Below are 55247 nucleotides of genomic sequence, written 5' to 3'. Positions count from 1 at the left end.
CCCGGTGTGCGGCGGCGGTGAGCCGCACGCCCTGGAAGTCGAACCGGAGTTGGGGGCCGACCCCCACTGGGTCTGCTCGAAGGCGGCGGTGATCGTCGCGCCGGTCGGCAGCCTGCGGTGACGGTCTACATCGACCCGCCGACCTGGCCGGGCCACGGCCGCATGTGGTCGCACCTGGTGAGCGACGTCTCGTACGAGGAACTGCACGCCTTCGCCGCCTCCATCGGCTGCCCGTCGCGCGCCTTCGACCGCGATCACTACGACGTACCGGAAGCGCGGTACGCGGACGCGGTGCGGCTGGGGGCGGTCGAGGTCGGCTCGAAGGAACTGGTCCGCCGCCTCACGGGGGCGGGTCTGCGCCGCCCGAAGGGCCGCCCGGCGTAGAGGTGCCCGGTCCTGGGGCCTGGCCGGTCCTGGACCCGCTCAGCCCGAGAAGGCGCTGGTGTCCAGGACCCCGCCGAAGGGTTCGGGGAGGCGCACGTGCTCACCGAACGCGGCACGCTCGCTGAGCTTGTACGCGCCGTTCCGGGGGCCGGTGAAGAGCGTGGTCGTCGGCCCGTGGCGCGGTCAGAGCTGCTTGGTGCGGACGGCCTTCGGTGTTGACGCCGAGGACGCCACCAGGCGGGAACGCGACCGCTGGAGGCGCAGGGAGGCGGCGACGGCCGCCAGGGCCACGACGGTCATCGCCGCGCCCGCCCACGCCGTCGACGAGAAGCCGAAGCCCGCGTCGATCACCGTGCCGCCGAGCCAGGGGCCGCCCGTGTTGCCCAGGTTGAACGCCGCTGTCGTGGTCGCGCCCGCCAGGGTCGGCGCGGCGCCGGCGACGTTGAACATCCGGGCGTTGAGCGCGGGCGCCGTGTAGAACGCCGAGAAGCCGAGGAGGAACGACACGGCCACGGCCACCACCGCGCTGGACGCGAAGAGCGCCAGTACCGCCAGGAAGACCGTCGACGCCGCGATGCCGCTGATCAGTACGCCGAAGAGGTGCGCGTCCGCGACGCGGCCGCCCACCGTCGTACCCACCAGAGCACCGATCCCGAACAGCGCCAGCACCGTGGGAACCCAGCCCGCGTCGAGGCCCGCCACATCCGTCAGCAGCGGCGCGAGGTAGCTGAACGCGCAGAAGACGCCGCCCGCCGCGAGTGCCGTGACGGTGATCGCGAGCCAGACCTGACGGTCACGGTAGATCGCCAGCTCCCGCATCAGCCGCGGCTCCTCCGCCGGGAGCGGAATGCGCGGGATCAGCGTCACGACGCCCACCAGCGCGAGCGCCGACGCCGCGCCCACCGCCCAGAACGCCGCCCGCCAGCCCAGGTGCTCGCCGAGGAACGCCCCGGCCGGTACGCCCAGTACGTTCGCGATGCTCAGGCCGCCGATCATGACCGCCATCGCCCGCGCCCGTGAGTGCACCGGCACCATCGCGATCGCGACCGCCGCCCCCACCGCCCAGAACCCGGCGCACGCGAACGCGCTCACGACGCGCGAGGCGAAGAGCAGCTCGTACGACGGTGCCAGCGCGCCGGCGACCTGGCCGAGGCCGAAGACCGTGATCAGGGCGACCAGGGTCGTACGGCGGGGAAGGCGCAGCGTGGCGACGGCCAGCAGGGGCGCGCCGATCACCATGCCGATGGCGAAGGCCGAGATCAGGAGCCCGGCCTGCGGGATCGAGACGTCCATGTCGGCGGCGATCGGCGGCAGCAGCCCGGACAGCATGAATTCGCTGGTACCGAGGGCGAAGACCGCCAGGCCGAGTATGTAGACGGCAAGGGGCATACGGGTGCGGCGGTCGGCAGAGTCGGGCATGACAGGGGAGAACACCACGGGTGCCGCCGGCATTCCCGACCGGTCGCGTCGGGCCGGCCCGGTCGCGTCGGGCCGGGCGGTCCGCTCAGACCGTGAGCAGGTCCAGCTCCGTCATGAGGTTCTGCCGCGCCCGCGCCTCCCACTCCGCCCTCCCGTGCGGCGTACGGAACAGCTGCGGCAGCTCCAGGAGCTGCCGCAGCACGGCCGCCCGGCCCTCGCGGAACGCGGCGTCCGGGACGAAGCCGTACTCCTCGCGGACCGCTGCCGCGTAGGCGGCGTACGGGGCCGGGGGCGCGGCCAGGATCGCCAGGTCCGCGTCGCAGAGGGCCTCGCCGTTGGTGTCGCCCGGGTCGGGGTCGTGGCCGGCGGTGAGGCGGACCAGGCGGGCGACCTCGGCGGTGAGGGCGTCGTCGAGCCCCAGCTCGGCCAGGGCGCGCTCGGCGAGGAGCGCGCTGCGCTCCTCGTTCTCGGAGCGGTCGGGACGGTAGACCGCGTCGTGGAACCAGGCGGCGAGGCGGACGGCGGCCGGGTCGTCGGCGTGGCCGGCCAGCGTGTCGAGACGGCCGAGGACCGCGACGAGGTGGTCGGTGGAGTGGTAGCGCCGCTGGGGCTCGGCCCAGCGGGCGAGGAGGTTCTCGGCGTACGGGCGAGGGTCGGCGGAGAGCTCGCTTCCGGCCGGGACGGTGTCCAGCCAGCGGCGGACCAGGTCGTCGTGCGCGGGATGCCGCGGAGCGGCGGCCGTGGCGTTCATGCCCTCATCTTGCCGCCCGGGACGCGCGTACGGGGAAGCCGCCCCCACGCGAGGGCCCGCGCTCCGGCCTGCGTGCGGGGGCGGCCGACGGGGCCGGCGTCCTCAGTGGGTGGCGGCCTTGAAGCCGCGCAGACGCAGGGAGTTGCCGACGACGAAGACGGAGGAGAAGGCCATGGCGGCTCCGGCGATCATCGGGTTGAGGAGGCCGGAGGCGGCCAGCGGGAGGGCGGCGATGTTGTAGGCGAAGGCCCAGAAGAGGTTGGACTTGATGGTGCCCAGGGTCTTGCGGGAGAGACGGATGGCGTCCGCCGCGGCGAGCAGGTCGCCCCGTACGAGCGTCAGGTCGCCGGCTTCGATGGCCGCGTCGGTTCCGGTCCCCATGGCCAGACCGAGGTCGGCCTGGGCGAGGGCGGCGGCGTCGTTGACTCCGTCACCGACCATGGCCACGCTGCGGCCCCGGGCCTGGAGCTTCTTGACGACGTCGGCCTTGTCCTCGGGCATGACGTCGGCGAACACCTCGTCGATGCCCACTTCGCGGGCGACCGACTCGGCGACGGCCCGGTTGTCGCCGGTCAGCAGGATCGGGGTCAGGCCCAGGGCGCGCAGCCTGCGGACGGCTTCGGCGCTGGTGGCCTTGACGGCGTCGGCGACTTCGAGGACCGCGCGGGCCTCGCCGTCCCAGGCCACCGCGATCGCGGTGCGTCCGGCCGCTTCGGCGGCGGCCCTGGCGCGCTCCAGTCCGACGGGCAGGGCCATCGCCCACTCGGCGAGCAGCCTGGGGCGGCCGACGAGGACGACGTGGCCCTCGACGATGCCCTGGACGCCGAGGCCGGGGACGTTCGCGAAGTCCTCGGGGGTGGGGAGCGCACCGACCTGGGCCGCGGCGCCGGTGGCGACGGCCCGGGCGACCGGGTGCTCGGAGGAGTGCTCCAACGCGCCTGCCAGCCGCAAAACTTCGTCCTCGTCGGTGGAGTCGGCGGTGTGCACCTCGAGCAGGGTCATCCGGCCGGTGGTGACGGTGCCGGTCTTGTCGAGGACGACCGTGTCGACGTTGCGGGTGGTCTCCAGTACTTCGGGGCCCTTGATCAGGATGCCGAGCTGGGCGCCGCGGCCGGTGCCGACCATGAGGGCGGTCGGGGTGGCCAGGCCCAGGGCGCAGGGGCAGGCGATGATCAGTACGGCCACTGCGGCGGTGAACGCGGCTGTCAGGCCCGCGCCGTTGCCGAGCCAGAAGCCGAGCGTGGCGACCGCCAGCGCGATGACGACCGGGACGAAGACGGCGGAGATCCTGTCGGCCAGGCGCTGGGCCGCCGCCTTGCCGTTCTGGGCGTCCTCGACCAGCTTGGCCATGCGGGCGAGCTGGGTGTCGGCGCCGACGCGGGTGGCCTCGACGACCAGGCGGCCGCCGGCGTTGAGGGTGGCGCCGGTGACGGTGTCGCCGGGGGCGACCTCGACCGGGACGGACTCGCCGGTGAGCAGTGCGGCGTCGACGGCGGAGGTGCCTTCGACGACGGTGCCGTCGGTGGCGATCTTCTCGCCCGGGCGGACCAGGAAGCGGTCGCCGACCCGCAGGTCGGCCGTGGCTGTCAGGTGCTCGCCGCCGTCGCGCAGGACGGTGACTTCCTTGGCGCCGAGTTCCAGCAGCGCCTTGAGCGCGGCGCCGGCCTTGCGCTTGGAGCGGGCCTCGAAGTACCGGCCGGCCAGGATGAACGCGGTGACGCCGGCCGCCGCCTCCAGGTAGATGTTCCCGGCGCCGTCGCTGCGCGAGACGGTCAGTTCGAAGGGGTGTGTCATGCCGGGCGTACCGGCGGTGCCGAAGAACAGCGCCCACAGCGACCACAGGAACGCCGCCGAGGTGCCGACCGAGATCAGCGTGTCCATCGTCGCCGCGCCGTGCCTGGCGTTGGTCCACGCGGCGCGGTGGAAGGGCCAGGCGGCGTACGTGACGACCGGGGCGGCCAGGGTCAGGGACAGCCACTGCCAGTACTCGATCTGCAGGGCGGGGACCATCGCCATCGCGACGACCGGCACGGCGAGCAGGGTCGCGGTGACGAGGCGCCGGCGGAGCGGCAGCAGTTCGTCGTCCCCGGCGCGTTCCGCGTCCGCGCCGGCTGTCGCCGATTCCGGTCCGGTGCGTGGCGGAGGCGGCTCCTCGGCCGTGTAGCCGGTGGCCTCCACCGTCGCGATCAGATCCCGTACGGACACGTCCGCGTCGCGGTAGGTGACCTTCGCCTTCTCGGTGGCGTAGTTGACGGTCGCCTCCACGCCGTCCATCCGGTTCAGCTTCTTCTCGATGCGGGCGGCGCACGAGGCGCAGGTCATCCCGCCGATGGCGAGTTCGACCTCGGCTCCGGTGGCGCCGGCTGTTCCGGTGGCGGGCGTCGTGGTGGTCACGTCTGCTCCTCGGGCTGGCTCGTCGTGGCGGGTAGATACCCCTAGGGGGTATCGGTTACGGCTCCATGTATACCTCCGGCCACGCGGGTGCGCAAGCGTGTGTTGGTGCGCGGGCCGGGCGCGGGCCCTAGGGTGGAGATTGGACTAGACCTGTAGTTCCGTTTTCCGGAGAATGGAGTCCCATGAACAACCGTGCAGTCCTGGAGGTGATCGCCCTCGACGCGGAGGACGCGCTCGCCGCCCAGTCCGGAGGCGCGGACCGGCTCGAGCTGGTCACCGACATGGCGGCGGACGGCCTGACCCCGTCGCGCGAGACTTTCGGACGGATCCGTGCGGCGGTGGACATCCCGCTGCGCGTGATGCTGCGGCTGGCGGACGGGTTCCTCGCGGGGGACGTCGACGCACTGGTGCTGGCGGCGCGGGGCCTGCTCGCGGAAGGTGCCGAGGAGTTCGTACTCGGCTTCCTCGACGCGAAGGGGAACGCCGATCTGGTCGCGGTCGAGCGGGTGGTGGCGGAGATCGAGGGATGCCGGTGGACGTTCCACCGGGCGATCGACCGGGCGGCGGACCGTGACGCGCTGCGCAAGCAGCTCGCGGAGCTGCCGGGCCTGGACACGTACCTGACCGCCGGCTCGGCGGAGGGCGTCGACGCGGGGCTGCCGGTGCTGCTGGCGGAGGCGGAGGCCGGGAAGCGGGGGGCGCCGGGGTACCGGCCGCAGCTGCTCGTGGGGGGCGGCCTTCGCCTGGACCATCTTCCCGCGTTGCGGGCGGCCGGGATCGGCGCCTTCCACATCGGTGGGGCGGCGCGGCCTGGGGGGTGGGAGGAGCCGGTGTCCGCGGAGGCGGTACGGGCCTGGCGGACGACGCTGGACGCGTAGCCCGGGGGGTGCTCCCGAACCGGGCTCCGGCCCGGGCCCCGCTCTCGAGCGCCGGACGGGCCGGATTGCGTTGTGGCAATCATCCGGACCGTCCGGCGTTCGCGGACCCGCACGAACGGCGTCCGGGCCGACCTGCTCCCGGGTCGGGGCCGTGGGCCGGGCGCTCAGGCCAGCGCAGTCGGCAGCGATGTCGTGTGGACCACGGTCAGGCCCGACACCGCCCGGGTCAGCGCCACGTACAGGCGGCGCAGACCGGTCCGCTCGTCCGGCTCGCCCGACACCACCGCCGCCGGCTCGTCCAGCACCACGTAGTCGTACTCCAGACCCTTCGCCAGCGACGCCGGCACCAGGGTCAGGCGGGACTCCGCCGTCGTCTCCTCACCGGGGGAGAGGTAGCCGTGCCCCGCCGCAGCGAGCGCCGCCGCCAGCTCCGGCACGCGCGCGTCCGCCGCGATCAGTCCCGTCGACCCCTCGTGACGCAGCGCCTCCTCGCAGGCCGCCACCACCGCGCCGGTCACCTCGCCGGCCTCCACCCGCCGCACCTCCAGCGCCCCCGCGCTCTCCCGCACCGACGACACCGGCGCGAGCCCCGGCGAGATCGCCGGCAGGAGCCGCGACGCGTACGCGATGACGTCGCGCGGCACGCGGAACCCCGCCGTCAGTTCCTCGACCGCCGCCTCCGGCTTGCCCAGGTGCCGCAGCGCCTCCGCCCAGCTCGCCGTCGCCCACGGCGTCGTCCCCTGGGCCAGGTCGCCCAGTACCGTCGCCGAGCCCGTCGTGCAGCGGCGGCCCACCGCCCGGTACTGCATCGGCGACAAATCCTGCGCCTCGTCGAGCACGACGTGTCCGAGCGAGTGCGTACGCGAGATCAGGTCCGCCGCCTCGTCGAGCAGCACCACATCCGCCGCCGACCACTTCGCCGACTTCACCGAACGCGCCGGCTTGGCCCACACGATGCGCTTCTGCTCCTCCGCCGACAGCACGCCTTCCGCGTGCTCCGCCAGGAACTCCGCGTCGGACAGCAGCCGCAGCACCAGCTTCGCCGGGTCCACCGCGGGCCAGACCGCCTTGACGGCCGCCTTCACCGCCGGGTTGCGCGCCACCGCGTCCTGCACCCGGTCGTCCGGAGCCTCGCCCGACTCCTCCATGCGGACCAGCACCGCATGGGCGATGCGCTGCGGCAGGGCGTCGTGGGCGGCTCCGTAACGGATCTCCCGCGCCAGCAACTCGCCGACCATCTCCTCGAGTTCGTACGCCGGAACACGCCACCTCCGCGAGCCGCGCACCACCTCCACGGGCTCGGTGGGAGCGGTGGTGACGTGCGAGCGCAGGGCTCGGCGCAGCACCTCCGCCATCCGTGCGTCGCCCTTGATCACGGCGGTGCCGGCCTCGTCGGTGCCCCGCACCTCGCCGTGCACCGCCACCAGGTCGTCGACCGTCGCCTGCTTGACCTCCAGCTCGCCCAGCGCGGGCAGGACCTGCTCGATGTAGTGGAGGAAGGACTTGTTGGGGCCGATGACGAGCGTGCCGGTACGGGCCAGCCGGTCGCGGTGCGCGTAGAGGAGGTACGCGACGCGGTGCAGGCCCACCGCCGTCTTTCCGGTTCCCGGGCCGCCCTGCACGCAGACGCTGCCGGACAGGCCGGACCGTACGATCTCGTCCTGCTCGGGCTGGATCGTCGCCACGATGTCCCGCATGGGGCCGACGCGCGGGCGCTCGATCTCCGCCTGGAGCAGCTTGCTGGTCTGCTCCGCCTCCGCCGGGTCGGACAGGTGCTCGTCCTCGTACGCCGTGAGCTCGCCGCCCGTGTAGCCGAAGCGGCGCCGCAGCCCGACGTCCAGCGGGTCCTTCTTCGAGGCGCGGTAGAAGGGCTGGGACACGGGCGCGCGCCAGTCGATGACCAGGGGGTCGCCGTCGGCGTCGTGGACGTGACGCCGGCCGATGTAGAAGCGCTCGCCCTCCGCGCCCTCCGCCCGGTCCGCGCCGACGACATGGAGGTAGTCGAGGCGGCCGAAGAAGAGCGGGGTGTGGGAGAGGTCGGCGAGCGACTTGATGCGTTCCTCGATCTGGGCGCCGAGGACGGCGGCGTTCACCCAGTTCGCGGTGACGTCGCGGATGTCGAGTGCCTGCGCGTCCTCACGCATGGCGCGCAGCGCGGCGCGCGAGGCGGTGAGGTGGGCACGCTCCCGGCCCAGGGGGTCGGGCTCCGCAAGGGAACGGCTGGGCTCGGGCGTGGAACGGCTGGGGTCGGGCGCGGGCACGGTCTTGCCTCCGGAGGGATCACATGGGGATCACGGCGTGGACCGTCCGGTTTCCGTCCGGGCGGCGGCGCTCCACGGAGGGAGGCGGGAAGACCGGGGATTGTAGTCGCGGGGGCGCGGCGCGCGCGAATGGTTTTCCGTCCACGAGGTGCGGGAGGGGCCGGTGCTCACCCTCTTCAGCAACGCGGGTGAGTCGGACGGCCATGGCTCGGCCCCCCGCCCTGTGAGGGGGCGCCGCCTCCGGACCGATCGCGTTATCGGGGTGCCGACACACAGAACTCATGGCCATCGGGGTCGGCCATCACCACCCAGTCGACCTCGCCCTGGCCGATGTCGAGGCGAGTCGCCCCGAGGGAGACGAGACGGTCGACCTCCGCCTGCTGATCACCGTGGGCAGGCGGAGCGAGGTCGAAATGCAGCCGGTTCTTCCCGGTCTTCGACATCAGTGGCGGACCGCCCCACGTGACCTTCGGACCGCCGTGCGGCGAGCGGATCGCGGTCTCCTGGTCCTGGTCCCAGACCAACGGCCAGCCCAGCGCCCGGCTCCAGAAGTACCCGACGTCCTGCGAACCGTCGCACGCAAGCGCTCCGATGAATCCGCAGTCAGCGAGGAAGTTGTTGCCCGGCTCGATGACGCAGAACTCGTTGCCTTCGGGGTCGGCGAGCACCACATGGCCCTCCTCCGGGCGTTGACCGATGTCGATGTGCCGGGCGCCGAGTCCGAGCGACCTCGCCACAGTCTGCCGCTGGTCGTCGAGGGACCTGCTCGTCAGATCGAAGTGCATCTGGTTCTGGCCCGTCTTCCGCTCCTGGGTCGGAAGAAAACGGATTCGGAACCCGGTGTCATCGCTGGGCAGGAGCGTGATGCCGTCGCGGGAGTCGTCGGCCATCTCCCAGCCCAGGACGCCGGCCCAGAAGCGCGCGAGACGGAGCGGGTCGTTCGCGTCGAAGCAGAGCGCGTGGAGGTGAGAGGTCATCTTCCGGCATTTCCGATCTGCTGACGCGCTGCCCCACCCCGGCGATCGGGGAGCAGTTCACCAGCAAGCAGGCTGTCGTCCAGGTCCGGGCTGCAGCCTGCCCAGGCGGCGTCACCCGGTCAACTCATTAACGACCCGCGCGCGACCACCGTCGCACCGGTAAAGATCATTTGACGACAGGCCCTAGGGGCCGGGGTCAGCCCCCGGGAGGAGCCGGGCGGCCCGGAGTTCAGCCCTCAGACCGTTGTGCACAGAATGTCCGGTATTCATCATGGAAACATGAGTTCAGCAACCTTCACCCCAGGCCCGTCCGCCCACCCCGCCGCCGGCGCCACCGCCCTGGGCGACGCCCACCCGAGCCACCGGATCGGCGAGGCGCTGCGCGCCGTCAAGGTGTTCGTGGGCGCCGCGTTCCGCGTGGCCGTCCTGGGGGAGTACGCGCAGGAGGCGGGCGTAAAGCGCCGCTGAGCGTGCGGCGCCGCGGGGCCGCACGCCGATCGCGATCCGCCCCCGCTGATCCACTAGGGTCGCGGCCGTGGAACAACGCACCGTGACCTCTCGATCACCGGCCGTACCGGCCCGGCTGCCCGCCGGCGTTCTGCTCGCCGTGTCCCTGGCCGCGCTGGCCACGCTGTGCGTACTCCAGCACATCCCCATGGCCGACACCCTCGTCTACCGGGCGGAAGGGGCGGCCGTCGCGAACGGCACCGACCTGTACGGGTTCACCGTCACCCAGTGGCAACTGCCCGCCACGTACCCGCCGTTCGCCGCGATTCTCTTCGTCCCGACGACCTGGCTGCCGCTCGGCGCCCTCAAGGCCGCCTTCGCCGTCGGCAACACCGCGCTGCTCGCGCTCCTCGTCCATCTCTCCTGCCGGTTCGCCCGGCTTGTGGCCCGGCCCGCGCTCGTTCTCACGGCCACGGCGGTCGGCGTGTGGCTCGAACCCGTCTTCCAGACCATCGTCTTCGGGCAGATCAACCTGGCGCTCGCGTGCCTCGTCCTGTGGGACCTGACCCGTACGGACGACGCGATCGGCAAGGGCTTCGCGCTCGGTGTCGCGGCGGGCGTCAAGCTCACACCCGCGATCTTCATCGTGTACCTGCTGCTGACGGGCCGGGTACGGGCCGGTCTCACCGCCGTCGCCTCGCTGACGGGCACGGTGCTGCTCGGAGCGCTCGTACTGCCGCACGCCAGCGTCGACTTCTGGACCCGGCGGATCTTCGAGACCGGGCGGGTCGGCAAGGCGTGGATCGTCGACAACCAGTCGCTGCAAGGGCTGCTCGCGCGGCTCCTGCACCACCCCGAGCCCGGCCCTGTGTGGCTGGCGGCGGCGGTACTGGTCGCGGCGGCAGGGCTGTGGACGGCGCGCCGGGCGGTGGGGGCGGGGCGCGAGACGTGGGGCGTGCTGGCCACCGCGGTGACCGCGCTGCTGGTGTCGCCGATCAGCTGGTCGCACCACTGGGTGTGGTGCGTGCCGTTGCTCGCGGTGCTCGTGGCGGAGGGCCGGGGGAAGGTGGCGGCGGCGGTGGCCGTCGTCTTCCTGGCCCGCACGCTGTGGCTGGTGCCGCACGCGGGCCCCCTGGACCTGCGACTCCCCTGGTGGCAGCAGCCCCTGGCGTCCCCGTACGCACTGCTGGGGCTGCTACTGCTGGCGTACGCGGCGGGGTCACGCGCCACCAGTACGGCCGGCGCCGGCAAGGTGGCCTGGGCCGGCCGCCCGGCCGGGTCGGGCTCGTCCGGCACGTACACCCCGTCCGGCGTGTGAGGCCCGGGGCCGGGGCGGGGGAGGGCCGTCGGCCACGCCCGGCCCGGCCCCCGTCCCGTCCGCGTTACGAGGCGGTGCCGTCCTCCGCCATCAGTTCGTCCGCGTCCACGATCCGGTACGCGTAACCCTGTTCCGCCAGGAACCGCTGCCGGTGGGCCGCGAAGTCCTGGTCGATCGTGTCGCGCGCGACCACCGAGTAGAAGTGCGCCTGGTGGCCGTCCGCCTTCGGCCGCAGGACCCGGCCCAGGCGCTGGGCCTCCTCCTGGCGGGAGCCGAACGTACCCGACACCTGGATCGCGACCGTCGCCTCGGGCAGGTCGATCGAGAAGTTCGCGACCTTCGAGACGACCAGCACGCTGATCTCCCCCTGCCGGAACGCCTCGAACAACTTCTCGCGCTGCGCGTTCGACGTCTCGCCCTTGATGACCGGCGCGTCCAGATGCTCACCCAGCTCGTCGAGCTGGTCGATGTACTGGCCGATGACGAGGATCTGCTGGCCCGCGAACTTCCGTACCAGCGCCTCCGTCACCTTCCGCTTGGTCGCGGTGGTCGCGCAGAAGCGGTACTTCTCCTCCGTCTCGGCCGTCGCGTAGGCGAGCCGCTCGCTCTCGGTGAGGTTGACCCGTACCTCGACACAGTCGGCGGGCGCGATGTAGCCCTGCGCCTCGATCTCCTTCCACGGCGCGTCGAAACGCTTCGGGCCGATGAGGGAGAAGACGTCGGACTCGCGGCCGTCCTCGCGCACGAGCGTCGCCGTCAGGCCGAGGCGCCGCCGCGCCTGGAGGTCCGCCGTGAACTTGAAGACGGGCGCGGGCAGCAGGTGCACCTCGTCGTACACGATCAGGCCCCAGTCCCGGGAGTCGAAGAGCTCCAGGTGCGGGTAGATGCCCTTCCGCTTCGTCGTCAGGACCTGGTACGTCGCGATGGTGACCGGGCGGATCTCCTTGCGCGTACCGCTGTACTCGCCGATCTCGTCCTCGGTCAGCGACGTCCGCTTCACCAGCTCGTGCTTCCACTGGCGGGCCGAGACGGTGTTCGTGACGAGGATGAGCGTGGTGGCCTTCGCCTGCGCCATCGCGCCCGCGCCGACCAGCGTCTTGCCCGCGCCGCAGGGCAGGACCACGACGCCCGAGCCGCCGTGCCAGAAGCCCTCGACGGCCTGCTTCTGGTACGGGCGCAGCGCCCAGCCGTCCTCCGCGAGGTCGATCGCGTGGGCCTCGCCGTCGACGTACCCCGCGAGGTCCTCGGCCGGCCAGCCCAGCTTGAGCAGCGTCTGCTTGATCTGGCCGCGCTCGGAGGGGTGCACGGCGACCGTGTCCGCGTCGATCCGGGCGCCGACCAGCGGCTGGACCTTCTTCGAGCGGAGGATCTCCTCCAGCACCGGGCGGTCCGTGGAGGTGAGGACGAGACCGTGTACGGGGTGCTTGGAGAGGGTGAGGCGGCCGTAGCGGGCCATCGTCTCGGCGACGTCGACGAGCAGCGCGTGCGGGACCGGGTAGCGGGAGAACTCGACGAGCGCGTCGACGACCTGCTCGGCGTCATGTCCGGCGGCCCGCGCGTTCCACAGGCCGAGCGGCGTCACCCGGTACGTGTGGATGTGCTCGGGGGCCCGCTCCAGCTCGGCGAAGGGCGCGATCGCCCGGCGGCAGGCGTCGGCGAGCTCGTGGTCGACTTCGAGGAGCAGAGTCTTGTCGCTCTGGACGATGAGGGGTCCGTTCACGCGTGTTTCGGCCCTTTCTGCGGCAGGTCGGCCCGTACGGCCAAACGTCCAGTGTGCCGCATCGCGTGCGGTACGGGTCGGGAGTCGGGGTAGGCGGGTGTTCATGACAGCTGAAGCGGATGAAGCGGAACCTCGTCGCTCCTGGGGGCGGGCGCTGTTGCGGGCCCTCGCGGTCGCCCTGGCCTTTCTGGGCCTCGTACTCTTCTCGGCCGTACTGGCGCGGCTGACGCTGGCGCCCTCGCACGCCTCGGAAGCCCTGGTCACGACCAATCTGCGGCCCGGCGCCTCGCTGCGGCAGTACGCCGAGGACTACACCTTCCTCGCAGCGTGCAAGCAGATCGGCGGCAATCTGCTGCTGGGCATGCCGTTCGGGCTGCTGCTGCCGGTGCTGGTGCCGCGCTCGCTGCGGCTGCTGCGTGTGGTGGCTCTCACGGTGGTGGTGATGGTGCTGGTGGAGCTGGCGCAGGGCGCGATCGTCGAGGGCAGGGCGTTCGACGTCGACGACGTGATCCTCAATACGACGGGAGCGCTCATCGGCTACTTCCTGCTGGGCCGCCGGATCGGGCGGACCGTGCACGCCAGGCGCGTGCCGCGGGGGGACGGGGATACGGTGCGTTCCGGCAGGTGAGCGCTCAACAGTGTGCGGACCGGGGGGTTTGATGACGTGGGTGCTCAGCGCGGGTGCCGGCGGCAGGGCGGCCGTCGCCCTGCTGGCGGCGCTGGCCCTCGGGGGCTGCGGGGGGAGTGACGGCCGTCGCTCCTGCACGCTCATCGCCGGTGTACCGGGGATCACTGTGATCTTCCAGCCGGCCGGCGGTGCGGCGGTGGATCAGGTGGGGTCCGCCGTCTTCCGGCTGTGCGTGGACGGGAAGTGCGAGGAGCGCACGGAGGCGTCCACGGTGGCCGGCACGCGGATGCACTTGCCTACGGCCGACGACGTACGCGGCGAGGAGCTGGACGTGCGGTTCTCGGTCACCTCGGCCGAGGGCGGCCGCGTGATCATGAAGGACAGTACGAAGGTCCGCATGACGGCTTCCTGGCCCAACGGCAAGGAGTGCGACGGCAAGGGCACGTGGTCCGCGTCGCTGACAGCGGCACCGGACACGGGTCTCGTCGTCGGCCACCGCCGGACGGGCCCGGTGGTGCCCACGGGGCGTGGCACATCCAGTCCGACCGGCGTCTGAGGGTCGGGGGCCTGGGCGGAGTCCCGTTCCCGTGCCGTCCGCCCGGCTAGGGGCTGTCCGCCAGTTCCGCGACGCCCGTGATGCGGTGCAGAGGGTACGTCCTGACCTCGTCCGCCGTGTGGTCGTACGCCGTGACGAAGCCCCCCTCCACCCTCACCGGCGCGATCACGCGCTGGCTCGCCGCCCCGTCCGCGTTGACGTAACCGATCCACACCGCCGAGCCGGTCAGTGCCGCGGCCTGGACCGTGGCGAGCGTCTCGGCGGGGGTGGTGCGCGGCAGTTCGCCCGGGGCCGGCGCCGGCCCGGCCGCCGCAGCCGCCGGGGCCTCCTTGCGTACCGCCGTGGACGCCATGTCCCCGGCCCGGATCGCCCGCAGCGCCGCCCCCAGCAGCGTCTCGTCCGGCGTAGGCGGTCCCTCCGGCACCGGTACGGGCGCGGTACGGGGCGGGGTCCGGTAGGCGTGGGCCCGCGTGATCAGTACGTCGCCGGCCGCCGACTCGGCGGCGGGCGCGAAGCCCATGCCCCGCAGGCCTTCGAGCAGCGTCGCCGGGTCGCTCTGCGCGGCCAGCACGGTGGGCGCGAGGCGCCGCAGCCCCAGTGGCTGCGACCGCTTGTCGGCGAGGATCTCGCCGAGCATCGCGTCGTCGTCGCAGCGGACGTACGCCGACGCGGCCCCGATCCGCAGGTGCCCGTGCTTCCTGGCCACGTCGTCGATGAGGTAGCTCAACGGCTGCGGCACGGGCGTACGGCTGTGCTCGGCCAGGAAGGTGTGCAGGTCGGACGCGGCCCGCCCCGCGTCCAGCGCCCGCCGTACGGACGCCGGCGTGAAGCGGTACACGGTCGCCCCGCCCTTCGACTCCACATCGGCGAGTACGTCGAGCGTGTCGGCGAGGGGCCGCCGCAGCGGCCCGGGGGCCACCGCGGTGAGGTCGGCCTGGAGCAGGACGTGGTCCAGCGGCTCCGGAATCAGCGGCGCGAGCAGCGCGGCGGCGCCCGCGGCCGCCGCGGCCTCCTCGGCGTCGCTCGCCCGCGTGTGAGCGGTGCCGGTGGCCAGCAGCGCGCGCCCGTGGGAGGAGAGTGCCCCGCGCCCGCTCACGCCCAGGAGTTCCGCCTCGGTGAGCGTCCACAGCGCGACCCGGGACCGCAGGTCACCCGAGATGTCGGAGGAAGCGGCGGCGGAATTCGCCCCCCGCAGCGGCCGCTCCCACCGCAGCCGGGCCAGCACCTGTTCCGGCGCAGGCGCGGCGCCCTCCGGCAGCCCGCCCAGGAGGGCGAGCACCCGGCGGCGTACCTCCGGGGCCGCCGAGCGGTCCAGGTCGGGGCCGAGCGCCGCCAGGACCCGGCCCTTGGTGTCCTGGCTGCCGACGAGGCCCGCCGTGCGGGTGGCGTGCAGCCAGGCGCGGGCCAGGCGGGTCCACTGGTCCTGCGGCGGCAGGTCGAGCCATTCGTCGTACGCGGGCGTGGCGGCGTACCGCTCGGACGCCTCGCCGTCGGACGCCAGCAGCCCTGCCGCGTAGGCGAGTTCGACCCAGAACGCGGCCGTGTGCTCGGGCACGTCGAGCGCGGCGGCCGTCCGCTTCAGGTCGCGGACACTCAGCCCGCCGGAGCGCAGGACGGCCGGACCGCCCTCGTTCCAGTCCTTGAGCAGCTCCTCGACGGTGGCCAGCGCGGTGTACGCCTGCCCCGCGGCCGTACTGTCCACAACCTGTGGACGGTATTCGGCGGCGGCCGCCACCGCGGGCGGCACCGGCTCCGGCACCCGGTGCGCCCGCCCGGCGCGCAGATGCAGCGCGGCCTCGCGCGGCAGAACGACCGTGCGCAGACTCGTCGGCAGCAGCAGCCCGCGGTCGCGCAGCCACCGCACGGGCGGCGCGGGATCCGACGTCACCTCGCCGTACGGCGGCCCCCACACCAGCCGCTCCAGCACCATCAGCGCCTCGGGCGGCGCCGTGTCGAGCAGCGCCGACATCCGGGCGCGGTCGTTGAAGAGCTCAGCCAGCGCCGCGACCGCCGACACCGGATCGTGTGTGGGCGCCAGCCCGGCAGCGGCCAGGGTCTCCTGCCACCGCCCCGGGGACATCCCGGCGGTCGCCTCGGCGACGGTCGGGCCGAGGCCGGTCGGCGAGGGATGCGTGGGGGAAGGGGCGAGCAACTCCCGGGCGGTACGCACCAGACGCAGCCGGTCGTCGGCGCCCCAGAGCAGCGCCTGGTCACGCAGCGTACTGACGGCTCCGGGCAGCGCGGCGTCGACCGCCGGGTCGCCGTCGTCGCCCGTCATCAGCGCGCGCAGCGCCTCGTACGGAGCGGGATCGGGTGCCACGGCCAGTGCTTCGGCGGTCTGGAGCGTGAACCGGTCGAGCCGTTCCAGGGCGCGCACGACGGAAGCGCGCGTCGCCGCCCGGGTCGCGAGCTGCGACAAGTCGTTCGGCACGGGCGACAGCAGGTCGGGCCGGGCACGCAACAGCGCGGCCAGGGACGCGTCGCCGCGGGTGCGCAGGGCTTCCGCGAGCGTGCGTGGTGGCGTTGGGCCTGATCCTTCGGACACGTGCGCCTCCTGGTTGCGCTCGCCGGTCCCCATCCGCCCCACGGTAGCCGGTGTGGCGCTACCGTCGGTGCAGGCAGTTGGAGGGTGAGGGACGGGAACGGCGCGTGGGGATCGAGAGCGATCAGCTCGTCTACGACTATCTGAGCAGGGTCGGCGACCTGGCTCAGCAGCACAAGCTGCCCTCGGCGACGCGGATGCGGCTGGTGTCCGGCCTGCGCGACGAGATCGACCGGCAGCGCTCCAAGTTCGGTACGCCGGACACCCCCGCGGCCGTACGCCGCATCCTGGGCCGGATCGGACCGCCTGCCGAACTGGTGGCGCGGGCGGCGTCGGACGGGGCGATGCCCGCGCCGGGAGCCGACGCGCAGCCGGTCGTACTACCGGAGCAGCGCGACAGATCGAAGGGGCGCGGCGGGTGGATTCCCCGGCCCCGTGACCGCGCCAGCGAGCGCGCCCGCCCGGGCGTGGTGGACCGGCCCGCCGGTGCCTCACCGCCCCACCTCGCCGGATCGGACGAACTCGGCCCCCAGGGCAGCGAACCCGACTGGTGGCGCGTCGAACCGGGCCCCTTCGGCCTGGGCGTCAGTGTGCCGGGGTTCACCGGGGGCGTGGAGATCCCCGAAATACTCAAGCCCCCGCCGGCGGAGGACGAAGCCGGAGAGGACGGCGAAGCCGGGGAGGACGGGGGAGCGGAGCAAGCGGCCGTCGAGGCGGAAGTCCCCGCGCGCCGCCGCCTGCTGCGCCTGCGGCGGCGTACCGCCGAGACCGTCGTCGCCGAACCGCCCGAGGCCGTCCGGCCGCCCGCGAATCTCCTGCTCCTGCTGGCCGCCACGCTGCTCGTCGGGGGCGCCGTGCTCGGCAACTGGATCGCGCTGGGCGGCGGTTGGCTCCTCGCATACGCCTCGCAGCGCATCAGCCGCGCCCAGGCGAAGTGGGCGGTGCTCGGGCTGCCGGGGCTCGTGGCGGCCGGCGGGTTCGTGTGGCTGTGGGGCAGGACCGAGGGCCGGTGGGGCGAGCCGCTCGCCCAGGGCGCGATGGGCGAGGCGGTCTCGGGCGGGTGGCCCGTCGTCGTACGGACGGCGGCCGTCGCCTCCGCGCTCTACCTGGTGTGGCGGGCGCGGAGGCGGTAGGGGTCCGCTACTTCGTCAGGTGGCCCTGCAGCTCGTCGAGGATCTTGTGGGCGGCGGTGTAGCCGATGCCCTGGATCCACAGTTCGTCGTCGACGCCGAAGGCCTTGTCCGCCTTCACGGCCGGCATGTTCTTCCACAGCCCGCTGTTCAGGGTCTGCGTCTGCTCGGCCTTCTTCGGGTCGCCGTACGTCGAGTGGAAGACGATGTCGGCGTTCTCGCCCGCGAGGTTGATCTTCTCGGGGCTCACGTCGTACGAGAAGCCGTCCTTCGCCTTGTCGGTGATGGCCGGGCGGCCCAGACCGACATCGGCCAGGACCGTCGCGATGTAGTTCTGCTTGCCGTAGATGCGGATGTCCGCGCCTTCGATGAACCGGACCACATTGACGTCGGTCCGCGCGGCCTTGTCCTTGCCGCCGACCGCCTCGGTGACCTTCGCGGCGTGCGCGGTGTAGTCGGCGACGACCTTCTTCGCCTCGGCCTTCATGCCGAGCGCGTCGGCGTGGACCTGGAAGTTCTCCTTCCAGGGGTGACCGGTGTTCTCCGTCATCACGGTCGGCGCGAGCTCCTTGAGCTCGTCGTACAGGGCGCCGTGCCGCACCTTGCTGGTGAGGATCAGGTCGGGCTTCAGGGCGGCGACGGCCTCCAGGCTGGGGCTCATCATCTCGCCGACGTCCTTGATGCCCGCGACCTTGTCCTTGGGCAGGTAGCTCAGGAACCCGGACTCGGTGCCGGTGTGCGTCGCGCCGACCGGCTTCACGCCGAGCGTGATCGCGGAGTCCAGCTCGGCGGTGTCCAGGACGACTACGCGCTTCGGGCTGTCCGGGACCTTCACCCGGCCCATGGCGGTCTTGACCGTGTGCGTCGCGCCCTCGGTGGAGGGCGAGGAGTTGTCGGTGCCCGCGTCCGAGCCGCAGGCGGAGAGTGCGAGCGTGGCGGTGACGGTCAGGGAGGCGGCCACCAGGGCGCGGCGGCGGGGGGTTCCGGTCATCGGGATCATGAGGAGGGCGCCTTTCGGGGGGGCCGGGAGGGGGAGGGCAGCGTGGCGGCGGGCGGAGCGGTGGCCTCGGGGCCGGTGTCGCGCTTCGGGCTCCACGGCGCGCCCGGGATCACCAGGGGCGAGCCGGTCACCGGGTCCGGGATCACGACCGACGCGAGGCCGAAGACCTCCCGTACGAGATCAGCCGTGACGATGTCGCGCGGGTCGCCCTCGGCGACGATGCGGCCCTCCTTCATCGCGACGAGGTGATCGGCGTACCTGGCCGCCTGGTTGAGGTCGTGGAGGACCGCCACGACGGTGCGGTCGCGATCGTGGTTGAGCCGGCGGACCAGGTCGAGCACCTCAACCTGGTGGGAGATGTCGAGGTACGTCGTGGGCTCGTCCAGCAGGAGGAGGTCCGTCTCCTGGGCGAGGGCCATGGCGATCCAGACGCGCTGGCGCTGGCCGCCGGAGAGCGCGTCGACCGGCCGTTCGGCGAGCGCGGTGACGTCCGTGCGCTCCATGGCGTCGGTCACCGCCCGCTCGTCCTCGTCCGACCACTGCTGCCACCAGTGCTGGTGCGGCTGGCGGCCCCGCGCGACGAGGTCGGCGACGGTGATGGCCTCGGGCGCGACCGGGGTCTGCGGCAGCAGTCCGATGGCCTGCGCGATCTTCCTGGTCGGGATCTTCGCCAGCGCGGCGCCGTCGAGCAGCACCGCCCCGTTCCTGGGTCTGAGCAGCCGGCCGAGTGCGCGGAGCGTCGTGGACTTCCCGCAGGCGTTCGGTCCGACGATGACGGTCACCCGGCCGTCGGGTACGGCCAGGTCGAGTTCGTGCACGACCGTACGGTCCTCGTAGGCGAGCGTCAGCCCGCGCGCGGTGAGCCTGCTCACGCCTTGCCTCCAGTACGGCCCTTGATGATCAGCCAGATCAGGTACGGGGCGCCGACCGCCGCCGTCAGAACGCCCACCGGCAGTTCGGTGGGCGACAGCAGCCGCCGGGCCAGCAGGTCCGCCAGGACGACGATCAGGGCGCCCATCAGCGCCGAGCAGAGCAGCGGGATCTGTGCGGTGCGCGTCATGCGGCGGGCGATCTGCGGGGCCAGCAGCGCCACGAAGTCGATGGGGCCGGCGGTCCCGGTGGCCACGGACGCGAGCACGACGCCGGTGAGGACGAGCCCGAGCCGCACCCGCCCCAGCCGTACGCCGAGCGACGTCGCCGTGTCGTCGTCCATCGACACGGCGCGCTGGGCGCGGGCGGCCCACAGCGTCGCGGGCAGCAGTGCGAGGAGCACCCAGGCCAGCGGGGCCGCCTCGTCCCAGCCGCGCCCGTTGAGCGAGCCGGTCATCCAGATCTGGGCCTGCTGGGCGACGAGGTAGTCGCCCTTGGTGAGGAAGAGGTGGGTGATGGAGCGCAGGGCGATCGCGAAGCCGATGCCGATGAGCACGAAGCGGGTGGCGTGCAGTCCGCCGCGCCAGGCGAAGGCGTAGACGAGGGCGGCGGCGAGGACGCCGCCGACGACGGACAGGTACGGCAGGACGGTGTACGAGGTGATCCCGAACGTCATCGCGCCGACCGTGAGCGCGCTCGCGCCCTGGCTGATGCCGATGATGTCGGGGCTGGCGAGCGGATTGCGCGCGACCGTCTGGATCAGCGCACCGGCCACACCGAACGCCGCCCCGACCAGGAGCCCCACGACCATGCGGGGCAGCCGCAGCGTCCCCACCACGAGTTCGTTCGCCGACGGCTGCCCGAAGACGACCTTCAGCACCTCACCGGGCGGGACGAAGCTCTCGCCGACGCAGAGGTACGCGACACACACCCCGGCCAGCGCGAGAGCGAGCCCCCCGGCGACGGCGGCGGCCCGCCGGTGCAGCAGAAAGCGCCCCCGCCCGGCCTTCACGAGCGTGTAGCCCGCGGGCCGGACCCCGGCCACGGCGTTGCTCGTCACGCCGGCACCGCCCGTCGTCGTACGAGCGCGACGAGGAACGGCACGCCGATCAGCGCGGTCATCACGCCCGCCGGTACCTCGCTCGGCGGGAAGATCACGCGGCCCACCACGTCGGAGACCAGCAGCATGACGGGGCCGATCAGCGCGGCCATCGGCAGGACCCACCGGTGGTCGCTGCCGACCACCGCCCGCGCGATGTGCGGGACCGCGAGGCCCACGAAGGCGATGGGGCCGGCCGCCGCCACCCCCGCGCCGGTCAGGATCGTCGCGCCGATGCCGCCGACGACGCGTACGGTCGCCACGTTCTGCCCGAGGCCCTTCGCGACGTCGTCCCCGAGTGCCAGCGCGTCGAGTCCGCGCGCGACAGAGACGACCAGTACGACCCCGACCAGCAGGAACGGCCAGATCTGCCCGACGACCTCCGCGTCCCGCCCGGCGACGGACCCGACCTGCCAGAAGCGGAACTCGTCGAGCGCCGCCGCCTTCGTCGTGAGGACCGCCATCGTCACGGACGCGAGCAGCGCGTTGATCGCGGCGCCGCCCAGCGCGAGCTTCACCGGCGTCGCGCCGCCGCGCCCGCTCGCCGCGACGGCGTACACCGCGACCGAGGCGAGGGCCGCACCGGCGAAGGCGAACCACACGTAACCCGACAGCGAGTGGATCCCGGCGAAGGCGATCACGAGGACCACCCCCACCGAGGCGCCCTGGCTGATGCCCAGGATTCCGGGGTCGGCGATCGGATTGCGCGTGATGCCCTGGAGCACGGTTCCGGCGAGCGCCAGCGCGACGCCGACCATGAGCCCGATCAGCGTGCGGGGCACTCTCATCGTCCGTACGACTTCGGCCGCGTCGCTGTGGCCGCCGTGCAGCAGGACGTCGAAGACCTCGGACGGGGCGATGGTCCGCGCCCCGACGGCGAGGCTCAGGAGCACGGAAAGCAGCAGGGCCGCGACGGCGGCGGCCGTCCAGCCGGTGCGGCGGGTCACCAGCGCGCGTGTGGTGGGGCTGGTGGCGGCTCGCATCGACCCATTCCGCTCCGGAGGCTGGTAAGGCTTGGCTAAGTGTACGGGCGGGCCCCGGCCGTCCCGCAGGCACAATGGCGTTCATGCCTACGCCCGCTCAGACGCCCCCGCCCACGCCCCCGCTGACGGTCGGCTTCGACCTCGACATGACGCTCATCGACTCCCGGCCCGGCATCAGGGCCGCGTACGAGGCGCTCGCCGCCGAGACCGGTGTGTACATCGACGCCGAGCTGGCGGTCACCCGGCTGGGTCCGCCGCTGGAGCGGGAACTGGCGTTCTGGTTCCCCGAGGAACGCATCCAGGAGATGGGTGACCGCTACCGCGAGATCTACCCGACGTACGCGATCACGCCAAGTCCCGCGATGCCCGGCGCCCGCGAGGCGGTGGCCGCGGTACGGGCGGCGGGCGGCCGGGCCATCGTCGTCACGGCCAAGCACGAGCCGAACGCCAAACTGCACCTCGCGCACCTGGGCATCGAGCCGGACGCTGTCATCGGGTGGCTGTGGGCGGAGGCCAAGGCGGAGGCGCTGTGCGAGCACGGTGCCTCGGTGTACGTCGGCGACCACCTCGGTGACGTACGCGGCGCGCGGGCGGCGGACGCACTGTCAGTGGCCGTGCCGACCGGGCCGTGCGACGCCGCTGAGCTGCGGGAAGCCGGTGCGGACGTGGTCCTGGACGACCTCACGGCCTTCCCGGCCTGGCTGAGCGACTACTGCGCGGCACGTGCCTGACGGCGCTGGGCGGCGATCGATCTGAGCACTCCCGCGGCGGCGATCACGAAGCCGGCGCCCATCAGCATGCAGACGGCGTACGCGATCGGCGGGAAGGGCTCCGTGCCGAGGAAGAGCGGGGCCACTGTGACCAGTGTGGCCAGTGCGCCGACGAAGAAAACGATGGCGCCGACACGTACCAGCCGGTCACCGGCGCCGGCCTCGGCCGATTGGGTTTCAGTCATCACCGGGCCAGGGTAGTTCCCCGCCCGGAGGAACCGCCCGGCGACGTCTTGTCACCAGCCCCTGGACCATTAGCCTTGGTGGTGGCGGGTCCTACGACCCGCTGTAGTGCTATCCAGAGCCGTTTTCCCCGGACGAACGCACGAGCGAACGGTCCCGGGGATCCGACGAGTACGAGGACGAGGACAGACGTGCCTACCGGCAAGGTCAAGTGGTTCAACAGTGAGAAGGGCTTCGGCTTCCTCTCCCGCGACGACGGCGGCGACGTCTTCGTTCACTCGTCGGTGCTCCCTGCCGGAGTCGACGCCCTGAAGCCCGGCCAGCGCGTCGAATTCGGCGTCGTGGCGGGTCAGCGCGGCGACCAGGCGCTTACCGTGACGATCCTCGACCCCACCCCGTCCGTCGCTGCCGCGCAGCGCCGCAAACCCGACGAACTGGCCTCGATCGTCCAGGACCTGACGACACTTCTGGAGAACATCACTCCGGCCCTGGAGCGCGGCCGCTACCCCGACAAGGCGGCCGGCGCGAAGATCGCGGGTCTGCTCCGCGCGGTGGCCGACCAGCTGGATGTGTAGCGCGGACCGGACAAGCGCGGACCGGACAAGCGCGGGCTAGACGAACGCGAGCGCGCCGCTGCCGAGGGGCGGAACGAGTCCCTCGGCCGCGGCACGCGTGAGAAGCCCCCGCACGGCCGCGTAGCCGCTCTCGCCGAGGTCGGCGGTGAACTCGTTCACGTACAGCCCGATGTGCTGATCCGCCACCGCCGGGTCCATCTCCTGGGCGTGCTCCAGCACGTACGGCCGCGACATCAGCGGCTCGTCCCACGCCATCCGCACCGATGTCCGCGCCGCGTCCGCGAGCTGCCGCAGCCGCTCGGCGCCCAGCGAGCGCTTGGCGATGATGGCCCCCAGCGGGATCGGCAGGCCGGTCGTGTCCTCCCAGTGCTCGCCCATGTCGGCGAGGCAGTGCAGGCCGTAGTCCTGGTAAGTGAAGCGCGCCTCGTGGATGACGAGCCCCGCGTCGACCTTGCCGTCGCGCACCGCCGGCATGATCTCGTGGAACGGCATCACGACGATCTCGCCGACCCCGCCCGGTACGGCATCCGCCGCCCACAGCCGGAACAGCAGATACGCCGTCGAGCGCTCGCTCGGCACGGCGACCCGCTTCCCGGTAAGGCCGACCGCCGATGGGGTCTCCCCTGCGCGAACGGAGTCGAGAGCCTGGGGAAGTGTGAGCACCAGCGGCCCGCAGCCCCGCCCGAGCGCCCCGCCGCAGGGAAGCAGCGCGTACTCGTCGAGCACCCACGGCAGTACGGCGTACGACACCTTGAGCACGTCGAACTCCCCGCGCTCGGCCATCCCGTTGGTGATGTCGATGTCCGCGAAGGTCACGTCGATCGCGGGCGCGCCCGGCACGCGGCCGTGCGCCCAGGCGTCGAAGACGAAGGTGTCGTTGGGGCAGGGCGAGTAGGCGATCTTCAGCGGCTCAGCGGTCATATCCATCCCAACCTTCGAGTACGGGCACGAGCTTCCCGAACGCTTCGGTGAGCGCCTCCAGCGCCTCCCCGATGCGCCAGGCCGCCCGGTCGCGGGGCCCCACGGCGTTCGACACCGCGCGGATCTCCAGCACCGGCACACCGTGCTGGGCCGCGGCCTCGGCGACCCCGAATCCCTCCATCGCCTCGGCGGCCGCGTACGCGTGGCGGGCGCGCAGCTCGGCGGCGCGGGCGGCCGACCCGGTCACGGTGGAGACGGTCAGCACGGTTCCGGTGACGGCGCCGGTCGCGCGGGCCACGGCCCGTACGAGAGCGGCGGGCGGCAGATGCTCCACGGAGCCGAAGCCGAGAGCGGTCACCGGGAGATAGCCGTCGGGGGTCTCGGCGCCCAGATCGGCGGCGACGATCGCGTCGGCGACGACGAGCGAGGCGAGCGGCGCCACGCCGGCGAAACCACCGCCGATACCGGCGGAGATCACCAGCTCGTACGGGCGCGTCGCGGACGCCAGGGCCAGCGCGGTCGCGGTCCCGGCGGCGGCAGCGGCGGGGCCGACGCCGACGGCGACGCCATCGACGTCATGCGTACCGGGCCCCAACGCGCGCGTGACCGCGTCCCGCTCGGCGGGAACCGCGGTCACGACCAGTACACGCATCGTCAGGAGGTCTTCTCCAGCTTGAAGTGCCAGATGCCCGTGAGCCTCTTGCCCTTGGTCTCCACGACGCTGACCTGCGCCTCGTCGGGGCTCGGCGCGCCCGGCTGCTGTGCTTGCTGCTGGGCGAAGAAGGCGCTGCCCGGGATGGTCCGGTACGTCTTCTTGAACGGCTCCTGCTCGGCCTGCTGGCCGTTGATGAAGAGCGTCCAGCCCCGGTCGGCGATCTCGGGGTCGACGCCGAAGCGGACCTTGTCGTCCATGGAGACCTTGACCGTCTTCTCGGCCTTCTTGTTCAGGCAGCCCTGGAGCAGGGATTCCTTGATCGGAGAGCCGTCGTTGTAGCACGAGGCCTCGGTGTGCACCGAGTTCGTGCCGACCGTCACGGTCGCGAGCGGTGTCGGCTTGTCGCAGGCGGACAGGACGAGGAGTCCGGCCGACACGGCACCGATCACGGTGGCGGTGCGGCGGGCCTTACCAGAGAGGAGCGCAACGGTCATGGGGCGAAGGCTATCGCCCGCTCGACCTCACGCCACGCGCGGGTGCGGCGTGCCGCGCCGGGCCGCACTCAGGAGGCCCCGTACGGACAGGGCCGCGCCCGTCGCGAGAAGGCCCGCGGCGACGGCCATGCCGAGGGAGCCGTTCAGCGGCAGGGCGATCCCGATGGCGCCGCCCACCACCCAGGCCATCTGGAGCAGCGTCTCCGACCGCGCGAACGCCGACGTACGGACCTCCTCGGGCACGTCGCGCTGGATCAGCGCGTCCAGCGACAGCTTGGCCAGCGCCTGGCACAACCCGGCGGTCGCGCCGAGCACCGCCACCATCAGGCCGCCGAAGAACACCGCCGCGGTGATGGCCACGCCGAGCGTCAGGAGCAGCACCGTCGCGATGATCACCTCGGGTCCGCGGGCCTTGAGCAGGGCTCCGATGGCCGTCCCGCAGGCGTTGCCCACCCCGGCCGAGACGCCGACGACCGCGAGCGAGACGGCCGCGCTCTGTCCGGAGAGCGGATGCTCCCGGATCAGGAACGCCAGGAAGAAGATCAGGAAGCCGGAGAGGGCGCGGTGCGCCGCGTTGGCCTGGAGGCCGTGCAGCACGGACGGGCCGACGGTCCGCAGGCCGGGGCGGCGCGTCGCGGGCCCGCGATGGTGCTCCAGCAGCATGGCCTTCCGCTCGCCCTTCGCGGAGTCCACCTTGTGCGGCATCGTGAAGGCCAGGACCGTACCGGCGACGAACAGGGTGCACGCCCCGTACAACGGCCAGGCGGGACCGATCTGCTGGAGCCCCACGCCGATGGGCGCGGCGGCGCCCGTCGCCAGCAGCCCGGCGAGGGTCACCCGTGAGTTCGCCTTCACGAGCGAGAAGCCGGGCGGGAGGAGGCGTGGGACGACGGCGCTCCGCACCACCCCGTACGCCTTCGAAGACACCAGTACGCCGAGTGCCGCCGGATAGAGCTCGAGGCCGCCCGTCGCCACCACCCCCGACATCGCCAGCGCGAGCAGCGCGCGGGCCAGCATCGCGCCGGCCATCGCGGCCCGGCGGCCGTGCGGGATCCGGTCCAGGAGCGGGCCGATCACCGGGGCGAGAAGCGTGAAGGGCGCCATGGTGACGGCGAGATAGAGGGCGACGCGGCCGCGTGCCTCGTCCGTGGGGACGGAGAAGAAGACGGTGGAGGCGAGGGCGACCGTGACCATGACGTCGCCCGCGCCGTTCACGGCGTGCAGCTCGATCAGCTTGCCCAGCCCCGACTCGCCCGCGCCGTGCGCGTGCGTGGCGCGGCGGATCCCCTTCGCCGTACCCGTGAAGGGCAGGTGCAGGGCGCGGCCGACCACCCGGCCCGTCCTGCCCAGTGGACCGGATCCGTCGGACGACTTTGCGGCAGCCACTCCGCCATAGTGCCCCAAGCCTCCCCGGGGCTAACGGGAAACATGGCGGACGGCGCAGGTGAACCACCACTCCGGGCATTTGGGACTCATCGCCGGAGTCTCGGCCGGTTCTCCCCGGATCTCTCGGGCCTTCCCGCCGCAAAGACGGGCGTGCAGGTGGGCCGGGGGCGGCAGAGGGGGTAGCGTGCGTAGCGCGCCACCGGCGGTTGTCCTCGGCCGCGCGCCTCTCCGTCATCCCGCAGAATGGGTGTTGGAAAGTGCGCCCGAGACCGAGACCAGGTCGGGCGCGGACGTCGACGCGGCCCTTAGGTCCGCTCCGCCCGCAGCTCGCACCTCGTATCTCGTACCTCGTACGGGCATCCGTTGGCGCACCCGTGAGACGGCGTAGGAGAGAAGCGAGACCTGTGAGTGCTGCGACGACGCGAAGCCGAACCCCTGACCGCCTGTGCGCCGAGGCGGTAGACCTTGCCCGGTCGGCGGCCGAGGAGGCCGCCTTTCCCGGAGTGGTCGGTGAGCATGTCTCCCTCTTCGCGGAGGGTGACCGGGTGGTCACCCACCTCTTCGAATGCAAGGAATCCGGATACCGGGGCTGGCGCTGGGCGGTGACGGTCACCCGCGCCTCGCGGGCCAAGCTGGTCACCCTCGACGAGACGGTGCTCCTGCCGGGGCCGGACTCGCTGCTGGCGCCGGAGTGGGTGCCGTGGAGCGAGCGGCTGCGTCCCGGGGACATGGGTCCGGGCGACCTCCTGCCCACCGAGGCGGAGGACCTGCGCCTGGAGCCCGGCTACTCGGGCGAGGACGCGCCGCCGCCGGACTCCGCGGTCTCGGAGCAGATGGCGGAGCTCGTCGAGGCGGAGGACGCCGAGGTCACCGGCGGGGCGCCGGCGACGCTGCCGCTGGCTCCCTCGCGGGGGTCGATCGCGGCCGTCGCCGAAGAGCTGGGGATGCGGCGGGCGCGTGTCCTGTCGCGGTACGGGCTGCACATCGCGGCGGACCGCTGGGACGAGTCGTACGGCGCGAAGACCCCCATGGCGCAGGCGGCGCCGGCGACCTGTGTCTCGTGCGCTTTCCTCGTACCCCTGGCGGGGTCTCTGCGGCAGGCGTTCGGTGTCTGCGCGAATGAGTACTCGCCGGCGGACGGCCGGGTCGTGTCGCTCGCGTACGGCTGCGGCGGGCACTCGGAGGCGGCGGTCATGCCGAAGCCGATGCGGCCCGCGCCGCCGGTGCTGGATTCGATGGCCACCGACGCGTTCCCGCTCCGGCCGGACCCGGAGGGCGGCTCGGTGCCGGCCACGCCGGATCCCACGGAGGACCTGGGCCACTCCTGACCCGGCCGGCCCCGCCGCGTCGAGCCCGGGGGCGGGGCGGGGCGTGCCCCCAGCCCCCGGACGCCCTACGGGCGTGTCCTCGAACGGGCGGGTCGGGAAAGCCCGCGCCGCGACCCCCAGTACGCCCCCTCCCCGGCGCGGCGACCCGGTGACCGTGGTCGGGGGCTTTCGCGCGCGATACTTGCGCCCCGTAGACACGGGTAGGCGTCAGTAGAGATCAGCCACGATCAGCATCCGTACCTCAGGACGAGCGGAGACAAGCGTGAGCGTCAGGGCCACCGACGAGGCCGACCCCTTCGGGACGGCGCGGCTGCGACGTGGGGTGCTCGACGCGTGGAGCGCGAGTCCCGCCCGCTTCCGCGAGGACGCCAACGCCGAGGAGGACCTCGCCCTCGGCGGCTACCGCGACCGCCTCGTCGTCGAGCTGGCCCAGAACGCCGCCGACGCCGCCGCCCGCGCCGGCGTGACCGGCCGGCTCCGTCTCACCCTGCACGCGGCGACCGGGGACGCCCCCGCGATCCTCGCCGCCGCCAACACCGGCGCCCCCCTCGACGCCGCCGGCGTCGAGTCGCTCAGCACGCTCCGTGCCTCCGCCAAGCGCGAGGACACGGATGGCGCGGTCGGCCGTTTCGGCGTCGGGTTCGCCGCCGTGCTCGCGGTCAGCGACGAGCCCGCCGTCCTCGGCCGGCACGGCGGCGTCCGCTGGTCCCTGGCCGAGGCCAGGGAGCTGGCCGTGGACATCGCCCGGACCGCGCCGGGTCTCGGCGAGGAACTGCGCCGCCGCGACGGCCACGTGCCCCTCCTGCGTCTCCCGCTGCCCGCCGAAGGATCCGCCCCCGCCGGTTACGACACCGTCGTGGTGCTGCCGCTGCGTGACGGCGGCGCCGTGGACCTCGCCCAGCACCTCCTCGAAGGCATCGACGACGCCCTGCTGCTGACGCTTCCCGGCCTCGCCGAGATCGCCGTCGAGACCCCGGACGGCACGACCCGGACCCTGACGCGGGCCGAGCAGGACGCGTACGTACACATCGACGACGCCGCGCGCGGCACCACCCGCACCACTCGCTGGCGCACCGTCACCCGCTCGGGCGCCCTGGCGCCCGCGCTGCTCGCCGACCGGCCCGTCGAGGAGCGCCTGCGCCCCCACTGGGCCGTCACCTGGGCCGTCCCGGTGGACAGCGACGGCGCGCCGCAGCGGCCCCGCACCGCGCCCGTCGTGCACGCCCCGACCCCTACCGACGAACCCCTCGGCGTGCCGGCCCTCCTCATCGCTTCGCTGCCGCTGGACACGACCCGGCGCCACCCCGCGCCGGGCCCGCTCACCGACTTCCTCGTGCAGCGCGCCGCCGACGCGTACGCCGAACTGCTCGGTGAGTGGGAGCCGGTGTCGACCGGGACGGTGGACCTCGTCCCCGGCCCGCTCGGCAAGGGTGAGCTGGACGGCGCCCTGCGCGCCGCCGTCATCGAGCGGCTGCCCCGCGTCGCGTTCCTGGCGCCGGCGTCGCCGTCCGAGGAGCTCACCGCGCTGCGCCCGTTCGAGGCGGAGGTCGTCGAGGGCGCGGGCGCCGACACCGTCCGGGTCATGGCCGAAGTACTGCCGACCCTCCTGCCCGCCGGCCTCGAACGCCGTGCCGAGCTGCGCACCCTCGGCGTCGGCCGACTGCCGCTGGGCGACGCCATCGAGCGCCTCGCGGGCGCCGAGCGCGACCCGTCGTGGTGGCGGCGGCTGTACGAGTCGCTGGCCGGCGTCGACCCGGACCGGCTGTCCGGGCTGCCGGTGCCGCTGGCCAGTGGCCGCACGGTGATCGGTCCCCGGCAGGTCCTGCTCCCGCTCCCCGGCTCGGACGCGGACACCGCCGCCCCCGAGCAGCTCGCCCGCCTCGGCCTCAAGGTCGCCCACCCCGACGCCACCCACCCCCTCCTCGAAAAGCTCGGCGCGCTCCCCGCGACACCCCGCGCCGTCCTCACCACCCCGCAGGTGCGGGCCGCGGTCGCCGCCTCGATGGACGAGGGGGGCCAGATCTGGGACGAGGACGCCCCGGACGCCGAGGAGCTGGCGGAGACGGTCCTGGCGCTCGTACGGGACGCCGACCTGTCACCCGGCGACGAGCCGTGGCTCGGTGCGCTCGCGCTGACCGACGAGGACGGCGAACTCGCGCCCGCCGGTGAACTCGTCCTGCCCGGCAGCCCGTTCGCCCGGGTCATGCGCGAGGGCGAACTGGCCCTGTGCGACGCCGAACTGGCGGCCCGCTGGGGCGAGCAGCCCCTCACCGCCTGCGGTGTCCTGGCCACCTTCGCGCTCGTACGCACCACCGACATCGTGCTGGACCCGGACGAGTTCGAGCCGCGCGACGGCGACTATGCCGAGCCGGACGACGCCGGACTGCTCGACGCCGTGGACGTGTGGTGCGAGGACATCCTCGACCAGCTGCCGGAGACCTCCGTGCCGCCGGTCGCCACCGAGATCGTCGCCGTACGGGACCTGGACCTGGTCGACGACGACAAGTGGCCGCAGGCCCTCGCGCTGCTCGCCCAGCCACCGTTGCGGGACGCCCTGACCCAGCCCGTGCGTGTCCTGCTGCCGGACGGGACGACGGAGTCGGTACGCCCGTACACCGCGTGGTGGCTGCGCGACCATCCCGTGCTCGACGGCCGCCGTCCGGCCGGGCTGCGGTCCGCGGGCGGCGACCCGCTCCTCGAGGGGCTCTACACCTCCGCGAACGCGACCGGGTTCGACGACGAGCAGGTGCTGAGGGCGCTCGGCGTGCGGACCTCCGTGGCGGCGCTGCTGGACGAGCCCGGCGGCGCGGCCGAGCTCCTCGGCCGTCTCGCGGACCCGGACCGCACGGTCACACCGTCCCAACTCCACGCGCTGTACGGCGCCCTGGCCGACCTCGACCCCGAGCAGGTCACCCTCCCCGACGAGCTGCGCGCGGTCGTGGACGGCGAGGTGCGGGTGGTCGACGCGGCGGAGGCGGTGGTCGCGGACGCCCCCGACCTGCTGCCGCTCACCTCGGGGCTGGCCCTCCTGCCGGTGGCGCCGTCCCGGGCCGGAGACCTGGCCGAACTCCTCCAGGTGCGCCGCCTCGGCGAGTCGGCGGACGCCGAGGTGACGTCGGACGGTGTGGAGCGCGAGGTGCCGGAAGCGGTACGTGTCCTGCTCGGTGCCGGCACCCCGGCGACGTATATCGAACATGAGGAACTGCTCGCGGGTGGCATCGAGTTGGACTGGCGCCGTACGCCCGACGGAGTCGTCCACGCGGCCACGCTCGAAGGTGTGGCGGCGGGACTTGCCTGGTCGGCTGGGCAATGGCCGCGGCGCTTCGAGGTGGCGGCCCTGATCGAGGATCCGTCGCGGACGGACGAATTGGCGCGGGACCGCTGGTTCGACTGATTTCTTGTTTACGAACTCTCCGCATTCTCCCTACACTTCGTTCGACACTCAAAGACCCTGCCGGGGGGAAACACGGCGGGGTCGCATACCTGTGGGGACATACATACATGCGCATACGTGCCACCGTGGCCGCCGTTTCGGGCGCCCTGGCTCTGTCCGCTCTCACCGTGCCGGCCGCGCAGGCCGATGAGAAGCCGGACCTCTCCCGCTCGCCGTTCTCCGCCAACGCACCGGCGGACGACACCATCGGTGACACCAAGATCACCAAGGTTGTCGTCAACGGCGGCAAGGACATCGTCCTTGGCACCACCGCGAAGAAGACGATCAGCATCTCGGTCACCGCCACCGACCCGGAGGGCATCTACGACGGATACGCCTTCCTCTGGCACGGCAGCAACGTCGAGAGCGACGTGGACGGCGCCCTCATCCCGGAGGCGGCCGAGGGCGACTGCACCACGGTCAACGCCACCACCTCGACCTGCAAGGTCAGCATCACGATCGACCCGCAGGTCGACCTGTGGAAGAACGCCCTGGCCGGCACCTGGAAGGTGTACGCCGGTGCGGTCGGCAACGACGGCGACCTCTACACCCGTGACGCGTACAAGACGCACCGCGTCCAGCGCTTCTCGAAGCTGACGGCCAACGCCTCGCCCGAGCCGGTCGTCAAGGGAAAGACCATCACGATCACGGGCAAGCTCTCCCGCGCCAACTGGGAGACCTCCACCTACGCGGGTTACACCAACCAGCCGGTGAAGCTCCAGTTCCGCAAGGCCGGCACCAGCACGTACACCACCGTCAAGACGGTGACGTCGAACAGCACCGGCAACCTGAAGTCGACCGTCACGGCGGCCTCCGACGGTTACTGGCGCTACTCGTTCGCGGGTACGTCGACGACCCCCGCGGTCTCCGCGGCCGGTGACTACCTCGACGTCCGCTAAGCACTGATCGCCGGACCCCGTTCGCGGGTCCGTACGACGCCGCCCCGGAGCCGCACCGGCTCCGGGGCGGCGTCGCCATCGCGGTAACTTCGCTCGACACCTCACGTCCCCGCCGGGGGGGAAGACGCGGCGGGAGGCGTGCCAACCATGGGGACTTACATGCGCATCCGTGCCACTGTGGCAGCCGTTTCCGGCGCCCTGGCCCTGTCCGCCCTCGCCGTCCCGGCCGCCCAGGCGGACGGTGGTCACGGTGACACCGCGATCGCCAAGGTGGTTGTCAACGGTGGCAAGAACGTCGTCGTCGGCACCACCGAGGTCAGGACGTTCACCGTCGCGGTCACCGCGACGGACGACTCCGGGATCGTCGGCGCCGACCTCACCCTGAACGGCCCGGGCTTCGGCTCCCTGGAGCCCACCGACGTCGACTGCCTCGACAACACGTGCACCGGCACCTTCTCGGTCAACCCGCGCACCGACCTGGCCTACTCCAACGAGAAGGCCGGCACCTGGTACGTGGACGCCTGGGTGGACGCGGCCGACGGCGACCACGTCTGGAGGCAGAAGTCCGCTTCCTTCAAGCTCCAGCGCCAGTCCACGCTGTCGGCCAACGCCTCGCCCGAGCCGGTCGTGAAGGGCAAGACGATCACGATCACGGGCAAGCTGGCCCGCGCCAACTGGGAGACGTACAAGTACGCGGGCTACACCAGCCAGCCGGTGAAGCTCCAGTTCCGCAAGGCCGGCACCACCACGTACACCACCGTCAAGACGGTGACGTCGAACGGCACCGGCGAGCTGAAGGCGACCGCCACGGCCGTGTCCGACGGTTACTGGCGCTACGCGTTCGCGGGTACGACCACCACCCCCGCGGCCACCGCGGCCGGTGACTACCTCGACGTGCGCTAGACACCTGCACCGACCCCGTTACGCGGGGAAGCGGCGGCCGACCCAGCGCCACACCAGCTCCAGGGCGGCCGCCGCCACCGCCGAGACAGCCACCGCCGTCCACGGCATCTCCGTACCGAGGAGCCGCAGCGCGAAGAAGTCCTGGAGCCACGGCACCACGAGCACCAGCACGAAGCAGAAGCCCATCGCGGCCACCAGGCCGACGCGCCACCAGGTGTACGGGCGGGCGATGATCGCCAGCACCCACATCGACACCAGGAAGAGCGTCAGCGTCGCCACGCTCGTCTCGGCGGACAGGGCGTCGGGGCCCGTGTAGTGGGAGCGGGCGAGCAGGTACGTACAGAAGGTCGCGGTCGCGGCGATGATGCCGCCGGGGATCGAGTAACGCATCACCCTGCGGACGAAGTTCGGCTGGGCCCGCTCCTTGTTGGGCGCCAGCGCCAGGAAGAACGCAGGGACGCCGATCGTCAGCGTCGACAGCAGCGTCAGGTGCCTCGGCAGGAACGGGTACTCGACCTGGGTGCACACCACGAGGATCGCCAGCAGTACCGAGTAGACCGTCTTCGTCAGGAAGAGGGTCGCGACCCGCGTGATGTTGCCGATCACCCGGCGCCCCTCGGCCACCACCGAGGGCAGCGTCGCGAAGCTGTTGTTGAGCAGCACGATCTGCGCGACCGCCCGCGTGGCCTCCGACCCGGACCCCATCGCGACCCCGATGTCGGCGTCCTTGAGCGCCAGTACGTCGTTGACACCGTCGCCCGTCATCGCGACCGTGTGGCCCTTCGACTGGAGCGCGGCCACCATCTCGCGCTTCTGCTGCGGGGTGACCCGGCCGAAGACCGCGATCCCGTCCAGCGCGTCGGCCATCTCGGCCCGCTCGGCGGGCAGGGTGCGGGCGTCGACCGTGTTCGCGGCGCCGGGCATGTCGAGCTTGGCCGCGACCGCGCCGACGGACACCGCGTTGTCGCCGGAGATGACCTTCGTCGAGACGTCCTGGTCGGCGAAGTACTGGAGGGTGTCGGCGGCGTCGGGGCGCAGCCGCTGTTCCAGGACGACCAGGGCCGTCGCCCGGGAGCCGTCCGCGACCCGCGGGCCTTCGAGCCCTCCCGGCTCCCCGGTGACCCGGGTGAGCAGCAGCACCCGCAGGCCCTGCTGGTTGAGCAGGTCGATCTCGCCGAGGTACGGGTCGTCCTTCGGCAGCAGCACATCGGGGGCGCCCAGCAGCCACGTACTGGTGGCGCCGTTGCCCTCGGTGAAGCTCGCCCCGCTGTACTTGCGGGCGGACGAGAAGGGCAGCGACTCCGTACAGCGCCAGGAGTCGGTGTCCGGGTAGGCGCTCCTGATCGCCAGAAGGCTGGCGTTCGGCCGCGGGTCGGACTCGCCGAGGGCGCCGAGCACGGTGCGCACGTACGCCTCCTCCGCGCCGGAGCCGTTCAGCGTCCGCACCTCGGTGACGTCCATGCCGCCCTCGGTCAGTGTGCCCGTCTTGTCCAGGCAGACCACGTCGACCCGTGCGAGGCCCTCGATCGCCGGCAGCTCCTGCACGAGGCACTGCTTGCGGCCGAGCCTGACCACACCGACCGCGAAGGCGACCGAGGTGAGCAGCACGAGCCCCTCGGGGATCATCGGGACGATGCCGCCGACGGTCCGGGCGATGGAGTTCCTGAGTTCGTTCTCCTTGACGACCAGCTGGCTGATGACGAGGCCGATCGAGGTCGGGATCATCAGCCAGGTGACGAACTTGAGGATCTGGTTGATGCCGTTGCGCAGTTCGGAGTGGACGAGCGTGAAGCGCGACGCCTCCTCGGCGAGCTGGGTGGCGTACGCCTCGCGGCCGACCTTGGTCGCGGTGAACGCGCCGCCGCCCGCGACCACGAAGCTGCCGGACATCACCTGGTCGCCGGGCTGTTTGAGCACCGGGTCGGCCTCGCCGGTCAGGAGCGACTCGTCGACCTCCAGGCTTTCGGCCTCGGCGACCTCGCCGTCGACGACTGCCTTGTCGCCGGGCCCGAGTTCCACCAGGTCGCCGAGGACGATCTCGGAGGTGGACACCTCGGCGGAGACCCCGTCGCGGCGGACCTTCGGTCTGGCCTCACCGATGACGGCGAGACTGTCGAGGGTCTTCTTGGCGCGCAGTTCCTGAACGATGCCGATGGCGGTGTTGGCGACGATCACGAAGCCGAAGAGGCTGTCCTGGATCGGCGCGACGAAGAGCATGACCACCCACAGCACGCCGATGATCGCGTTGAAGCGGGTGAAGACGTTGGACCGGACGATCTCGGTGGCGGAGCGAGAACTGCGCACCGGTACGTCGTTGACCTCGCCGCGGGCGACCCGCTCGGCCACTTCAGCCGTGGTGAGCCCGGTGGTCCTCGGCCTCACGACGGTCCCGTCCGAGTGGATCTCTGCCCGCTGCGTCATGGTTTCGACGGTACGACCGGATGTGCCGATTGACCCGTCGAGTGCCGGAAGACAGGACCGGAGTATGACGGAGAGGCGGCGGGGACGGGCCCTTGGACGTACGGAGCCGTGCGCGAGGCGTACGGAGCCCCTTGCCTCAGGGGGTTTCGCGTTCCGCCTCGGCCGCCTCGGCCGACTCCGCCGCCCTCGCGGCCTCCGCGCGCTCGATCGCCGCGTCGCGACCGCGCACGTACCAAATGCCGATCAGTCCGAGTCCGGCGCCGGCCAGACAGGTCCACACCCACCAGGTGGCGTCGTGGTCGTCGAACCAGGCGTAGAAGGGGAGCTGCACCAGGAAGAGGGCGAACCAGAGGATCGTGCCGCCGACGATGGTGGCGACGACGGGCCCCTCAAGGGGCTCGGGTGCCTCGTGCTTGGGGGTCCACTTCGCCATGGGGACAGTGTAGGCGGCACTTACCGGGGCGCGGAGGGGCCGGGCGGGCCAAGGGTCTACGCGCGGAGATAGCGATCTTCTCCTTATGTATTCATACTGAAACGGCTTTGGTCTGACTGGTTTTGTTCGGCTGAACATCCAATGTCGACCGCTTCCGGTTCACTCCCTGAGCTTCCCTTCTTCCGCATGAGGTCACGCATGTCTCCCTCGGTCACGGCTCCGGTCGACGCCAAGCAGCCGCCGTCTCCCCCGGAGCCGCAGAGCGGTCTCGACCGCTTCTTCAAGATCTCCGAGCGGGGCTCCACCGTCGCGCGCGAGATCCGGGGCGGTCTCGCCACGTTCTTCGCGATGGCCTACATCATCGTGCTGAACCCGATCATCCTCGGCAGCGCGAAGGACATGTACGGGCACCAGCTCGACGGGGGCCAGCTGGTCACCGCCACCGTGCTGACCGCCGCGTTCTCCACGCTGCTGATGGGCGTCATCGGCAACGTGCCGATCGCCCTCGCGGCCGGCCTCGGCGTCAACACCGTCGTCGCCCTCCAGCTCGCGCCCCGCATGAGCTGGGCCGACGCGATGGGCATGGTCGTACTCGCCGGCTTCGTCGTGATGCTGCTCGTCGCGACCGGGCTGCGGGAGCGCGTGATGAGCGCGGTGCCGCTCAGCCTGCGCAAGGGCATCGCCATCGGCATCGGCCTCTTCATCATGCTGATCGGCCTGGTCGACTCGGGCTTCGTCTCCCGCATCCCGGACGCCGCGCACACCACCGTGCCGCTCCAGCTCGGCGCCGACGGCCACCTCAACGGCTGGCCGGTCCTGGTCTTCGTCCTCGGCGTACTGCTCACGCTCGCGCTGATCGTCCGCAAGGTGCCGGGCGCGATCCTCATCTCCATCGTCGTGATGACCCTCGTCGCCCTCGCCATCAACGCGGTCGCCGACATCCCGGCCGGCGGCTGGGGGCTGACCACGCCCGAGTGGCCCGGCAACCCGGTGGCCTCGCCCGACTTCGGTCTGGTCGGCCAGGTGAGCCTGTTCGGCGGCTTCGAGAAGGTCGGCCTGCTGACCGGCGTCCTCTTCGTCTTCACCGTGCTGCTGTCCTGCTTCTTCGACGCGATGGGCACCATCCTCGGCGTCAGCGACGAGGCCAAGCTGCTGGACGAGCAGGGCAACCTGCCCGGCGTCAACAAGGTGCTGCTCATCGACGGCATCGCCGTCGCCGCCGGTGGCGCCAGCTCCAGCTCCGCCACCACCTGCTTCGTGGAGTCCACCGCCGGTGTCGGCGAGGGCGCGCGCACGGGCCTGGCGAACGTCGTCACCGGCGGCCTCTTCGCCGTGGGTCTGTTCCTGACGCCACTGGTCACCATGGTGCCGTCGCAGGCCGCCACACCGGCCCTGCTCGCGGTCGGCTTCCTGATCCTGTCGGGCTCGGTCAAGGACATCGACTGGAGCGACCACACGCTCGCGATCCCGGCGTTCCTGACCATGGTGATGATGCCGTTCACGTACTCGATCACGAACGGCATCGGCATCGGTTTCGTCGCCTTCTGCGTGCTGCGACTGGCGGCCGGGCGCGGGCGCGAGGTGCCGGCGGCGATGTACGCGGTGTCGGCGGTCTTCGCCTTCTACTACCTGATGCCGGCGCTCCAGCTCACGTAGGCGCCCCGCACGCGGCCTCATGCCAGGCCGTAGAACTTCTCCGTCTCGTCGACCGCCGTCTTGAAGCGTTCGTCGAAGTCGTCGCGAATGAGCGTCCGGACCACATAGTCCTGGACGCTCATTCCGCGTTTGGCGGCATGGTCCCGGAGGCGGTCGTGCAGCTCACCGTCTATCCGCAGGCTGAGCACTGTCGATCCCATGGAGGACAGAGTCGTTGCACCGGCCCCGACGGCGGGTCACTTTCCGGAGCTGACTCACTCGTACGGGTGACGTGGGGATACGGCTGGTCTTTAGTGTGGGTAATGAGTTAGGCTAAGTACATGCCTGACCTGTCGCACGCCGGCAATGCTGCCGCTGTGAACTCCCTGCGCTCGGCCGTCATGCGGCTGGGCCGGCGCCTGAAGCATCAGCGCGTCGACGAATCGCTGAGCCCCACCGAGATGTCGGTACTCGGCACCCTCGCCCGCTGCGGCTCGGCCACACCCGGCGAGCTGGCCCGCAAGGAGCATGTGCAGCCGCCCTCGATGACCCGCATCGTGGCGCTGCTCGAAGCCAAGGGACTGGTCAGGCTGGAGCCGCACCCTGACGACCGCCGACAGAAGGTGGTCAGCCAGACCGAGACCGCCGAGGCGATGCTCGAAGAGAGCCGCCGCAAGCGGAACGCCTGGCTGGCCGGTCTCTGCGAAGGTCTGGACGAGGACGAATGGGCGAAGCTGCGCGCTGCCGCCCCCGTCCTGGAGAAGCTCGCCCACCTCTGACCCCGCGCGCCGCCAAGGAGGCGAACCCACTTTGAGTACGGGATCCGGAGCAGACTCCGCCCCCGCACCGAACACCCACAACGAGACCCTCACCAAGGAACACAAAGGGACGGGCATGTTCTCGTCCCTGAAGATCCGCAACTACCGGCTCTTCGCCACCGGCGCCGTCGTGTCCAACACCGGCACGTGGATGTCACGCATCACCCAGGACTGGCTGGTGCTCGACCTCACCGGGTCGGCGGCGGCCGTCGGCATCACCACGGCCCTCCAGTTCCTGCCGATGCTTCTCTTCGGCCTGTACGGCGGCGTCATCGCCGACCGGTACCCGAAGCGGACTCTCCTGCTCTTCAGCCAGGCCGCCCTCGGCCTGTGCGGCGTCGCGCTCGCCGCGCTCACGCTCTCCGGCCACGTCCAGGTCTGGCACGTCTACCTGATCGCGTTCCTGCTCGGCATGGTCACGGTCGTCGACAACCCGGCCCGGCAGTCCTTCGTGTCCGAGATGGTCGGACCCGATCAGCTGCGCAACGCGGTCAGCCTGAACTCGGCGAACTTCCAGTCCGCCCGCCTCGTCGGCCCCGCCGTCGCGGGTGTGCTGATCACGACGGTCGGCAGCGGCTGGGCGTTCATGCTCAACGGCCTGTCCTTCCTCGCCCCGATCGCCGGTCTGCTGCTGATGCGCCAGAGCGAGATGCACAAGACGGAACGAGTGCCGCGCGGCAAGGGCCAGCTCCGGGAGGGCCTGCGGTACGTCTCGGGCCGCCCCGAGCTGATCTGGCCGATCGTCCTGGTCGGCTTCGTCGGCACGTTCGGCTTCAACTTCCCGATCTGGCTGAGCGCCTTCGCCGACGGCGTCTTCCACGGCGGAGCCGGGCTGTACTCCTTCTTCAACATCCTGATGGCGGCCGGTTCGCTCGCCGGCGCCCTGCTCTCCGCCCGTCGCCGCTCCTCGCGGCTGCGGATGCTGGTGGCCGCGGCGATGGCCTTCGGCCTGCTCCAGGTCGCGGCGTCGTTCTCGCCCTCCCTGTGGCTCTTCGCGATGCTGCTGGTGCCGATCGGCATGCTCGGCCTGACGGTCAACGTCACCGCCAACACGAGCGTCCAGATGGCGACCGACCCGGCGATGCGGGGCCGCGTGATGAGCCTCTACATGATGGTCTTCGCCGGCGGTACGCCGGTGGGCGCGCCCATCCTCGGCTGGGTCACCGACACCTACGGCGCGCGCGTCGGCTTCGCGACCGGCGGCGTGATCTCGCTGCTGGCAGGCGTGGGCGTGGCTGTCGTACTGGCGCGCCTCGGGGGCCTGCGCCTGAAGCTGGACCTGCGCCGGGGGCACCGGCACGTGGAGTTCGTACCGAAGGTCCCGAAGGAGGGCGACGCCGTACGCCCGAAGGAGCTTGCGACGGTGGCGTGAGCCGCCTGACGCCCTGGCTCTGACGCGTGACGCCTGCCCCCTGACGCCCGACAACGCGGGGCCCCGGACACAAAAGTGTCCGGGGCCGCGTACGTCCGTGGGGGAGGGCGGGGAGGGCTTTTACTGGGCCCAGCGGTGCAGGTGCTCGCTCAAGGCCCGCACTCCCGCGGCGCCCGGCCGGATGGAAGCCAGCACCTTCCGCAGTTCGTCGGGTGGTGGCTGAAGACTGAGGCCGTTCGCCCGCATGAACGCGCGGGCGGCAGCGAAGGCGAAGGCCTTGTTGCCGCGCTCCAAGGGGGAGAGCAGGGCGAGCGTCTGCATGAGTGCGGCTGCTTTCAGCGGCACTGAGCCGTACACCTCGTGGTCGAAGGCGCTGGCCCGGGTGCGGGCCGATCCAGCGATCAGTACGCCGAGGTCGTCCGCCTGAGGGTCGCCGGGGACCTGTTCCGCGGTCCACAACAGCTGGCTCAGGTCGAGGTGATGGGTCATGCGGCGTCGGCTTGCGTATGGGGCGGAGCGTCGTCTGCGAGATCTGCCTCGGCGAGCACGTCGCCGTACAACTCGAACGTCTCGAGCACCGCCGCTTTGTACCGCTCATTGAACTCGTCCCGCTGGAGCGTCGTGACCACGTACTCCTGGACGGTCATGTCTCTTGCTGCCGCGCGCTCCTTGATCGACTCAAGGGCTTTGCTGTCTATGCGCACGCTGAGCATCCTGGTAGCCATGTCGCCATGCTTGCACGGTGTCTGCGCAGGTGAAAGTGGAAGTTCACATTCGGGTGGGCGGCGACCGCAGTCGATCACCGGGTGCCGGAAACTGGTCGTATGAGACTCTTCGCGGCCGTACTGCCGCCCGCCGAGGCCATCGACGAACTCGCCGTTGCCGTCGATCCGCTGCACACGCTCCCCGGCGCCGAGGGCCTGCGCTGGACGGGTCACGACGGCTGGCACTTCACGCTCGCCTTCCTCGGCGAGGTGGACGAGGACCTCCTCCCCGCCGTCGAGGAACGCTTCGGCCGCGCCGCCGCCCGTCACGACCCCTTCTCCCTGCGCATCCACGGCGGCGGCCACTTCGGCCGGCGTGCCCTGTGGGCCGGGGCGGCGGGCGGCCTCGACGCGATGCGGCTGCTCGCGGACCGCGCGGACGCGGCGGCGCGGCGCGCGGGGGTGGCGATGGAGGAGCACCGGGCGTACAAGGCGCACCTGACGATCGCCCGCGGACGCACCGGCTTCGACACCGACCTGCGGCCGTACGTCCACGCGCTCGACGCCTTCGAGGGCACGGCCTGGACGGTGGGTGAGCTTGCTCTCGTCCGCAGCAACCCGCCGGCCGCCGGGGTGCCGGGCGCGCAGCCGCGTTACGAGCCGGTGCGGATCTGGCCGTTGGGGCACTGAGCGGGGCATCGGCGGGGGCGCGGGCGGGGCGTGGTGGCGAGGGACGACGGCAGGGGCGGCGGCAGAGGGGCGCGCCCCTGGCGGTTACGCTCGATACGTGGACCCGAAAAGCAGAAACCGGATCATGGCCGGTGTACTCGTGCTGATGTTCGTCGTCGTCGCCGTGGCGGCCGCGGTCGGCGGCTGACCGGACGGCCGGGGCCGCCACGGCGTGTGACGCCGGTGGCGGCCGTACCTACCAGGCGAAGGCCTCGGGAGACGGTCCCGGCCCCGGGAAGATCTCGTCCAGCGACGCCAGCACCTCCTCCGTCAGCTCCAGCTCGACCGCGCGCAGCGCCGAATCCAGCTGCTCCGCCGTGCGCGGCCCGACGATGGGGCCCGTGATCCCCGGCCGCGTGAGCAGCCAGGCCAGCGCCGTCTCGCCGGGCTCCAGCCCGTGCTTGTCCAGCAGGTCCTCGTACGCCTGCACCTGCGCGCGCACCGTCGTGTTCGCGAGCGCGTCCGCCGACCGTCCGGACGAGGAGCGGGCCGCCCCGCCCTCGCGCTCCTTGCGCAGTACGCCGCCGAGCAGCCCGCCGTGCAGCGGCGACCACGGGACGACCCCGAGCCCGTACTCCTGGGCCGCCGGGATGACCTCCATCTCGGCGCGCCGCTCGGCGAGGTTGTAGAGGCACTGCTCGCTGACCAGGCCGTACGACCCGACCCGCCGCGCGGTCTCGTTGGCGCGGGCGATGTGCCAGCCGGCGAAGTTCGACGAACCGGCGTACAGGACCTTGCCCTGCCGCACGAGTACGTCGACCGCCTGCCAGATCTCCTCGAACGGCGTGTGCCGGTCGACGTGGTGGAACTGGTAGATGTCGATGTAGTCGGTCTTCAGCCGCCGGAGGCTGGCCTCGACGGACCGGCGGATGTTGAGGGCGGAGAGGCGGTCGTGATTGGGCCACGGCGGCGCGTCGTCCAGCGCCATGTTCGCGTACCCCTTGGTGGCGAGGACGGTCTTGTCCCGCCGGTCGCCGTCCTTCGCGAACCAGGAGCCGATGATCTCCTCGGTACGGCCCTTGTTGGCGCCCCATCCGTAGGCGTTGGCGGTGTCGAAGTAATTGATGCCGGCCCCGAGAGCGGCGTCCATGATGCTGTGGCTGTCGGCCTCGCTCGTCTGGGGCCCGAAGTTCATCGTGCCGAGGACGAGGCGGCTTACCTTGAGTCCCGTGCGTCCGAGTTGCGTGTACTTCATGGTCGCCAAGCCAACGCCTTCGAGCGCGCTCGAAGCAAGGGGGCGTGCGGAGGGACGTTCCAGCCGCCGCCGACGGCCAGTTGAGCCTGGCCGAGCCCCAGGCTGGGAGTTGGTTCGAGCCGGGGACGGAGCCGGCGATCGAGCCCGAGAATCCCGCTTCGGCGTGGCTGGGATGTGCCCCGGGGCGGCGTTTGCCGGGGGTGGGGACGGAGTGGGAGCCGGGCCTGCGGGTGGAGCCTCCGGCGCGCTCGGCGGAGTCCGCGAGGCGGTCGGCCAGACGGCCCTGCCCTGCCGTACCCATGCCGTCTGAGCTGGGATTTCGTCACGTACGGGCCTAAAATTTCCCCATCGGGAAAGGGGACCGGATGGACCGGAACATACGCACGGTGGACGATGTCCTGAAGCTCCTCGACGGCCTGTTCGCGCGGGACGCCGACCGCTGGACGGCCGACGCTTCCCTCTGGTGGGACGGCTTCTACGCCGACCGGGACAAGCCGGTGCCGTTCTTCGTGGCGAAGCCGGACGAGAACCTGGTCGCGTACGCCGAGCGGGGCCTGATCACCCCCGGCCGCGCCCTGGACCTGGGGTGCGGACCGGGCCGCAACGCCCTCCACCTCGCCTCGCTGGGCTGGGAAGTGGACGCGGTCGACCTGTCCCCGCAGGCCATCGCCTGGGCGGAGGAGCGTGCCCGCGAGGCGGGCGCGGAGGTCCGGTTCCGCTGCGCCGACGCCTTCGCCCTCACGGAGGCGGAACTGGCCGAGCGGGGCGGGCCGTACGACCTCGTCTACGATTCCGGCTGCTTCCACCACCTGCCGCCGCACCGCCGGATCAGCTACCTCGCGTTGCTGGAGCGGGCACTGGCGCCGGGCGGCCATTTCGCCCTGACGTGCTTCGCGGCCGGTGGGGAGGGCATGGGCTCGGAGGTCCCCGACGCGGAGTTCTACCGCGATGCCCGGCTCCACGGCGGCCTCGCGTACACGCCGGAGTCACTGCGGTGGATCTTCGCCGACGGTGGCGGCCTGACGGAGGTCGAACTGCGCCGTATGCACGACGAACCGGCGGAGTCGCCGTCCTTCGGCGAATCCTTCCTCTGGACGGTGCTCTTCCGCCGCGAGGCCTAGCTGGTGCTGCCCCCGCCGCGCCAGGTGCTCGGCGGGGCAACAGCGGGTCGACCCGGCAGGCAGGTCAGCTGGTAGGCGACGCCGGAGGCGGAGCTGGTGCCCCGGTTCCACACCGACTTCACGTTGGTCGTCTGCGACCAGGAACAACGGATGGCGCCGTGCGGACTTTCGGCATGATGCGGTACGTCCTCTCCCGCAAGGGACTTCCCCCGTCGCCCGGGTCAATGAGCGACGCGCCCACGCCAGGGACGGGGCTACGGGAGGCCAAGGGCACCAATCGGCCAGAAGTACGGGGCTGGTCAGCGGCTGTCGTTGTTGTTGCGGTACGCCGCTACGAAGGCTGACCAGGTGGTGGGGGAGAGGGACAGGGCGGGGCGGGTGGTGTCTTTGGAGTCGCGGATGTGGATGTGGGTGGGAGTGCTGGCGATTTCGACACAGGCCCCGCCCTGGTCACCGCTGTAGCTGCTCTTGAACCAGTTGAGCTCTGTACTCATAGCGTGTCTGCCACCTGCTCAATCAATTTCGCGGATTCTTCGGGGCTGAGTGCCTGGGCTCGCAGAATGCCATACCGGGCGAACAGGTCGCTCAGGTCCGGCTGTTCGTCGACAAAGTAACTACCGCTCTGACCTTCGATGTACGCAAGCTGCCGACGTTCCGCCGTGTCCAGCAGGATCATCGGGCCGTTGAGCGCCGCATGGGTTGCCCGGTCCGGCGGCATGACTTGGATTTCGACGTTCCGCAGTCGGGCGATGTCAAGCACACGGTGCAGTTGCTCCTTCAGAACCCTCGAACCGCCGATGGGGCGGGTGAGGGCGATCTGCTCCAGAACGAAGCTGATGACCGGAGAGGGCCTGCGCTCGAAGAGCTTCTGACGTTCGAGCCGCGTGACCACGCGGGCTTCGATCTCTTCATCGTCCAGTGGCGGGCAGTGGCAGTTGAAGACGGCGCGCGCGTACGACGCGGTCTGTAGCAGGCCGGGGACCAGGTGGTTCTCGTACCAGTGGTTCTGTGGGAGCGGAAGTGGCAGAACGAGCGCGGGCGGTGGGTCACCGAACGGACGGTGACCAACGAAGCTGCCGCGTCACCGAGGCGTGGGGTTTCGCCGGCGGAAGTGCGGCGGGCACGGAGTACGGGGCTGCCGGTCAACGGGGTGAGGTCGGTGGTGGGCTTCCTGCGGCATCGGTTGGTGCAGAAGATGCCGGAGGTGTCGTCGGCCGCACGCATGCTCACTACGGCGGCGCTTCCGCCGGACCGCGTCCGGGGTGAGTTGGTGCAGTGCGCGGGGCCGGGTGAGGAGCACGTGTTCAGACAGGTGGCGGGGGAGTCGGAGTGCGGGGAGTGCCGGAGGGCGACGGCGGCCAGGGAGGCGGGCCTCGACCTCTGGCCGCGTGTCCGGACCGTACGGCTGCCGTGGCGGGAACGGGTCACGGCGATCCAAGCCGGCATGGCGTGAGGGGCGGTCGTCGGTGCGGCCTCCCCATTCCGCCTCGTTGAGGATTTGACTTCGTCGTGACCTGTAGTGACCCGCGGCCATGTTGGCGCGGCTGCTGTGTGGTTGGGCGCCTCCGGGCCGCGCGCCCGGGTTGCGGGACGCGGTGAGGGGGCGAAGAGTGGTTCTTGTAACGCCTGTGCACCGTTGAGCTTGATCTCCGGTAACCCTGGGCGCCTGAAGGGCGAACCCCAAAGGGGCAAACATCACAAGCGCACCTGGAAGCGTCATGGCCAAAACCGCTCGGCGACGAATCTCCCGCATTGCTGGCGCGTCCTGCTTGGCGGCCGCGCTCGCATTTCCGATAGGCATGAGCACTGCTGTGGCAGCGCCCGATGTCGTCGCCCAAGCGACGACGGCAGGAGCTCCCGATCCTCCCGATCCTCCGGACCCGCCGCCGCAGGAGGAGCAGCAGGACCCGCCGCCGCAGGAGGAGCAGCAGGACCCGCCGCCGCAGGAGGAGCAGCAGGACCCGCCGCCGCAGGAGGAGCAGCAGCAGGAGGAGGACACGCCGCAGCAGGAGCAGCAGGACCAGCAGGAGGACCCGCCCCAGGAGGAGCAGGAGCAGCAACAGCAACAGCAACAGCAACAAAGGCAGGGCATCACGGAGGAGAAGCAGAAGGCAGTCGAGCAACAGGTGGAGAACGCGCCGGAGGACGTGAAGGCGAGCCTGGACACGGTGTTGACCGACACGCTGAAGGTAATCAACAACCCGGCCACGTCGGCGGCGGACAAGGCCCTCTACACGGGTGTCGTGAACCAGCTCAGCGTAACGCTGAACCTCATCGACAGCCCGAATACGTCGGCGGAGGACAAGGCCACGTACACGAAGGCCGTGGCGGGGATGGCCGAAGCGCTGAAACTGTCCCAGGACGCGAAGAGGTCGGCGGTTGATCGGGCCGCATACAGGGATATTGCGCAGAGTCTCTCGTTCTTCTCCTTCGTTGTTCAGGAACCCACTACACCGCCGGAGAGCAAGGCGTTCTTCAGGGCGAACCTCGAATTGCTCAGCGATGCGCTGGTGGCACTCTCGAAGCCGAAGCCGGCGGAACCGAAGGAGGGCGAAAAGAAGCCTGAGGAAAAGAAGCCGGAGGAAAAGAAGGAGGAGGAAAAGAAGGTCGAGACGGGAGTGAAGAAGACCACCGAAGCGATGAAGGCAATCCAGAACCCGAGGACGAAGCCGAAGGATCCGCAGGATCAGGAGAAGATCCAGCAGGTCGTGGAGAAGAACAGTCAGGCGCTGGTGACGGTCCAGGACCCGAACGCGTCGGAGGATGAGCGGAACGACGCACAGGCAACGGTGGACCAGCTGGACGGCGCCACCCAGAATTCCCAGTTCCTGGAGCTCATGGAAGAGGTCAAGCGCCTCGGGGCGCCCTCGGCCTGTGTCGAGAAGATAGAGAGCCGGACAAGTGAGGCCGGCTGGCCGGATGGATCTCTCTGGGGTCTCTCTGATCCGTCGTGTGCCGATACCGTGTCTGCGGGCGCCAGTGAAGGCGGCAAGTGGGGCCCGATGTTCGAATGCGTGTCCAGCAAGCCATTCTCTGAATGTGCGGGCACCATTCCCAAGGAGGACTGAAACCGCGAAGCTGGTCCACCTTCGGTCCCGTGTGATGTGAACGGTCCAGCAGAAAACCCCCCGCCAAGGGATTCCGCGGGGGGCTTTCTCTGTTTGGCCGGGCCGCTGTACGGCCTCGGTGCCCGGAGCCGATCGGCGTGCTCCTTAGTACCTGATCGGCTGACAGGCCGTCACCCTGCCTGGCAGTACCGGAGATACGCACGGTGACCGCGTTACGCGCGGCTGAACGAGGCGGCGGGGGCGGAGGTGTACGGCGTGCCCAGGCCCCACGCCGCGTGCATCGCGTCGGCGAAGGCCGCCGCCAGTTTGTGTTCGCCCGTCGGGCCCGGGTGCGTGCCGTCGTACGTGTCCTGGTGGATGTCGTACGTCGGGTGAGGCGCCGCCAGCAGCAGCGGGGACGTGCCGGGCGCGTCGAGATTCGCGACCGCCTTCGTCAGGAGCTCGTTGAAGCGGTCGCACTCGGCGGCGAAGGGCGCGTCCGACTCCGCCCGGACGTTGGGGATGACCGGGTGGATCACCATGCGGACGCGCGGGTTGGCCGCGCGGGCCTCCGCTATGAAGCGCTCCGTGTTCTCCGCCGTCTGGACCGCGTCCGTATAGAAGCCGAGGTCTATCAGGCCCAGCGAGACCAGCAGGACGTCCGCCTTCGTCGCGGCGATCGTCTCCCCGATCAGGGGCGCCATGTGCAGCCAGCCCTCGCCCCACCCGGACAGGTGGCGGCGGGCGTGCTCGGGGAACGCGGGGTCGGCGTACTCGTACGACAGCGGCGCGTTGGCGAAGGTGTCGTACAGCTCGGTGCGGGGGCCGACGATCCGGAAGGGGCCGCCGTACGACGCCACCAGGTGCTGCCACATGCGATAGCGCCACGTGAAGTCCCCGGCGCGCCCGATGGTCATGGAGTCGCCGACGAACAGGAAGCGCATTGCGTCATCATCCCGGATCGGCGCCGTGGCCTGCGACGTGATGATGAACACTTGGGCCATGCGCCCGCTCTCGTACGTCGTCGCCCCCAGTGCAGCCGCCGTCCTTCTCCTGCTCGCGTCCGGCACCGCTTTCGCCGACGACGGCTTCACCATCAAGGACCCCCGCATCACCGAGTCCAGTGGGCTCGCGGCCAGTCGTGTCCACCCCGGCATCTACTGGACGCACAACGACAGCGACGACGGGGCTTTCGTGTACGCCGTGGACTCCAGGAGCGGCGAGACGGTCGCGACCCTCACCATGCGCGGGATCGGCTCGCCGCGCGATGTCGAAGGCATCTCGATCGGACCCGACGGCAACCTGTACGTCGGCGACATCGGCGACAACCTCGACGGCAGCTGGAGCCATGTGTGGATCTACCGCTTCCCCGAGCCCGAGCAGCTCAGGGACGCCACGGTCGACGCGACGCAGTTCACCGTGAAGTACGCCGACGGTCCCCGCAACGCCGAGGCGCTGATGGTGCATCCCAAGACCGGCCGCGTCTACATCGCCAGCAAGAACGAGGACGGCGGCGGGCTCTACGAAGGGCCCGCCCGGTTGTCGGCCGGCGGTGCGAACGTCTTCCGGCGGGTGGGCGAGGTGCCTTGGGTGACGGACGGGGCGTTCTCCCCGGACGGCAAGGAGCTGGTGCTGCGCTCGTACTTCAGCGCCCGCGCGTACGTGTGGAAGGCCGACGGGCGGCTGGGGGCCGACCGGTCGGTGAGCGCGCCGTTCCAGGGACAGGCCGAGTCGGTGACGTACACGGCTGACGGGACGGCCATGATGTTCGGTTCGGAGGGCGACGGAAGCGACGTCCAACGGGTGGAAGTGAAGGGGCGGCCCGGCGGCGGGGAGGGGTCCGGCGCCAAGTCGCCGCCCTCGGGAGGAGGTTCGGGGGACGAGGGCGAGGAGGGTGACGGCGGTGGTGAGACCGGGGGCGGTGACGGGAAGGTCACCTTGGGGTTTGTTGTGGTCGGGGGTGTCATCGTCGCGTTCCTCGGGCTGAAGCGGCTGATGCGACGGTCCTAGGTGGGGGCATCACGGAGAGTGATCGTTCGACGTGCGAGGGTGACGAAGCCCTGTTTCGCTGGAGGGGACCCGCTCTCCCTAGCGTCAAGGAGTGACGATGAGCGTTGCAGGCGAATCCAGTGGCCGTGTGCAGCAGATGCGCGAGAAGGCCGAGCAGCTGAAGCAGGCGGCCGAGCGCGCGACTGATCCGCAGGAGCGTCAGAAGCTGCAGGAGAAGGCGCAGCGGTTGCAGGAGCAGAGCCGGCAGGAGGGCTCGATGGGCGGCCAGCAGGTGTTCCCGCCCGAGTAGTCCGGCCGGCCCGTCGGCAGGCAGGATCACAAGCCGATGGCCTTCCGTCCCGCGCGAGCGGGCGGGGGGCCATCGGTGCGTCGCCCTCCTGTGCTGCGTCGCTCCGGGCAGTCATGCCTTCCTGCACTCCGGGCCCCTGCCCTCCGCACCCTCGCCCTCCGGACCCCTGCCCTCCCGCTTCTTGGCTACCGACGGATCGTCCGACTTCCCACCCCGGATTGTGCGCAGTGGAGCAGGACCCGCCGCAGCGTCGCCCCTAGCCTCACCGGAACAGCACCAGCACCTACGAGGGGCGGTTTCGGTGAACTGGCTCATCCACGACTACCGCGAGAGCGATCTCGCGGCAGTGGTCCACCTGATCGACACCACGGCCGAGCTCGGGCAGGAGTCGGTCTTCTCGCTCGCCGAGTGCATCGGTGCGCTCACCTCCCGGCAGCCCGCCGTCGTCGCCGTGCACCAGGGCGTCCCCATCGGCGCGGCGCTCGCCTGTGTGGCGGGGGAGCGCGCCTGGGTGATGCGCATCGCGATCTCCTCCGCCTGGCGCGGGCGCGGCCTGGCCAGTGCGCTCCTCGTGGAGCTGGAGCGGCGGCTCGTAGCCGCCCGCGTGGGGCGTATCGCGTACGTGCTGCCCGAGGAGGACCTGCTCGGTGAGGGGCTGCTGAACGCGGGGTACACGCGTCGGCCCGCCGTCGCGTACTTCGAGAAGGTCGAGCCGCTCCACGGCCCCTCGGCCAACCTCCTGGAGGACCTCGGCGGGCGCTTCCTGCCCAGCGACCTCTGGGCCAAGGTGGCCGGCATGGAGGCGGAGAAGGACCTGATCGAGCGGCGCGTCGTACTGCCGCTCGCCCAGCCGGAGCGAGCCGCCCGGCACGGGGTCCGGCCGCCGCGCGCGGTGGCTCTCTTCGGGCCTCCGGGGACCGGCAAGACGACGTTCGCGCGAGGCATCGCCTCCAAGCTCGGCTGGCCGTTCGTCGAGCTGCTGCCGTCGCGACTGGCCGACGAGGGCAATCTGGCGGCGGCCCTGCGCGACGCGTTCGCCCGGATCGCCGAGCTCGAGCGGGTGCTCGTCTTCATCGACGAGGTCGAGGAGATCGCTCCCGTACGGACCGAGCCCGCCCAGCCCGGCGGGATGCACGGCGTGACCAACGAGCTGCTCAAACTCATACCCGGCTTCCGCGAGGGCGACGAGCGGCTGCTGGTGTGCGCCACCAACTCCATCCGGTCGCTCGACCCGGCGTTCTTGCGGCCCGGCAGGTTCGACTACCTGATCCCCATTGGTACGCCGGACACGGCGGCGCGGGCGGCGATCTGGGCCCGGTACGCGGACGGCCGGGCGGACGTGGACGTGGCGCGGCTGGTGCGGGAGAGCGAGCTGTTCACCCCGGCCGACATCGAGCACGCGGCCCGTATCGCCGCCCAGGCCGCTTTCGAGCGGGACCTGGAGGAGATCGGAGCCGGTACGGGCGATCCGCGCGCGCTGGGAGCGAGTACGGAGGACTATCTGGCGGCCGTCGGACAGTGCCGGCCGACGGTGACGCCCGCGATGATCGACCAGTTCGACGCGGACATCACGGCTCACGCACGGTTCTGAGGTTCTGCGGCCGCTCCGAGGTCCGCTGTCGCTCCGAGGTCCGCCGGCCGCGCGCCGGTGGCCGCGACGGCCTGCGGCGCGCGCGTCACCTGCCCCCGGTGAGAAAATGGGACGTAAGCCTCGGGGATGCTCACGTCGCGTGGGAGGCCACGATGATGGCGTCGCAGAGCACGCAAACCCCTTCCGCTTCTCATCCGGAACCCGCCCCTCACCGAGACCTGTGGCCCGGGATCGCCGGCGTGGTGGCAGGCGCGTTGCTGATCGCGGGGCACATCCTGTGGCTCCGTACCCCGGACACGACCGGGTCGGACGCGATCAGGAACGTCGTGAACTTCTACTCGAAGGACAGCAACAAGGCCCTGGCGGAGACGTCGGTCCCGCTGCTGCTGGCGGCGGCCCTGCTGTTCATGTTCTTCCTGGTCGCGCTGTCGAGGCTGGCGGGCAACCGCTCGCATCTCGTGCTGGTGGGCGGCGCCGTGTTCACCGTGTTCCTCATGGTCTCGGCGATCGCCGGCAACATCTTCGCGATCACGGTGGACACCTCCGACGTGTTCCCGGTCGGCCCGGAGACGGCGCTCATCGCGATCCTGCTCCTGGACCTGGCGTACGGCGCGGCGATCGCGGCGATGCTCGGCGCGGCGGTGCTGCTGTTCGCGGTCTGGCGAGCGGCACGCGAGTCGCGGGCCGTGCCGATGTGGCTCGCGTGGTTCGGGTTCGTGGTCGCGGTGCTCTCGCTGGCCGCGCCGTTCAGCGCATGGGCCACGCCTTTGCTGCTGGGGGTGTGGATCCTGGTGGCGGGCGTGGTGCTGATCATGAACGCGCGGGTGGCGCAGCGGGACCACGTGCAGCAGCCGGCCGTGGCGCCCGGTGTGTCCTGACATCCGGTATGCCTACGCATGCCCTGGTGTTCGGTACGTCCTGACGCATGCCTTGGTGTTCGGTACCTCGTGACGCATGCCTGATGTTTGGTACGTCCTGACGTCGGCTCACGTCCCGACGTCAGGCACGTCCCGGGCCCGCCCCCTCACTTCCCCGCCGCACGCTCCGCCACCAGCACCTCGAAGCCCGCGATCAGCCGGCGCAGGCCGAAGGCGAAGTGGTCGAAGTCGGTGGCGAACGCGTCCTCGTCCAGAGCCGCCAGCAGCGGGAACTCGCCGCTCGCCATGGCCCCTTCGAGGAAGGGCATCTGGCCTGCCCAGAAGTCCTCGTGGCTCAGCCCCGTCTCCTTGGCCGCCTCGTCGGCCTCGGCCTCCATGCGGGCGATTCCGATGACGAAGCTCTGCACCGCGATGATCGTGGAGATCAGCTCCTGGTCCCGGAGCCCCATGCCCTTGAGGCCGAACAGCGACACTTCGAGCCCTCGCACCGCGCTCGGGCCGAGCACCGTGCGCGCCTGGTTGATCTTCAGCAGCCACGGATGGCGCCGCAACAGGTCCAGATGGGTGCCGGCCATGGACTCGACGGCCGCCCGCCAGTCCACCGGCTCCTGGGTGCCGACGGAGTCCAGCGGCTCCCCCTGCACGCGGTCGAGCATGAGGTCGAGCAGCTCGGCCTTCCCCGGTACGTAGCGGTACAGCGACATCGTTCCGGTGCCCAGGTCGGTGGAAAGGCGGCGCATCGAGACCGCGTCGATGCCCTCGGCGTCCGCGATCGCGACGGCGGCGGCAACGATGCGGTCGAGTGTGAGGCCGGGCTTGGGGCCGCGGCTGGGGCGGTCGCCCGTGCCCCACAGCAGTTCGAGGCTGCGGCTGATGTCGCCGGCGCCGCTCGTGGCGCCGCTCCCAGAGCCGCTCGTGCCGCCTGCTCCGCCGGTCCCGGTCGTCTTCTTCATGGGCTCACCTTAAATCTCCCGTCGGAAACTGAGTACGGTGTACTCTCATTCGGGTACGCTGTACTCAGTTTCGTCGTGAGTGGGAAGGGAGCCCTTTGTGAGTGCCACCGATTACGCCGTGCGGGCGGAAGGAATCCAGAAGCGGTACGCCGAGAAGGGCGCGAAAGGGGGCAAGGGCGCCGAGGGAGGCAGGGGCGGTGCCGAGAAGCTCGCCCTCGACGGCTTCGACCTCGCCGTCCGCGCCGGCACCGTCCACGGTCTGCTCGGCCCCAACGGCGCGGGCAAGACGACCGCCGTGCGCGTCCTGGCCACGTTGCTCAAGTTCGACGGCGGCCGGGCGGAGGTCGCGGGAGTGGACGTGGCCCGCGATCCCCGGCTCGTACGCAGCCGGATCGGTCTCGCCGGCCAGTACGCGGCGGTCGACGAGGTGCTGACCGGGCGGCAGAACCTCGAAATGTTCGGCCGCCTCTTCCACCTCGGCGGCAAGCGGGCCAAGGTGCGGGCCGGTGAACTCCTGGAGCAGTTCGACCTGGTGGAGGCCGGTGACAAGGGCGTGAGCGCCTACAGCGGAGGGATGCGGCGCCGGCTCGACCTCGCCGCGTCGATGATCCTCGCCCCGCGCGTGCTCTTCCTCGACGAGCCGACGACCGGGCTGGATCCGCGTGGGCGGGGCGAAGTGTGGGACGCGGTACGGGCCTTGGTGGCCGGCGGTACGACCGTACTGCTGACGACCCAGTACCTGGAGGAGGCGGACAAGCTCGCCTCGAGCATCACCGTCATCGACCGGGGGCGCGCCATCGCCGCCGACACCCCGGACGGCCTGAAGAACCGGGTCGGCGGCGACCGTATCGAGGTCGTGGTCGGGAGCGCGGCGGATCTCGCGGTGGTGGCCAAGGTGATCTCCCGCGTCTCGGAAGCCGAACCGGAGACGGACGAGGCGGCCCTGCGGGTGCACGCGCAGGTCGACGACAGGGTCGCGGCCCTGACAGAGGTGGCGCGGACGTTGCAGGACGAGGGGATCGCGGTGGAGGACATCGGACTGCGCAGGCCGAGTCTCGACGACGTATTCCTGCGCCTGACCGGACACCGCGCGGAACTGGAGGCAGCGGCATGAGCACTGTGGACTCTGCGGGCACCGTGGACACTTTGAGTACTGCGGACTCTGCGGGCACCGTGGACACTTTGAGTACCGCGGACTCCGTGGGCATCGCGGACGTGACCGCGACGGGACCCGTGCGGCGGCTCTACTGGGCGCTGGCGGACTGCTGGAACGTCACGCGGCGCACGCTCACCCACTACCAGCGCCAGCCCGTCGCCATCGTCTGGCAGCTCGGCTTCCCGATCGTCTCCGTGCTGCTGTACGGGTTCGTCTTCGGCGAGGCGATGGCGGTGCCCGGGAGCGGGGACTACCGGGAGTTCCTGATGCCCGGCATGTTCGCCTCGACCATGGCCTTCGGGTTCATGAACACGGCGATGGCCGTGGTCACCGACTCCACGAAGGGAGTCATCGACCGTTTCCGTTCCATGCCGATGGCCCCGTCGGCGGTGGCGTCCGGGCGGGGAGTGTCCGATCTGCTGGTCGCCTGCGCCGAGTTGACGATCCTCGCGGTGACGGCCCTCCTTATCGGCTGGGAGGCCGAGGGCGGCGCGCCCGCCGCGGTGGGGGCCTTCGGGCTGCTTCTGCTGTTGCGCTTCAGCCTGATCTGGGTCGGGGTGTGGCTCGGGCTGCTCGTACCCAACGCGGAGGCGGCCGGCGGGCTCTACGCGGTGGCCTTCCCGCTGACGATGATCTCCAGCATCTTCGTCGCGCCGTCCCTGATGCCGAGCTGGCTGGGGCCGGTCGCGGCCTGGAATCCCGTCTCGTCGACGGTCACGGCGACCCGCGAACTGTTCGGCCAGCCGGTGAGCGGCGGCTCGTGGATCGAGGAGAACGCGGTGCTGATGGCGGTGGTCTGGCCGCTGGTGATCACAGCGGTGTTCCTGCCGCTGGCGGTGCGGCGGTTCCAAGGGCTGAGCCGGTGAGTCGGTGACCGGCTGAGCCGCTCAGCCGGTGGGTGGGTGACCGGCTGAGCAGGGGGTTTGGGGGGTGGGCCCGGGAGGGGGTGCGGGCCCACCCGGTCGTGGTTAGGCCGGGCACTCCTTCCAGGCCAGCCGGTAGATGGTCTTGATGTCGCCGTCCGTCGAGTCCATGGCGATGAAGCTGTTCGTCTTCGACGGGTCGGAGGTGCCCGCGCTGACCCGCAGCTCGGTGTTGATGTTGAAGTTCCGCTTCACCCCGCAGGGCGCCCATACCAGCTGGCCCCAGTCGGTCTCGTCGGTGGCCTGCCAGTTGTTGTCGTACGGCCCGTTGTACGGGTGGGACCTGGACGCGGTGTCGGGCGAGCCCTGGAAGTAGTACGACGCCTTCTGGACGGCGCTCGCGCCCGGCTGGAGACGGGCGTAGCCCCGGTAGTCGGCGCTGGCCACCGCGTAGGTGAAGCCGTGCGGGACGTGCACGATCAGGTTGAGCTGGCAGTTCTTGCGGAAGTCGGTCGGCTTCGCGCCCACGCCGACTTGGGCGAGGTAGTCGCTGTACGTGACGGTGAAGGCCGTGTTGTCCGGGGAAACGGCGACTGCCGCCGTTCCCTGCCGGCAGCCCGACCCGTTGACGGTCGCGACCTCGATGACGATCTTGTCGGGCGGGATGACGATTTTGTGGGTCGCCGCCGCTGTCGCGTTGTGTGCGAACAGGGCGGAGGCGAGCAGCGTGGCGGCCGCACCGCCGGCGAGCATCGTTCGGTGTCTGGGCATGGTGCTCCGATCGGTCGTCGGACGAACTTGGGGGGTCCAACCGAAGGAACTGGCTGTCGTGCGTGGAACTGAGCCGACACAAGAGCTGACGTGAGCATGTCAAACATTCAAGCGGTTCCGACCGGTGCTCGAAGCGCCGGAACCCTTCGGACTGTAGGCAGTGCGGCCGGACCTGCATAGAGCGGTTATCGGCCGAGCGCGTGGAGCGGGGCGAGACGAGCGGGCCGAAACAGGGGCATGGAAAGGGGCCCGTCCGACGGTGCGGACGCTGTTGGTTAATTCGGCCCTTGCTGTGCCCCGCCGAGCGTCAGCTCGGCGGGGCACAGCGCTGCGAAGTGGCTGGTGCGGGTGAGGGCA

Annotated in this window: 54 protein-coding genes and 1 pseudogene (1 of these 55 running past the window's edge); 28 read left to right on the top strand and 27 right to left on the bottom strand. The window is 71.5% G+C overall.

Translation table 11 applies throughout. From position 1 onward, the window contains the following. Window positions 1-121: the end of a hypothetical protein gene (locus tag ACWIHY_RS27650; protein WP_454378385.1), read on the top strand. 239 nt of this gene lie to the left of the window's left edge; the window shows 121 of its 360 coding nt (coding positions 240-360); the start codon falls outside the window, past its left edge; its stop codon occupies window positions 119-121. Next, window positions 118-384 (top strand): DUF4031 domain-containing protein, encoded by a 267-nt coding sequence (locus ACWIHY_RS27645; RefSeq protein ID WP_454378384.1) that lies wholly within the window; start codon window positions 118-120, stop codon window positions 382-384. Before ACWIHY_RS27650 ends, ACWIHY_RS27645 begins: the two co-directional genes overlap by 4 nt. Window positions 385-567: 183 nt before the next feature. On the opposite strand, the gene ACWIHY_RS27640 is transcribed toward ACWIHY_RS27645, so the two are convergent. From ACWIHY_RS27640 to ACWIHY_RS27630, 3 genes are all read right to left on the bottom strand, one after another. Continuing rightward, on the bottom strand, window positions 568-1773 hold the full coding sequence (locus tag ACWIHY_RS27640) for a Cmx/CmrA family chloramphenicol efflux MFS transporter (protein WP_454378449.1): 1206 nt from the start codon (window positions 1771-1773) through the stop codon (window positions 568-570). A gap of 115 nt (window positions 1774-1888) precedes the next feature. Beyond that, the gene (locus ACWIHY_RS27635; RefSeq protein ID WP_454378383.1) at window positions 1889-2554 is read right to left on the bottom strand and encodes an HD domain-containing protein; all 666 of its coding nucleotides are present in this window, start codon (window positions 2552-2554) and stop codon (window positions 1889-1891) included. Between the two features lie 102 nt (window positions 2555-2656). Beyond that, window positions 2657-4948 carry a heavy metal translocating P-type ATPase gene (locus tag ACWIHY_RS27630; protein WP_454378382.1) on the bottom strand — a complete coding sequence of 764 codons (2292 nt, stop codon included), beginning with the start codon at window positions 4946-4948 and terminating at the stop codon, window positions 2657-2659. Between the two features lie 182 nt (window positions 4949-5130). Between ACWIHY_RS27630 and ACWIHY_RS27625 the strand changes: the two genes are divergently transcribed. Next, window positions 5131-5826 carry a copper homeostasis protein CutC gene (locus ACWIHY_RS27625; protein ID WP_454378381.1) on the top strand — a complete coding sequence of 232 codons (696 nt, stop codon included), beginning with the start codon at window positions 5131-5133 and terminating at the stop codon, window positions 5824-5826. 164 nt (window positions 5827-5990) lie between these two features. Here ACWIHY_RS27625 and ACWIHY_RS27620 read toward each other — a convergent pair whose 3' ends face one another. Further along, on the bottom strand, window positions 5991-7970 hold the full coding sequence (locus tag ACWIHY_RS27620) for a HelD family protein (protein ID WP_454378447.1): 1980 nt from the start codon (window positions 7968-7970) through the stop codon (window positions 5991-5993). A gap of 371 nt (window positions 7971-8341) precedes the next feature. Then, window positions 8342-9064 carry a VOC family protein gene (locus ACWIHY_RS27615; RefSeq protein ID WP_454378380.1) on the bottom strand — a complete coding sequence of 241 codons (723 nt, stop codon included), beginning with the start codon at window positions 9062-9064 and terminating at the stop codon, window positions 8342-8344. Between the two features lie 279 nt (window positions 9065-9343). On the opposite strand from ACWIHY_RS27615, the gene ACWIHY_RS27610 reads away from it, so the two are divergent. Continuing rightward, window positions 9344-9532: a hypothetical protein gene (locus ACWIHY_RS27610; RefSeq protein ID WP_454378379.1), complete on the top strand. Its 189-nt coding sequence runs from the start codon at window positions 9344-9346 to the stop codon at window positions 9530-9532. Window positions 9533-9662: 130 nt separating this feature from the next. After that, entirely contained in the window at window positions 9663-10829 is a 1167-nt protein-coding gene (locus tag ACWIHY_RS27605) for a glycosyltransferase 87 family protein (RefSeq protein WP_454378446.1), read from the top strand. A 64-nt stretch (window positions 10830-10893) separates the two neighbouring features. Here ACWIHY_RS27605 and ACWIHY_RS27600 read toward each other — a convergent pair whose 3' ends face one another. Then, window positions 10894-12549 (bottom strand): DNA repair helicase XPB, encoded by a 1656-nt coding sequence (locus tag ACWIHY_RS27600; RefSeq protein ID WP_454378378.1) that lies wholly within the window; start codon window positions 12547-12549, stop codon window positions 10894-10896. A gap of 103 nt (window positions 12550-12652) precedes the next feature. On the opposite strand from ACWIHY_RS27600, the gene ACWIHY_RS27595 reads away from it, so the two are divergent. Together ACWIHY_RS27595 and ACWIHY_RS27590 are read left to right on the top strand one after the other, a co-directional pair. Further along, complete coding sequence (locus ACWIHY_RS27595; protein WP_454378377.1) at window positions 12653-13177, top strand: VanZ family protein; 525 nt, start codon at window positions 12653-12655, stop codon at window positions 13175-13177. Between the two features lie 31 nt (window positions 13178-13208). Then, window positions 13209-13733 (top strand): hypothetical protein, encoded by a 525-nt coding sequence (locus tag ACWIHY_RS27590; protein WP_454378376.1) that lies wholly within the window; start codon window positions 13209-13211, stop codon window positions 13731-13733. 46 nt (window positions 13734-13779) lie between these two features. Here ACWIHY_RS27590 and ACWIHY_RS27585 read toward each other — a convergent pair whose 3' ends face one another. After that, complete coding sequence (locus ACWIHY_RS27585; RefSeq protein ID WP_454378375.1) at window positions 13780-16311, bottom strand: helicase-associated domain-containing protein; 2532 nt, start codon at window positions 16309-16311, stop codon at window positions 13780-13782. Window positions 16312-16382: 71 nt separating this feature from the next. On the opposite strand from ACWIHY_RS27585, the gene ACWIHY_RS27580 reads away from it, so the two are divergent. Further along, window positions 16383-17408 (top strand): hypothetical protein, encoded by a 1026-nt coding sequence (locus tag ACWIHY_RS27580; RefSeq protein ID WP_454378374.1) that lies wholly within the window; start codon window positions 16383-16385, stop codon window positions 17406-17408. A gap of 7 nt (window positions 17409-17415) precedes the next feature. Here the strand turns inward: ACWIHY_RS27580 and ACWIHY_RS27575 are convergent, their stop codons facing one another. From ACWIHY_RS27575 to ACWIHY_RS27560, 4 genes are read right to left on the bottom strand one after another with little or no spacing between them, the layout of a single operon-like run. Continuing rightward, complete coding sequence (locus tag ACWIHY_RS27575; RefSeq protein ID WP_454378373.1) at window positions 17416-18396, bottom strand: ABC transporter substrate-binding protein; 981 nt, start codon at window positions 18394-18396, stop codon at window positions 17416-17418. Window positions 18397-18401: 5 nt separating this feature from the next. Continuing rightward, complete coding sequence (locus ACWIHY_RS27570; protein WP_454378372.1) at window positions 18402-19277, bottom strand: ABC transporter ATP-binding protein; 876 nt, start codon at window positions 19275-19277, stop codon at window positions 18402-18404. Next, window positions 19274-20335: a FecCD family ABC transporter permease gene (locus ACWIHY_RS27565; protein ID WP_454378371.1), complete on the bottom strand. Its 1062-nt coding sequence runs from the start codon at window positions 20333-20335 to the stop codon at window positions 19274-19276. Before ACWIHY_RS27565 ends, ACWIHY_RS27570 begins: the two co-directional genes overlap by 4 nt. After that, window positions 20332-21357, bottom strand: a complete 1026-nt coding sequence (locus ACWIHY_RS27560; protein ID WP_454378370.1) for a FecCD family ABC transporter permease — start codon at window positions 21355-21357, stop codon at window positions 20332-20334. The genes ACWIHY_RS27565 and ACWIHY_RS27560 overlap by 4 nt, the downstream gene beginning before the upstream one ends. Window positions 21358-21431: 74 nt before the next feature. On the opposite strand from ACWIHY_RS27560, the gene ACWIHY_RS27555 reads away from it, so the two are divergent. Then, window positions 21432-22088, top strand: coding sequence for an HAD family hydrolase (locus ACWIHY_RS27555; protein WP_454378369.1), 657 nt, complete (start codon window positions 21432-21434; stop codon window positions 22086-22088). Here the strand turns inward: ACWIHY_RS27555 and ACWIHY_RS27550 are convergent. After that, window positions 22067-22312, bottom strand: a complete 246-nt coding sequence (locus ACWIHY_RS27550) for a hypothetical protein (RefSeq protein ID WP_454378368.1) — start codon at window positions 22310-22312, stop codon at window positions 22067-22069. The two genes, ACWIHY_RS27555 and ACWIHY_RS27550, sit on opposite strands and share 22 nt — an antisense overlap. 189 nt (window positions 22313-22501) lie before the next feature. On the opposite strand from ACWIHY_RS27550, the gene ACWIHY_RS27545 reads away from it, so the two are divergent. Then, window positions 22502-22885, top strand: a complete 384-nt coding sequence (locus ACWIHY_RS27545; protein WP_454378367.1) for a cold-shock protein — start codon at window positions 22502-22504, stop codon at window positions 22883-22885. Window positions 22886-22921: 36 nt separating this feature from the next. Here ACWIHY_RS27545 and ACWIHY_RS27540 read toward each other — a convergent pair whose 3' ends face one another. Genes ACWIHY_RS27540 through ACWIHY_RS27525 form a run of 4 tightly spaced genes read right to left on the bottom strand, consistent with a single transcriptional unit; the run spans window position 22922 to window position 26341 of the window. Then, complete coding sequence (locus tag ACWIHY_RS27540; protein ID WP_454378366.1) at window positions 22922-23806, bottom strand: 1,4-dihydroxy-6-naphthoate synthase; 885 nt, start codon at window positions 23804-23806, stop codon at window positions 22922-22924. Next, entirely contained in the window at window positions 23796-24458 is a 663-nt protein-coding gene (locus tag ACWIHY_RS27535) for a futalosine hydrolase (protein WP_454378365.1), read from the bottom strand. The genes ACWIHY_RS27540 and ACWIHY_RS27535 overlap by 11 nt, the downstream gene beginning before the upstream one ends. Before the next feature lie 2 nt (window positions 24459-24460). Then, the gene (locus tag ACWIHY_RS27530; protein ID WP_454378364.1) at window positions 24461-24955 is read right to left on the bottom strand and encodes a DUF2771 domain-containing protein; all 495 of its coding nucleotides are present in this window, start codon (window positions 24953-24955) and stop codon (window positions 24461-24463) included. Window positions 24956-24982: 27 nt separating this feature from the next. Then, on the bottom strand, window positions 24983-26341 hold the full coding sequence (locus ACWIHY_RS27525) for an MFS transporter (RefSeq protein ID WP_454378363.1): 1359 nt from the start codon (window positions 26339-26341) through the stop codon (window positions 24983-24985). A gap of 404 nt (window positions 26342-26745) precedes the next feature. Here ACWIHY_RS27525 and ACWIHY_RS27520 point away from each other — a divergent pair, with 404 nt between their 5' ends. From ACWIHY_RS27520 to ACWIHY_RS27505, 4 genes are all read left to right on the top strand, one after another. Beyond that, complete coding sequence (locus ACWIHY_RS27520; protein WP_454378362.1) at window positions 26746-27669, top strand: DUF3027 domain-containing protein; 924 nt, start codon at window positions 26746-26748, stop codon at window positions 27667-27669. Between the two features lie 262 nt (window positions 27670-27931). After that, window positions 27932-31063 carry a sacsin N-terminal ATP-binding-like domain-containing protein gene (locus ACWIHY_RS27515; protein ID WP_454378361.1) on the top strand — a complete coding sequence of 1044 codons (3132 nt, stop codon included), beginning with the start codon at window positions 27932-27934 and terminating at the stop codon, window positions 31061-31063. A gap of 107 nt (window positions 31064-31170) precedes the next feature. After that, entirely contained in the window at window positions 31171-32001 is an 831-nt protein-coding gene (locus tag ACWIHY_RS27510; protein WP_454378360.1) for a calcium-binding protein, read from the top strand. 159 nt (window positions 32002-32160) lie between these two features. After that, on the top strand, window positions 32161-32904 hold the full coding sequence (locus ACWIHY_RS27505) for a calcium-binding protein (RefSeq protein WP_454378444.1): 744 nt from the start codon (window positions 32161-32163) through the stop codon (window positions 32902-32904). An 18-nt stretch (window positions 32905-32922) separates the two neighbouring features. Here ACWIHY_RS27505 and ACWIHY_RS27500 read toward each other — a convergent pair whose 3' ends face one another. After that, window positions 32923-35325, bottom strand: coding sequence for an HAD-IC family P-type ATPase (locus ACWIHY_RS27500; protein WP_454378359.1), 2403 nt, complete (start codon window positions 35323-35325; stop codon window positions 32923-32925). 136 nt (window positions 35326-35461) lie between these two features. Further along, the gene (locus ACWIHY_RS27495; protein WP_454378358.1) at window positions 35462-35758 is read right to left on the bottom strand and encodes a DUF2530 domain-containing protein; all 297 of its coding nucleotides are present in this window, start codon (window positions 35756-35758) and stop codon (window positions 35462-35464) included. A 198-nt stretch (window positions 35759-35956) separates the two neighbouring features. Between ACWIHY_RS27495 and ACWIHY_RS27490 the strand changes: the two genes are divergently transcribed. Then, window positions 35957-37414 (top strand): NCS2 family permease, encoded by a 1458-nt coding sequence (locus ACWIHY_RS27490; RefSeq protein WP_454378357.1) that lies wholly within the window; start codon window positions 35957-35959, stop codon window positions 37412-37414. Window positions 37415-37431: 17 nt separating this feature from the next. On the opposite strand, the gene ACWIHY_RS27485 is transcribed toward ACWIHY_RS27490, so the two are convergent. After that, window positions 37432-37614, bottom strand: a complete 183-nt coding sequence (locus tag ACWIHY_RS27485) for a toxin-antitoxin system HicB family antitoxin (RefSeq protein WP_069930621.1) — start codon at window positions 37612-37614, stop codon at window positions 37432-37434. A gap of 120 nt (window positions 37615-37734) precedes the next feature. Here ACWIHY_RS27485 and ACWIHY_RS27480 point away from each other — a divergent pair, with 120 nt between their 5' ends. Together ACWIHY_RS27480 and ACWIHY_RS27475 are read left to right on the top strand one after the other, a co-directional pair. Next, window positions 37735-38172, top strand: a complete 438-nt coding sequence (locus tag ACWIHY_RS27480; protein WP_069932509.1) for a MarR family winged helix-turn-helix transcriptional regulator — start codon at window positions 37735-37737, stop codon at window positions 38170-38172. A 31-nt stretch (window positions 38173-38203) separates the two neighbouring features. After that, window positions 38204-39583 (top strand): MFS transporter, encoded by a 1380-nt coding sequence (locus tag ACWIHY_RS27475; protein ID WP_454378356.1) that lies wholly within the window; start codon window positions 38204-38206, stop codon window positions 39581-39583. A gap of 120 nt (window positions 39584-39703) precedes the next feature. Here ACWIHY_RS27475 and ACWIHY_RS27470 read toward each other — a convergent pair whose 3' ends face one another. Both ACWIHY_RS27470 and ACWIHY_RS27465 read right to left on the bottom strand, forming a co-directional pair. After that, window positions 39704-40072: a fic family toxin-antitoxin system, toxin component gene (locus tag ACWIHY_RS27470; RefSeq protein WP_454378355.1), complete on the bottom strand. Its 369-nt coding sequence runs from the start codon at window positions 40070-40072 to the stop codon at window positions 39704-39706. Then, on the bottom strand, window positions 40069-40296 hold the full coding sequence (locus tag ACWIHY_RS27465) for a hypothetical protein (RefSeq protein ID WP_454378443.1): 228 nt from the start codon (window positions 40294-40296) through the stop codon (window positions 40069-40071). Before ACWIHY_RS27465 ends, ACWIHY_RS27470 begins: the two co-directional genes overlap by 4 nt. Window positions 40297-40407: 111 nt before the next feature. Here ACWIHY_RS27465 and thpR point away from each other — a divergent pair, with 111 nt between their 5' ends. Continuing rightward, a complete protein-coding gene (gene thpR, locus ACWIHY_RS27460; RefSeq protein WP_454378354.1) occupies window positions 40408-40977 on the top strand; it encodes an RNA 2',3'-cyclic phosphodiesterase in 570 nt (189 codons plus the stop codon). A gap of 235 nt (window positions 40978-41212) precedes the next feature. Here the strand turns inward: thpR and ACWIHY_RS27455 are convergent, their stop codons facing one another. Continuing rightward, window positions 41213-42211, bottom strand: a complete 999-nt coding sequence (locus tag ACWIHY_RS27455) for an aldo/keto reductase (RefSeq protein WP_454378353.1) — start codon at window positions 42209-42211, stop codon at window positions 41213-41215. A 365-nt stretch (window positions 42212-42576) separates the two neighbouring features. Here ACWIHY_RS27455 and ACWIHY_RS27450 point away from each other — a divergent pair, with 365 nt between their 5' ends. Continuing rightward, on the top strand, window positions 42577-43332 hold the full coding sequence (locus ACWIHY_RS27450) for a class I SAM-dependent methyltransferase (RefSeq protein WP_454378352.1): 756 nt from the start codon (window positions 42577-42579) through the stop codon (window positions 43330-43332). Between the two features lie 299 nt (window positions 43333-43631). Here ACWIHY_RS27450 and ACWIHY_RS27445 read toward each other — a convergent pair whose 3' ends face one another. Continuing rightward, the gene (locus tag ACWIHY_RS27445; protein WP_454378351.1) at window positions 43632-43826 is read right to left on the bottom strand and encodes a DUF397 domain-containing protein; all 195 of its coding nucleotides are present in this window, start codon (window positions 43824-43826) and stop codon (window positions 43632-43634) included. Beyond that, a pseudogene (locus ACWIHY_RS27440) lies at window positions 43823-44320 on the bottom strand (DUF5753 domain-containing protein); the annotation flags it as partial. The gene ACWIHY_RS27445 and the pseudogene ACWIHY_RS27440, both read right to left, overlap by 4 nt. Between ACWIHY_RS27440 and ACWIHY_RS27435 the strand changes: the two are divergent. From ACWIHY_RS27435 to ACWIHY_RS27425, 3 genes are all read left to right on the top strand, one after another. Continuing rightward, window positions 44268-44396, top strand: a complete 129-nt coding sequence (locus tag ACWIHY_RS27435) for a hypothetical protein (RefSeq protein WP_454378442.1) — start codon at window positions 44268-44270, stop codon at window positions 44394-44396. The pseudogene ACWIHY_RS27440 and the gene ACWIHY_RS27435 overlap by 53 nt on opposite strands. A 122-nt stretch (window positions 44397-44518) precedes the next feature. Further along, window positions 44519-44785, top strand: coding sequence for a hypothetical protein (locus ACWIHY_RS27430; RefSeq protein ID WP_454378350.1), 267 nt, complete (start codon window positions 44519-44521; stop codon window positions 44783-44785). Between the two features lie 265 nt (window positions 44786-45050). Continuing rightward, the gene (locus tag ACWIHY_RS27425; RefSeq protein ID WP_454378349.1) at window positions 45051-46400 is read left to right on the top strand and encodes a hypothetical protein; all 1350 of its coding nucleotides are present in this window, start codon (window positions 45051-45053) and stop codon (window positions 46398-46400) included. Between the two features lie 212 nt (window positions 46401-46612). Here the strand turns inward: ACWIHY_RS27425 and ACWIHY_RS27420 are convergent, their stop codons facing one another. Further along, on the bottom strand, window positions 46613-47323 hold the full coding sequence (locus ACWIHY_RS27420) for a GDSL-type esterase/lipase family protein (protein ID WP_454378348.1): 711 nt from the start codon (window positions 47321-47323) through the stop codon (window positions 46613-46615). 58 nt (window positions 47324-47381) lie between these two features. Between ACWIHY_RS27420 and ACWIHY_RS27415 the strand changes: the two genes are divergently transcribed. From ACWIHY_RS27415 to ACWIHY_RS27400, 4 genes are all read left to right on the top strand, one after another. Further along, window positions 47382-48389: a WD40 repeat domain-containing protein gene (locus ACWIHY_RS27415; protein ID WP_454378347.1), complete on the top strand. Its 1008-nt coding sequence runs from the start codon at window positions 47382-47384 to the stop codon at window positions 48387-48389. Between the two features lie 97 nt (window positions 48390-48486). Further along, complete coding sequence (locus tag ACWIHY_RS27410) at window positions 48487-48678, top strand: DUF6381 family protein (protein WP_454378346.1); 192 nt, start codon at window positions 48487-48489, stop codon at window positions 48676-48678. A 301-nt stretch (window positions 48679-48979) separates the two neighbouring features. Next, complete coding sequence (locus ACWIHY_RS27405; protein WP_454378345.1) at window positions 48980-50269, top strand: ATP-binding protein; 1290 nt, start codon at window positions 48980-48982, stop codon at window positions 50267-50269. A gap of 239 nt (window positions 50270-50508) precedes the next feature. Next, on the top strand, window positions 50509-51147 hold the full coding sequence (locus ACWIHY_RS27400) for a hypothetical protein (protein ID WP_454378344.1): 639 nt from the start codon (window positions 50509-50511) through the stop codon (window positions 51145-51147). A 146-nt stretch (window positions 51148-51293) separates the two neighbouring features. On the opposite strand, the gene ACWIHY_RS27395 is transcribed toward ACWIHY_RS27400, so the two are convergent. Next, window positions 51294-52100, bottom strand: a complete 807-nt coding sequence (locus ACWIHY_RS27395; protein ID WP_454378343.1) for a TetR/AcrR family transcriptional regulator — start codon at window positions 52098-52100, stop codon at window positions 51294-51296. A 97-nt stretch (window positions 52101-52197) separates the two neighbouring features. On the opposite strand from ACWIHY_RS27395, the gene ACWIHY_RS27390 reads away from it, so the two are divergent. Beyond that, a complete protein-coding gene (locus ACWIHY_RS27390) occupies window positions 52198-53214 on the top strand; it encodes an ATP-binding cassette domain-containing protein (protein ID WP_454378342.1) in 1017 nt (338 codons plus the stop codon). Window positions 53215-53282: 68 nt separating this feature from the next. Then, the gene (locus ACWIHY_RS27385; protein ID WP_454378341.1) at window positions 53283-54122 is read left to right on the top strand and encodes an ABC transporter permease; all 840 of its coding nucleotides are present in this window, start codon (window positions 53283-53285) and stop codon (window positions 54120-54122) included. Window positions 54123-54224: 102 nt separating this feature from the next. On the opposite strand, the gene ACWIHY_RS27380 is transcribed toward ACWIHY_RS27385, so the two are convergent. Beyond that, entirely contained in the window at window positions 54225-54890 is a 666-nt protein-coding gene (locus ACWIHY_RS27380; RefSeq protein WP_454378340.1) for a DUF4360 domain-containing protein, read from the bottom strand. Window positions 54891-55247 lie beyond the last annotated feature (357 nt).

This window comes from Streptomyces sp. NPDC055287, assembly GCF_053646035.1.
The sequence above is the reverse complement of the archived record's forward strand: the minus strand, read 5'-3'. Positions and strand labels throughout refer to the sequence as shown.

Excerpts from the sequence above, each read along its gene's own strand:
- ACWIHY_RS27640 (WP_454378449.1), bottom strand. The coding sequence starts at position 1,773 with ATGCCCCTTGCCGTCTACATACTCGGCCTGGCGGTCTTCGCCCTCGGT.
- ACWIHY_RS27635 (WP_454378383.1), bottom strand. The coding sequence starts at position 2,554 with ATGAACGCCACGGCCGCCGCTCCGCGGCATCCCGCGCACGACGACCTG.
- ACWIHY_RS27625 (WP_454378381.1), top strand. The coding sequence starts at position 5,131 with ATGAACAACCGTGCAGTCCTGGAGGTGATCGCCCTCGACGCGGAGGAC.
- ACWIHY_RS27620 (WP_454378447.1), bottom strand. The coding sequence starts at position 7,970 with ATGCGTGAGGACGCGCAGGCACTCGACATCCGCGACGTCACCGCGAAC.
- ACWIHY_RS27615 (WP_454378380.1), bottom strand. The coding sequence starts at position 9,064 with ATGACCTCTCACCTCCACGCGCTCTGCTTCGACGCGAACGACCCGCTC.
- ACWIHY_RS27610 (WP_454378379.1), top strand. The coding sequence starts at position 9,344 with ATGAGTTCAGCAACCTTCACCCCAGGCCCGTCCGCCCACCCCGCCGCC.
- ACWIHY_RS27595 (WP_454378377.1), top strand. The coding sequence starts at position 12,653 with ATGACAGCTGAAGCGGATGAAGCGGAACCTCGTCGCTCCTGGGGGCGG.
- ACWIHY_RS27590 (WP_454378376.1), top strand. The coding sequence starts at position 13,209 with ATGACGTGGGTGCTCAGCGCGGGTGCCGGCGGCAGGGCGGCCGTCGCC.
- ACWIHY_RS27585 (WP_454378375.1), bottom strand. The coding sequence starts at position 16,311 with ATGGGGACCGGCGAGCGCAACCAGGAGGCGCACGTGTCCGAAGGATCA.
- ACWIHY_RS27575 (WP_454378373.1), bottom strand. The coding sequence starts at position 18,396 with ATGACCGGAACCCCCCGCCGCCGCGCCCTGGTGGCCGCCTCCCTGACC.
- ACWIHY_RS27560 (WP_454378370.1), bottom strand. The coding sequence starts at position 21,357 with ATGCGAGCCGCCACCAGCCCCACCACACGCGCGCTGGTGACCCGCCGC.
- ACWIHY_RS27555 (WP_454378369.1), top strand. The coding sequence starts at position 21,432 with ATGGCGTTCATGCCTACGCCCGCTCAGACGCCCCCGCCCACGCCCCCG.
- ACWIHY_RS27550 (WP_454378368.1), bottom strand. The coding sequence starts at position 22,312 with ATGACTGAAACCCAATCGGCCGAGGCCGGCGCCGGTGACCGGCTGGTA.
- ACWIHY_RS27540 (WP_454378366.1), bottom strand. The coding sequence starts at position 23,806 with ATGACCGCTGAGCCGCTGAAGATCGCCTACTCGCCCTGCCCCAACGAC.
- ACWIHY_RS27535 (WP_454378365.1), bottom strand. The coding sequence starts at position 24,458 with ATGCGTGTACTGGTCGTGACCGCGGTTCCCGCCGAGCGGGACGCGGTC.
- ACWIHY_RS27530 (WP_454378364.1), bottom strand. The coding sequence starts at position 24,955 with ATGACCGTTGCGCTCCTCTCTGGTAAGGCCCGCCGCACCGCCACCGTG.
- ACWIHY_RS27510 (WP_454378360.1), top strand. The coding sequence starts at position 31,171 with ATGCGCATACGTGCCACCGTGGCCGCCGTTTCGGGCGCCCTGGCTCTG.
- ACWIHY_RS27505 (WP_454378444.1), top strand. The coding sequence starts at position 32,161 with ATGCGCATCCGTGCCACTGTGGCAGCCGTTTCCGGCGCCCTGGCCCTG.
- ACWIHY_RS27500 (WP_454378359.1), bottom strand. The coding sequence starts at position 35,325 with ATGACGCAGCGGGCAGAGATCCACTCGGACGGGACCGTCGTGAGGCCG.
- ACWIHY_RS27495 (WP_454378358.1), bottom strand. The coding sequence starts at position 35,758 with ATGGCGAAGTGGACCCCCAAGCACGAGGCACCCGAGCCCCTTGAGGGG.
- ACWIHY_RS27490 (WP_454378357.1), top strand. The coding sequence starts at position 35,957 with ATGTCTCCCTCGGTCACGGCTCCGGTCGACGCCAAGCAGCCGCCGTCT.
- ACWIHY_RS27485 (WP_069930621.1), bottom strand. The coding sequence starts at position 37,614 with ATGGGATCGACAGTGCTCAGCCTGCGGATAGACGGTGAGCTGCACGAC.
- ACWIHY_RS27480 (WP_069932509.1), top strand. The coding sequence starts at position 37,735 with ATGCCTGACCTGTCGCACGCCGGCAATGCTGCCGCTGTGAACTCCCTG.
- ACWIHY_RS27470 (WP_454378355.1), bottom strand. The coding sequence starts at position 40,072 with ATGACCCATCACCTCGACCTGAGCCAGCTGTTGTGGACCGCGGAACAG.
- ACWIHY_RS27465 (WP_454378443.1), bottom strand. The coding sequence starts at position 40,296 with ATGCTCAGCGTGCGCATAGACAGCAAAGCCCTTGAGTCGATCAAGGAG.
- thpR (WP_454378354.1), top strand. The coding sequence starts at position 40,408 with ATGAGACTCTTCGCGGCCGTACTGCCGCCCGCCGAGGCCATCGACGAA.
- ACWIHY_RS27455 (WP_454378353.1), bottom strand. The coding sequence starts at position 42,211 with ATGAAGTACACGCAACTCGGACGCACGGGACTCAAGGTAAGCCGCCTC.
- ACWIHY_RS27450 (WP_454378352.1), top strand. The coding sequence starts at position 42,577 with ATGGACCGGAACATACGCACGGTGGACGATGTCCTGAAGCTCCTCGAC.
- ACWIHY_RS27445 (WP_454378351.1), bottom strand. The coding sequence starts at position 43,826 with ATGAGTACAGAGCTCAACTGGTTCAAGAGCAGCTACAGCGGTGACCAG.
- ACWIHY_RS27425 (WP_454378349.1), top strand. The coding sequence starts at position 45,051 with ATGGCCAAAACCGCTCGGCGACGAATCTCCCGCATTGCTGGCGCGTCC.
- ACWIHY_RS27420 (WP_454378348.1), bottom strand. The coding sequence starts at position 47,323 with ATGCGCTTCCTGTTCGTCGGCGACTCCATGACCATCGGGCGCGCCGGG.
- ACWIHY_RS27415 (WP_454378347.1), top strand. The coding sequence starts at position 47,382 with ATGCGCCCGCTCTCGTACGTCGTCGCCCCCAGTGCAGCCGCCGTCCTT.
- ACWIHY_RS27410 (WP_454378346.1), top strand. The coding sequence starts at position 48,487 with ATGAGCGTTGCAGGCGAATCCAGTGGCCGTGTGCAGCAGATGCGCGAG.
- ACWIHY_RS27395 (WP_454378343.1), bottom strand. The coding sequence starts at position 52,100 with ATGAAGAAGACGACCGGGACCGGCGGAGCAGGCGGCACGAGCGGCTCT.
- ACWIHY_RS27380 (WP_454378340.1), bottom strand. The coding sequence starts at position 54,890 with ATGCCCAGACACCGAACGATGCTCGCCGGCGGTGCGGCCGCCACGCTG.